Below are 55349 nucleotides of genomic sequence, written 5' to 3'. Positions count from 1 at the left end.
GATAAACGCGATAATATGCGCATATTTGTTGCATAAATCGAGCAGACAACATGGACAGAGTCACCGCGATGCGGGTATTCGCCGACGTCGCCGCCAGCGGCAGCTTCAGTGCCAGTGCCGAGCGGCTGGAGATGTCACGCGCGATGGTCACCCGCTACGTGGCCGAGATGGAGCAATGGCTGGGCGCGCGGCTGCTGCAACGCACTACCCGCCGAGTCACGCTGACCGATGCCGGCGAGCAGGCCTTGCGCCGCTGCCAGCAGATGCTGGCACTGGTGGCAGAGGTGGAAGACGAAGTGGAGCCGGCAGACGGTACCTTGCGCGGCCAGCTGCGCCTCACCAGCAGCATGTCGTTCGGCCATGCGCACCTGGCGGCTGGACTGGCCGCCTTTCTGGCACAGCATCCGCAATTAAAGATCGACCTGAACGTCGGCGATGCCACCTTGAACCTGGTGGAAGCGCGCATCGATCTGGCGATCCGCATCAGCAGCGAGCCGGACCCGGCACTGATCTCCCGCCCGCTGGCGATATGCGACTCGGTGCTGGTCGCCAGCCCGGCCTATCTGGCGGCCGCCGGCACGCCGCGAACCCCGGCCGAGCTGGCCGGTCACCGCTGCCTTGGCCACAGCAACGTTGGCCGCAGCAGCTGGCGCTTCCTGCGTGGTGAAACAGAGGAAACGGTGAATGTCACCACCCGCTTCACCGCCAACGACGCCACCGTGCTGCTGCACGCGGCGCTGGCCGACGGCGGCATCAGCCTGCAGCCAACCTATCTCGCCAACCCCTGGCTGCAGCGCGGCGAGCTGCTGGCGGTGCTGCCGGCGTGGCAGCCACCGCCGATGACCATCTACGCGCTGTACCCGTCGCGTCGCCACCTGTCGCCGGCGGTACGTGCGCTGCTGGATTTTCTGGTGGCACGCTTCGCCACGCTGCGCTGGTAGCCGCGCGCGGCCGGCGTCGCCGCGCTGGCCAGCTTGCCGCGCACTGCACCAAAGGGCACCGCGCGCGGTCATGCATGATCCAAGCACGCACCGCGCCTAGTTGCCGGCCGCATCGGCGGCGTAGGCGATGCCGTTCGGCCCCGCCTGCACCGCGTGGCTGGCGATCACCTGCTGCTGCGCGACATCGATCACCGAGAAGCTGGCGGCACCCATATTACTGACGAACACATGGCGGCCGTCAGCGCTGACCACCACGCCATGCGCGCCGGCGGCGGTGCGCAGCGTGGCCGTCACCTGCCCGCGTCCGGTATCGATCACCGACACCCGCTCGTCCGGCTGCGCCGCACTGCCCTGATTGGCGACGTACAGCAACTTGCCGTCCGGGGTGGCAAACAGCTGCACCGGCGTATTGCCGACCGCGATCTTGTCCAGCAGCTGCCGCCGCGTCACGTCGATCACGGCGACCTTGTTCTCGCCGCTGAGCGACACATAGCTGTGACGACCGTCGGGCAGGAAGGCCACCTGCACCGGCGCGCGGCCGACCGCGATCTGCGCCACCTCGCGCAGGCTGGCGACATCGATCACCGACACGCTGTTGCCCTTCATGTTGGCGACGTAGATCTGCTGCCCGTCCGGGCTGAGGCGCAGGCCGTGCGGATAGGCGCCGGTTGCGATGCGCGCCCGCAGGGTGCGGCTGGCAAGATCGAATACCTGCAGCACGTTGTTGGCGGCATCGCTGACAAAGGCCAGCTGGCCGCTGCGGTCGGTAATCACGTGCGCCGGATGGCCGGCCACCGCCAGGCTGAACGCCGGGGCGGCGGTGTCGGCCACATCGAACACCAGCAGGCGGCCGTCGTCGGCGCCGTTGCCATGGTGGCCGGCGTGCACGCTGACGCCCACCACCAGCAGCCGCTTGCCGTCCGGCGTCAGTTGCAGGTTGTGTGGCGCGATGTCGAGTTTGACGTGGCTGGCGGCGCCATCCGCCAGCCGTACCCGGCTGATCGACGCCGCCTGTTCGTTGGCGGTAAACACCGTGCCGCCTGGCGCGGCCAGCGCGCTGCCGCCGACCGTGAGCCACGCCGCCAGCAGGCCGTACTTCAAAATGCGATGCATGATGCACTCCCCTAGAATTGCCGCCGCGCGGCGAGCAGATTAGCCCCGCGCGGCACGGCCATCACCGGACAAAGGTGCCGGCGCCGGATACTGTCAGGCAGGCTATGCCGCGGACAGGCTATGCCGCGGACAGGCGCGGCGACTTGATCTGGGGCAGGCGATCACGCCAAGGCGGCGGGAAGCGCGCCAGGGCGGCAGCTTGTCCGCCCGCCACGGGATGGCGCGCGCTGGCCGCCTCCCCGCTCAACCCACTTGTGCCTGGCCCGCGTCGTCCCACGGTTCAAACGGGTCCGCCAGGCCGGCCCAGCTTTGCGCGCCGGCGGCCAGTTCGGCGTCGCTGAGCAGGCAGGCATCGAAGGCTGCCGTCAGCGCCGCCACGTCCATGTCGATGCCGATCAGCACCAGTTCCTGCTGGCGGTCGCCCCACGGCTCCTGCCAGCGGCTGGCGATCAGCGCGCGGCTTTCCGCGTCGTCCGGCCAGTCGTCGCGATCGACCGCGTCCCACCACAACCCGCCCAGGCCATGGCGCGACATGGCGCCGGCCTGCGACCAGCTGCCGACCAGCAGCGGCCGCGTCGCCAGCCAGAAGTGGCCCTTGGAGCGCACCACGCCCGGCCACGCTTGCTGCAGCCAGTGGTAGAGGCGCTGCGGATGAAACGGCTGGCGCGCACGGTAGACAAAGCTGCCGATGCCGTAGGCCTCGGTTTCCGGCACGTGCTCGCCGCGCAACTCCTGCAGCCAACCCGGCGCCTCGGCGGCGGCGTCAAAATCGAACAGCCCGGTATCCAGTACCGCCGCCAGCGGCACGCGGCCGAAGTGGCTGCTGACGATGCGCGCGCGTGGGTTAAGCGTGGCCAGGATGGCCTGCAGGTGGCGGATGTCGGCGGCGCTCATCAGGTCGGTCTTGTTGAGCACGATCACGTCGCAGAACTCCACCTGCTCCACCAGCAGGTCCACCACCGTGCGCTCGTCGTCCGCGCCGGCCTGCTCGCCGCGCTGCGCCAGGCTGTCGCGCGAGCCGTAGTCGCGCAGGAAGTTGAAGCCGTCCACCACCGTCACCATGGTGTCCAGCCGCGCGATGTCGGCCAGGCTGGCGCCGTTGTCGTCGCGGAAGGTAAAGGTCTCCGCCACCGGCAGCGGCTCGGCGATGCCAGTGGATTCGATCAGCAGGTAGTCGAAACGGCCGGCGGCGGCCAGCTGGCGGATCTCCACCAGCAGGTCCTCGCGCAGCGTGCAGCAGATGCAGCCGTTGCTCATCTCCACCAGTTTTTCCTCGGCGCGGCTGAGCGCGGCGCCGCCGTCGCGCACCAGCTGCGCGTCGATGTTGACCTCGGACATGTCGTTGACGATCACCGCCACGCGGCGGCCGTCGCGGTTGTGCAGGATGTGGTTGAGCAAGGTGGTCTTGCCGGCGCCGAGAAAGCCGGACAGCACGGTGACGGGCAGGCGATGGTCTGATGGCTGGGGCACAGCATTCCTTTCGTTATAACGTAACAATTAACAAAGTTACGTTATAACACATCTTCCAAACCTGCGGCTCGCGTCACGTTACTGACATTTGTCCGTCACACGCCTGCCACCCGCCGCCGCCACAATGCCGGGATGCACAACCCCGGAGGCGATATGCATACCCATACCCTGGTCAACAAGGCAGTCCACAACAGCCGCAGCACCGGCCGCCGCGCACTGGGCGACCGGCTGTTCGCGCGCTGGTTCAGCCAGCTGGTCTACGCGCAGATCTGGGAAGACCCGCTGGTCGATATCGACGCGCTGGCGCTGCAACCCGGCGCGCGGCTGCTGACCATCTCCTCCGGCGGCTGCAATGCGCTGGCCTACCTCGCCTGCGCGCCGCAGGAAGTGCACGCGGTGGACCTCAACGCCAGCCATCTGGCGATGCTGGCGCTGAAGCGCGCCGCGTTCCAGGCCCTGCCGGACTACCCGGCGCTGCTGGCCTTTCTCGGCGGTGCCGACGACGCGGCCAACCTGCAACGCTACCGCCAGTATCTGGCGCCGCAGCTGCCACCGGCCGCGCGCCAGTACTGGGAACAAACCGACTGGCGCGGCCGGCCGCGCTACAGCCTGTTCGCGCGCCACGCCTACCGCCACGGCCTGCTGGGGCGCTTCATCGGCGTCGCGCACGGCCTCGGGCGGCTGCTGGGCGGCAACCTGTCGCGGCTGGCCACCGCGGCCAACCTTGACGAGCAGCAGGCGCTGTTCGATCGCCATCTGGCGCCGCTGTTCGACCACCCGCTGCTGCGCTTCCTCGCCCGCCGCCCGGCGATGCTGTACAGCATGGGCATTCCGCCGGCGCAGTTCGCCGCGCTGCTGCACGACGCCGACGGCGACCTGCCGGCGCTGTTCCGCGAGCGCATGCGCCGCCTGGCCTGCGATTTTCCGCTGGCGGACAACCCGTACGCGCAGCAGGCATTTGCCCGCCGCTACGATACCGGCCGCCAGAGCGCGCTGCCGATGTACCTGCAGCAACAGCACTACGCCGCCATCCGCGAGCACAGCCAGCACCTCTACAGCCACCACTGCTCGCTGACCGATTTCCTTGTCAACCGCCCGTCGCAGTCGCTGGACGCCTACCTGTTCCTCGATGCGCAGGACTGGATGGACGACGCCCAGCTCAATGCGCTGTGGCGCGAAGTGACCCGCACCGCCGCCCGCGGCGCGCGGGTGGTGTTCCGCACCGGCGGCAGCGCCTCGCCGCTGGAAACACGGCTGGCGCCACAGGTGCGCGCCGCGTGGCACACCGACCCCGACCACAACCGCGAGCTGCACCGTCGCGACCGCGCCGCCATCTACGGCGGCGTCCACCTCTATATCAAGCAAACATGACCCTACTCGAACCCGCGCTGCTGCTGGACGGCCACGCCAGCTGGCTGAGCCAGGCCCGGCTCAACGGCGGCCAGCACTGGGTGCGCAATGCCGCCTGCGACGTGTGCTGCAGCGACGCCGGCAATCCGCCGATCCCCGTCACCCGTCTGCACACCTTCAGCGCGCAGGACAGCTACGTCGCCAGCGCACGCTCGGCGTGGCTGCGCTACGCGCAGGACGAAGCGCAGCGCAAGAGCCGCTCGCTGGGCACGCTGGCGCAGGTCGCCGGCCTGCCGCTGTCCGGCCTGATCACCGCCGCGCGGCTGGACGAGGCGGCGGTGATCAACAACTGGCTGATCTCCACCAACCTGCACCCGCAGTGGCAGGACAGCGACCTGTCGCTGCTGACCGAGTCGGTGATGGCGCGCCACTGCGACAGTCCGCTGCTGCTGCGCAATGTCAGCGACGCGGTCAACCCCGGCCTCGCGCAAAGGTTGGCCGCACAGGGCTGGACGCTGCTGCCGGCGCGGCAGATCTACACCTGCGATCCGCAAGACCCGGCGGTGTGGCAAAGCCCCAACGTCAAGCGCGACCAGAAGCTGCTGGCACAGCCCGATCTGCAGCTGGGCGGCCCGGACACGCTGAGCGCGGACGAGCTGCCGGCGTTGCGGCGCTGCTTCCGCGCGCTGTTCATCGACAAGCACTCGGTGCTGAACCCGGATTTCACCGACGAATTCTTCGCGCTGTGCCTCGACAAGCGCTTCCTGGAGCTGCACGCGCTGCGGCTGGACGGCCGCATCGTCGGCGTCATCGGCCTGTACCAGCGCTACGGCTGGCTGACCACGCCGCTGCTGGGCTACGACACCACGCTGCCGCCGGAGCTGGGGCTGTACCGGCGGCTGATGGCGCTGCTGCTGCGCGAGGCACAGGCGCGCGGCCTGCGCCTGCACTACAGCTCCGGCGCCGGCGCCTTCAAGCAGCATCGCGGCGGCGTGCCGGCGCTGGAATACAGCGCGGTGTTCAGCGCCCACCTGCCGGGGCGGCAGCGGCTGGCGCTGAGCACGCTGGCCGGCATCCTGCAGCGCATGGCCGGGCCGATCCTCAGCCGTCACGGCTGAGCATGGTGGTGGCGGTTTGTGACTTTGCTTAGCTGAAACAAGCATTGGCATAACTCATGCCAATGACGTTATGCTGCGCCATTGGCATGACCGTTATGTACAAAGGAACCCACCATGCAATTGCGCACCCTGCTGCCCTTGTCCCTGCTCGCCCTGTCCGCCACCGCGCTGGCCAAACCGCTCACCGTCTGCACCGACGCCAGCCCGGAAGGCTTCGACGTGGTGCGCTACAACTCGCTGACCACCACCAACGCCAGCGCCGACGTGCTGTTCAACCGGCTGGTGGAATACGACGTCCGCCAGGGCAAGCTGGTGCCGTCGCTGGCCACACGCTGGACGGTGGCGCCGGACGGCCTGTCCATCACCTTCACCCTGCGTGACAAGGTCGCCTTCCACCGCACCGCCTGGTTCAACCCCACCCGCGCGCTGGATGCCGACGACGTGGTGTTCAGCTTCCAGCGCATGCTGGACAGCAACCACCCGTGGCACAAGACCGCGCCCACTGGCTACCCGCACGCCAAATCGTTCCAGCTCGACAAGCTGATCAAGGCCGTGGTGCGCGTCGATGCCCGCACCGTGCGCTTCGAGCTGAACCAGCCGGACGCCACCCTGCTGCCGACCCTATCGATGGGCTTTGCCTCGATCTACTCCGCCGAATACGCAGCGCAACTGGCGCGTGCCGGCACCCCGGAGCTGCTCAACAGCCAGCCGGTCGGCACCGGCCCGTTCCAGCTGCAGGGCTTTGCCAAGGACAGCGCAGTGCGCTATGCGGCCAACCCCGCCTACTTCGGCGGCAAGCCGGCGGCAGAACGGCTGACCTACGCCATCACCACCGACAGCAATGTGCGCGTGCAAAAGCTGAAGGCCGGCGAATGCCAGATCGCCATCGGCCCGAAACCGCAGGACGTGCAGGAAGCCAGCGCCGACAGCCGCCTGCGCGTGCTGACCACCCCGGCGTTCATGACCGGCTTCGTGGCGCTCAACAGCCAGCACAAGCCGTTTGACGACAAGCGCGTGCGCCAGGCTGTCAACCTCGCCTTCGACAAGCCCAGCTACCTGAAAGCGGTGTTCGGCGGCAGCGCCATCGCCGCCAGCAACCCGTTCCCGCCCTCCACCTTCGGCTACAACAAGGCGATCAAGGACTACCCGCAGGACATCACCCGCGCCAAAAAACTGCTGGCCGACGCCGGCCACCCCAACGGCTTTGACACCAGCATCTGGATCCGCCCCACCGGCAGCACGCTGAACCCGAACCCGAAAGCCGGCGCCGAACTGCTGCAGGCCGATCTCGCCAAGATCGGCATCCGCGCCGAAATCAAGGTCATCGAATGGGGCGAGCTGATCAAGCGCGGCAAGGCCGGCGAGCACGACCTGCTGTTCATGGGCTGGGCCGGCGACAACGGCGACGCCGACAACTTCCTCACCCCGCAATTCAGCTGCGCCGCGGTGCAATCCGGCACCAACTTCGCCCGCTACTGCGACCCGACACTGGACAAGCTGATCACCGACGCCCGCCGCGACGCCAGCCCGAAACTGCGCGCCGCCAACTACGCCCGCGCGCAGCAGATCATCAAGGAACAGGCGCTGTGGCTGCCGCTGGCCCACCCGACCGCCGCGGTGATCACCAGCAACAAGGTCAGCGGTTATCAGGTCAGCCCGTTCGGGCGCGTGGATTTCAGCAAGGTGCTGCTGAAGTAAACAGTTTGGCTGGCGCCTGAAACGACTGCGGCCAACCTTGGTGACGAGGTTGGCCACAGGGTTTGTGGGGTGGCGGGGAATGGTGAATACAGGGTGACTATGCCTTGGCATAGTGGCTGTTAGCGGCCAAGAGCAGTCCTTACATTGAATAACCGTACAGCGGACATTTACCTTATGAGCTCCACCGAACTCCCCTCCCATTTGCTAGCACAAGCGGTTCCGTCCGGAAATGAGTTTGGCTGGCGGAGCAGCGACTTCCCGGTGGTTCTACGGAGCGCAGCTGCAGAAGGCTTTGCCTGCCTTGGTGGACAGTTTCAATGGGTGTTGCCTGATGGAAGGTGCGAACCCTACTGGCTGAATGCCGATGCGCGTCCCAGGCAACCCGGAGAGTCTTGGGCGGCCTACGTCCATCGCACCGAAGCAGAGGTCGCGGAAGGCTTTGATCTCCTGCTGCGTACTACCGACTTCGATGCCGAAGCAGAGAAATGGCAGCACCTGAAGGAGAAGAAGGCACAGGGTGTTCCAGTGAACGACTACTTGGTCTTCATTGCATATTTCACCCCAGCCGCCAATGATGCATAGAGGGCACCCGACCGCCGCGGTGATCACCAGCATGCAGGTCAGCGGTTACCAGGTCAGTCCGTTCGAGCGCGTGGATTTCAGCAAGGTGGTGCTGAAGTAAGCGTTTTGTCCGGCGCCTGAAACACATGCGGCCAACCTTGGCGACAAGGTTGGCCGCAGGGTTTGGGTGCAGGAAGATAATGGGTGTGGCTGGTTTTTTAGCCGAAATCATCAGAGATACCTCTGCATGACTGTGGCGGCCATAATAAAAACCAGACCTTGGCGAAAGTGAGAATGGCAAGAATTTTTTCTTCGATTATTTTACGTATAAAAAACGATGTCAACATATGGGTGAGTTTGACCATAAAGCTGGAGCGCAAACAAAGCCATCGGACCATAAAAGGTACGTGGCCCCATAGATTGAGAGGTGATTATGAAGTGGGTCATTAGTTGGTTTGATAAAAAAACTGAAGAACATGTTGGCTACTATGAGGCTGATTGTCAACTTGACATTAGTGAACTAAGAAATATTTTTTACCTGTCTGAAAATGATCCTATGTGTGATGTTTATCCAATCGATAATGATTTGTCAGTTTGTTATTTTGAGAAAAAGATATCCATGAAGCTTAATTTAAAAAATTACTCCTATTTTCTTGAGTGCTGCCAATAGATTTTGGATTTTGTTTTTTGTAAAATATTTTGAGCGATTGATGGTTATGCTTAACATGATCTTAGCCAGTGATTGAAATTGGCGTGACCAATGAAATGCTTGCAAGGTAATCATTGAGCTGATTATGATTTTTTTGCTGAGATTCTGGTCGATGATTTATGCGTTTTTATAGTGGCATTCGTAGCAAGTCGCCCGGACTTCATTGTTCTGGGTTTTCTTTACCCGTAGCCCGGATAAGCCTAAGCGCATCCGGGGACTCGCCCACCTAACAAGAATCAGTCTCGCGCCACATTGAGGTAATCTCTCCGCCCACGCTTTGCCTTGCGGCCAACGTTGGCGCATCCCCGGATGCGGCTTTGCCTTATCCGGGCTACGAATGCTTCCCCCGCCGTTTTCAAGCGCCTGAAATAGCCTAAAAAAACACGCGGCCAACCTTGCCAGGGTTGGCCGCGTGTCTGCGTTTGCCGGGGATGGCGCCCTATTCCCCCATCACCACGCTTTCCCGGCGCGGGTCGGCGCCGCCGAAGTAGCCGCTGCCCGTGCGGCCGATGGCCTGCAGGCCGCTGGTCATGTCGGTTTCGCGCACTTCATGGCCGTGTGTCTGCCGCCACTGCACGGTGCCAGCTGGAAAGCATATTTCTTTCAGCAGCGTCGGCGAAGAATGATGAAGCCGCGCACCGCTGACACGCAGGCAGGCACCAGCGGCCCGCCGGCCGGATCAGTCCTGAGCGCGGACGTTGGCGATGGTGGCCTGCATCAGCGCCACCACTTTGTACGCGGTGCCGCCGTCGGGGTAGGCACGCACTTCGCCGGTGCAGACGGTGAGCAGCTTGCCGGCATTCTGGACCGTACCGATGGCCACGAAACGCTCACCGAGTGCGGGCCGGAGCAGGTTGATCTTGAATTCGGCGGTGACCACTTCGTACCCCGCTGCCGCCTTGGTCAGCGCGGCATAACCGCACGCGCTATCCACGATGCTGGTGATGGCGCCCGCATGCACATAGCCGTGCTGTTGCGACAGCGCGCGGGAAAAAGGCAGGGCGATGTGGACTTCCCCATCGGCGACATGGGCGAGCGTAGCGCCCAGCGTCGCCATCAGGCCCTGGTCGCGGAAACTGGCAGCAATTTTTTCGTGGAGATCATTCATGTTGCGGGCACCTTGGCAAGGGTTGGAGGCTGCCATGCAATTTAGCAGCCTTGCACCTGCTTGTATTTGTCATTGGCGGAATACCGGCCGGTCGCCGGCCGTGTCGTGGCGCATTTTTCCCGGCATCGGCTCAGCGCATGAGCTGCTCGGCAAACAGCAGCGTGGCGATGACGATCATCGCGGCACCGGACAGGCGGCTGACGAGCAGCGCCGCCCGCGGGCGGGTTTGCAGTACCGCCCCGGCGCCAAAGCCGACCAGCAGATAGACCACGCCGCAACTGACGATGTGCACCAGCCCCAGCGCAACGATCTGCAGCGGCACCGACCACGACGCGCTGCGGTCCGTGAACTGGGGCAGCAAGGCCAGGAACAGCAGGAATACCTTGGGATTCAAACCGCTCACGCAAACGCCTTTCACGGTCCAGCGCGCCCATGAACCGGATTCCGCGATCTCGGCGGCGCTGGGCACGGCGGGATGGCGCAGCATGCCGATGCCAACCCACAGCAGATAGCCGGCGCCGACGACGGTGAGCGCGGTCAGGGTCAGCGGGTGGCCGGCCACCAGTGCGCCCACGCCGGCCGCCACCACCAGTGTCGCCAGCAGGTGACCGATGAGCAGGCCGGCGACCGCCGGCACCACCACCCGCCCTCGCATGCCGGCGGAGATCGCATACGCCCAGTCCACACCGGGGGTGATGACAAACAGGATCGACACCGCCCAGAAAGCCGCAAAAATGCCATAGCTCATGCTGCGGCTCCCGCACGCCGCCGCCGGGCTGTGGCCCGCAGCTCGATTGCTGCCGGGCTGGCAGACCACGCCAGGCCGGCGATAGCCGAATCCGTCTCCGCCGGCTGCCGCCGACCGCACTGTGTTTTCATTCCGTACTCCTCCAGAGGCATATCGCCTACCTTCCGCCACCTTGGCGAGGTAGATGTTTCCAAGTTCGTGTTGCTGTTGGAAATAATATTCCCTGGAAGTTAGAATGTGCTCTCGAGTTTTTGTGATGCATCTGCAGTTTTTGGAAAATTTTTCTAAATGGACAAGATTGATTGCAAGATTCTTGCCGAACTCCAGTCCGACGGGCGTCTTTCCGTCACCGAGTTGGCCGACCGCATCGGGCTGAGCGTCTCGCCCTGCCATCGCCGGGTGCGCGCACTGGAGCAATCCGGGGCGATCAAGGGCTACCGTGCCCACCTCGACCCCGCAAACCTGGGCCTGAATTTTTCCGCCCTCGTTTTTGTGACGCTGCGCGACGGGGATCACCACGCAGTGCAGACCTTCGAGGCGTCATTGCTCGCCATTCCGCAGGTTATCCAGGCCCAGCGGCTGTTCGGTGACCCCGACTATCTGCTCCACGTCATGACCCGCGACCTGCCCGCTTTCCAGCAACTGTACGATGAACGCCTTTCCAGCCTGCCCAGCGTGCAGCGCCTGACCTCCACCCTGGTCATGAAGAATGTCATTCAGGACCGCCCGCTGCCGCTGTGAGCCCTGCGCTGCAGGCCGGGCAATGCGCTCGCATTGTGGCCGTGCGGGCGGAAGCGGCGAAGGCCGCCGGCTTATCAGCGCATCCAGATATACCCCCGACAACTCACCACCATATGGCGGCGATACTCCCCGGATGCGGCTTTGCCTTATCCGGGCTACGAATCTTCCCTCGCCGGTTGCAAGCGCCTGAAATAGCCTAAAAAAACACGCGACCAACCTTGCCAGGGTTGGCCGCGTGTCTGTATTTGCAGCGGATTGCGCCCTATTCCCCCATCACCACGCCTTCGCGGCGCGGGTCGGCGCCGCCGAAGTAGCCGTCCGCCGTGCGGCCGATGGCCTGCAGGCCGCTGGTCATGTCGGTTTCGCGCACTTCATGGCCATGCGTCTGCAGCCACTGCACGGTGTCGGCCGGGAAGCGCTTTTCTTCCAGCAGCGTCGGCGCACCGGTAGCGCCGAAGTTGGGCAGGTTGATCGCCTGCTGCGCATTCAGTCCCCAGTTGAGCATGCCGTACAGCGTCTTGGCGGTGTAGTGGATGATCAGCGCGCCGCCGGGGCTGCCGCCGCTGATCAGCAGCTGGCCGTTGGCCTTGTCGAACACCAGCGTCGGGCTCATCGAGCTGCGCGGGCGCTTGCCCGGCTGCACGCGGTTGGCGGTGGGCAGGCCGCTGGCGTCGTTGGGGGCGAAGTTGAAATCGGTCAGCTCGTTGTTGAGCAGGAAGCCGCCGGCGCCCTTGCCGGACGGATTCACCATCTGCCGCGCGCCGAACTGCGCCTCGATGGTGGTGGTCATGCTCAGCGCATGGCCGTCGGCATCGACGATGCTGATGTGGCTGGTGCCGTATTCCGGCTGCACCGCGGCGATGCCCAGCGCCAGCGGCATGGCGCCGGGCTGGCCCGGCTGCGCGGTCTTCATACTGGTTTCCCCAATCAGCTTCGCGCGCGCCGCCAGATAGCCGGGCGCCAGCATGGTGTGCCAGCTGCCGCCGGGCGGCGACACGAAGTCCGGGTCGCCGACGTACTTGGCGCGGTCGGCAAACGCCAGCCGTGACGCCTCGCTGTACAGGTGCAGCCACTGCGGCGACGGCAACGACTTGCCATCCGCGCCCGCCTGCAACGGCAGGCCGGCGGCCGGTGTGTGGTTCAGGATGCCGAGGATCTGGCCGATGGCGATGGCGCCACTGCTGGGTGGCGGAAAACCGCACAGGCGGTAGTCGCGGCTGGCGGCACGGTAATCACTGCACAGCGCGTCACGCTTCTTCGGCCGGTAGGCGGCGAGATCGGCCAGCGTCAGCTTGCCGGGGTTGGCCGCATGGCCCTGCACCTTGGCGACGATGGCCTCGGCCACCGCGCCCTGCAGCAGCGCCTTGCTGCCTCGCGCGGCGATCTGGCGCAGCACGTCGGCGTAGGGTTGGTTGCGCAGCAGGTGGCCGACCGGATACGGCTCGCCGCCGGCCTGATAGAAGTAGGCGGCAGCCACCGGGTCCTGCTTCAGGAAAGCGTCAGACTTGAGCAGGGTATGGAGCCGCGGGCTGATGGCGAAGCCCTGCTCGGCCAGGCGGATCGCCGGCTGGAACAGCGCCGCCCAAGGCAGCTTGCCCTGTTCGCGGTGCGCCTGCTCCAGCATCGCCACCACGCCGGGCACGCCGACCGAGCGGCCGCCGACCACGGCATCGTTGAACGCCATCGGTTTGCCGTCGGCGCCGAGGAACAGCGTCTCGTCGGCCGCGGACGGCGCGGTCTCGCGGCCGTCGTAGGCGCTGACCTGCTTGCCGTCGTAGTACAGCAGGAAGGCGCCGCCGCCGATGCCGCTGCTTTGCGGCTCCACCAGCCCCAGCATCATCTGCACCGCGATGGCGGCATCCAGCGCGCTGCCGCCGGCGGCCAGCACCTGACGGCCGGCGTCGGTGGCCAGCGGATTGGCGGCGGCCACCGCGTACTGTCTGGTGGCCCAGCCCGGCTTGTCCTGATAGCCGGAGGCGGCTTCCGGCTGCGGCGGCAACGGGGTGTAGGTGGACGATGGCGGCGTGGCGGCACAGGCGGCCAGTAGCAGCGACAGGGCAACGGTGGACAGGCGGGCGCTCATGGTGGGGTCCTTGTCAGGCGGCGAGAACTATAGCCATAGCACATGCCATGCCAAATGGAAAACCGGTATGCACGGCATGGCACCCAATCGGTACGCCGTGGCCGCGGCGGCACTGTTAAAATGCGCGCTTTTGCCGCCGGCCCCGCCCATGCTCCCCATCCTCTATCGTGACCAGCACCTGATCGCCATCGACAAGCCGTCCGGCCTCTTGGTGCACCGCAGCGAGATCGACCGCCGCGAAACCCGCTTCGCGGTGCAATTGCTGCGCGACCAGATCGGGCAGCAGGTGTTTCCGGTGCACCGGCTGGATCGCGGCACCAGCGGCGTGCTGCTGTTCGCGCTGGACAGCGACACCGCGCGGCTGCTCAACCAGGACTTTGCCGCCAAACAGCCGGCCAAGACCTACCTCGCGGTGGTGCGCGGCCATCCGGCCGACAGCGGCGACATCGACCACGCCATCACCCGCCAGCCGGACGAGCGCGAATACGTGCACGGCAACGCGCAGCTGAATGCGCAGCCGGCCTTCACCCGCTACCGCACGCTGGCGCGCTGCACCCTGCCCTACGCCGTGGACCGCTACCCGCAAAGCCGCTACGCGCTGGTGGAGCTACACCCCGAAACCGGCCGCCGCCACCAGCTGCGCCGCCATCTGAAACACATCAACCATCCGATTATTGGTGACGCCACCCACGGCAAGGGCGTGCACAACCGCTTCTTCCAGACACAATTCAACGTTGGCCGCATGCTGCTGCACGCGGTGGAACTGAGTATCCGCCACCCGCACAGCGGCGAGGCGCTGACGCTGACCGCGCCGCTGAGCGGCGATTTTGCGCGCCTGCTGCACGAGCTGGGCTGGGCCGGGGCGCTGCCGGCGGCGTGGCTGGGGGAGTCCGGCCGCGACTGAGCCAGACTCGCCTTGCGGCCAACGTTGGCCCCAAGGCCGCGGGACGGGCGGCGAATTGCGCTACAATGTGCGGCTATTTTGTCCGAACGACCGCCATGCTTAGCTATCGCCACGCCTTTCACGCCGGCAACCACGCCGACGTGCTGAAACACCTGATCCAGGTGCAGATCATCGACTACCTCGGCCAGAAGGATAAGCCGTTCTGGTACATCGACACCCACGCCGGTGCCGGTGCCTACAGCCTGACCGAGGGCTACGCCACCAAGACCGCCGAATACGTCGATGGCGTGGCGCGGCTGTGGCAGCGCGACGATCTGCCGCCGGCGGTGGCGCGCTATCTGGAGGTGGTGCGTAGCATCAATCCGGACGGTGAGCTGCGCCACTATCCCGGCTCGCCGTGGTTCGCCGCCGAGACCATGAACCGCAGCGAGAAGCTGCGCCTGTTCGAGCTGCACCCCAGCGATTTCCAGCTGCTGGGCGAGTGCTTCGCCGACGCCGGCCGCCGCATCAAGGTCGAGAAAAACAATGGCTTCGAGGCGCTGAAGTCGATCCTGCCGCCGCCACCGCGTCGCGCGCTGGTGCTGATCGACCCGCCGTACGAGGACAAGGGCGACTACCAGCGGGTGGTGAACGCGATGCAGGAATCGCTGAAGCGCTTCGCCACCGGCACTTACGCCATCTGGTACCCGCTGCTGCAGCGGCCGGAGATCAAGGACATGGTGGCGCAGCTGAAGGCGCTGCCGTGCCAAAGTTGGCTGGACGTGACGCTGACGGTGCGCACGCCGTCGAAGGAAGGCTTCGGCATGCACGGCAGCGGCATGTTCATCGTCAACCCGCCGTGGACGCTGCCAGCGACGCTGAACGACACCCTGCCGTGGCTGACCGCGGCGCTGGCGGTGGACAAGGGCGCCTGGCACAGCGTGGAATACCGCGAGAACAACTAAGCGCCACGAACAAAACCCCTGACCCTGCGTTGCGCCTCCTTGCCGTACCAAGTGTACTGTCTGCGTCGGCGCGCCTTGGCTCAGGCACTCTGCGAGGTTTTGTTAGCGACGCCAAGGCAAATAACCCGACATGAAAATGGCCCTGCACACGCAGGGCCATTTGCTTGCGGCCAACCTTTGACGGCCAGAGTTGGCCGCACGGCTAGGCGGCGCGGCCTCAGTCCGGCGCCAGCAGCAGGCGGCGTTCGCTGTGGAACTGGCGCGCCTCGCCGCTCACCGGATCGGTAAAGGCGATGCTGCGCGCCAGCAATTGCAGCGGCTGGCTGAAGTCGTCCACCGCCTTGTCCGGCAGCAGTGCCGGATACCACGGGTCGTTGACGATAGGGATACCCAGCGCGGTCAGGTGCGCGCGCAGCTGGTGCTTGCGCCCGGTCAGCGGCGACAGCCGGTAGTGCGCCAGCGTGCCGGCGCGGGCGATCAGCTCGACGCGCGTCTCGCTGTTGGCCTCACCGGCCACCTCGTGCATGCGGAAACAATCGTCGCGCTCCAGCAGGCGGCTGCGGTGCGTAAGCGGCAGCGCGAGATCGTCGCGCCACGGCGCGATGGCCTCGTAGGTCTTGCGCACCTCACGCGTCTGGAACAGGCCCTGGTAGGCGGCGCGGTGCGCCGGATCGATGCAGAACAGCATCACGCCGGCGGTTTCGCGGTCGAGACGGTGGATCGGCGTGAGCTGCGGCAGGTCCAGCTCGCGGCGCAGGCGGCCGAGCAGCGTTTCGCGCAGGTGGCGGCCACCGGGAATGCAGGCGAGGAAGTGCGGCTTGTCGGCCACCAGCAGTCGCGCGTCGCGGTACAGCACCCTGGCCGCAAACGGCACCGCCACCTCGTCCGGCACCTCGCGGTAGTACCAGATGCGGCGGTTGGCCGGATACGGGCTGTCGAGGCGGTGCGGCCGACCCAGGTGATCGAACACCTCGCCGTTCTGTAGCCGCGCGCGCCACACCGCGGCGGGAATGTGCGCGAAGTGCGCAACCAGGAAGCTGAGCAGGTCCGGCCAGGCGCCGGCCGGCAGTTGCAGGAAGCTCGGCGCCACGCCGGCGCGCTCGGGAATGGGAGAAACACGTTGATTCATCGCGCGATTGTAAGGCCACACGCGCCAGTTGGCAGCAGGCGCGTTAAAATGCCGGCTTCACCGCATCGCGAAAGCGCAGAAACATGGCTGTAAAGAAGAAACCGGCCGCCGCCAAGCCGAACAAGGAAGAAAACGCGCAGCTGGCCAAGCGCCTGGCGCGCGCCGATGTCACCGTCAACGCGGTGTGGGCGCTGCTGGACAGCCTGCTGGCCGACGACGGCCTCGCCGCGCAGCCGCTGGCCGAGAAATACGCGCAGATGAGCGGCGTCTATTTCCGCAAGATCCGCAACGGCCGCGTGCTGAGCCTCACCGACTACGCCATCGCCGTCGACCTGTGCACCGCCGCGCGCCGTGCGCTGCGCAGCATGGACGACAGCCTGCAGTTCGCCGACCATCCGCGCGGCGAAGCGCTGCGCAGCGTCGCCGAGCAGGCGCACCAGGTGCTGATGGAACACTATCACCTGTCCACCAAGCCGGGCCGGCCGCTGCCGCCCTGAGAACCTATTCACGATCTGCTGCAACTGATCTCACAGGGCGATACAGCGTTGAAAACGGCTTCGGCATGCTGGTTTATATCCAGTAAACGCACTTCCCCAGCCGTTTTCGCCTTGTCTCGCGTGAGCGTGCGAGATCGTGAGCACGCCCTGAACGCTGTGCTGCGGCCAACGTTGGCCGCACGCCTCCCCTACCGCTTACCGCCAAGGCCAGACCATGAAATTCAAACCGATGACCGAACAAGACTACCAGCGCCTGGGCGAAACCCTGAGCCGGCTGGCACCACAGGGCGCGATGTCACTGGAAAAGCTGGACGGCTTTTTCGCGGCGCTGCACGCCGGGCCGGAGGCGATCAAGCCGGTCGACTGCCTGCCGACCATCCTCGGCGCCGCCTTCGATGACGAGGCCGCCTTCGCCTCGCCCAAGGTGCTGGAGAAGTTCGTGGCGCAGGTGATGGGCCACTGGCTGGAAATCGCGCGCACGCTGGCCAACGGCGAAGACTTCTACCCGTGGCTGGACGCCGATGAGCACGGCGTGGTGCACGGCAACGACTGGGCCGAGGGCTTCAGCGAAGGCATGCAGATCCTGTACGACGACTGGACGCTGCTGTTTGACGATGCCGAGGCCGCCGGCGCACTGGCACCGATCATGGCGCTGGCGTTCGAGCACCATCCCGATCCGGAAATGCGCCCCTTCCTCGACGGCGCCAGCGCCGAACAGAAGGCGGAATGGCTGGGCGAGATTTCGGCCTCGGTGGCGCAGATCTACCGCTTCTTCGCCGCCCTGCGCCAGGAGATGGAAGACGCCGAAAGCGACGCCAACGACGACTGAGCACGTCCGCTGCACCATCCAGGCCGCCCGGCATTCGTCGCGGCGGCCGTTTTCATTGTGTCCCCCGCGGCCACACATCGACCACCGCTGCAGCGCATCATCGCCCCGCGCCGACCGGCTGCGCCCCGTCACCAGCCACCACCGTGACGGCCGCCGCACCGCCTTGCGGCCAACCTTGCTCCGGCACCGCCCTTTTCGCCCTGCAGCCGCCCCGTTAGCGGCACGTTCGCCACCGCGCCGCGCCAGCCACCCACAAAAACAACAGCCCGCCAGCCCCCGCCGCGCACTATTTTCACGCCGCACCGGCAGCGGAAAAATAGCAAAAACTCTAATGCAAACTACTGATAAATATCGTTTTTTGCAGTGCAGCATCGCTCGGGTTGATTTTTGCTATCAGAATTTGCGATTGGTCAGCCGCCGCCCGCTTTCGTACATTCTGAAGCCATGACAAGCCCACACTGTTTTCAGGGCCATAACAAGTACGCCATAACAAATTACGACTGACCCGACGCGTCGAACAAACAGCCTCACCCGCTCGACCTCACTCTGCAAAGCAAAAGGAAACCAACGATGTCAGCAATCGAATCCGTGCTCAAAGAAACCCGCAGCTTCCCTCCTTCCGACGCTTTCCGTGCCAAGGCCACCCTGTCCGGCATGGAAGCCTACAACGCCCAAGCCGCACTTGCCGAAGCGGACTACGCCGGCTTCTGGGGCAATCTGGCACGCGAGCTGCTGACCTGGAGCAAGCCGTTCACCACCGTGCTGGACGACAGCAATGCGCCGTTCTTCAAGTGGTTTGCCGATGGCGAGCTGAACGTTTCCTACAACTGCATCGACCGTCACCTGGCCACCAAGGGCAACAAGACCGCGATCATCTTCGAAGCCGATGACGGCAGCGTCGAAAACATCACCTACCAGCAGCTGCACGAGCGCGTGTCGCGCTTCGCCAACGGCCTGAAATCGCTGGGCGTCGCCAAGGGCGACCGCGTGGTGGTGTACATGCCGATGGTGGCGGACGCGGTGGTGGCGATGCAGGCCTGCGCCCGTATCGGCGCCATCCACTCGGTGGTGTTCGGCGGATTCTCCGCCGGTGCCGTGCGCGACCGCATCCAGGATGCCGGCGCCAAGATCGTGATCACCGCCAACGAAAGCGTGCGCGGCGGCAAGCAGATCCCGCTGAAGGCCACCGTCGACGAGGCGCTGACGCTGGGCGGCTGCGAATCGATTGAAAAAGTGGTGGTCCTGCAGCGCACCAACGGCCAGGTGGCCTGGGGCGAGCGCGACATCTGGTGGCACGAGCTGACCGCCAGCCAGTCCGCCGACTGCCCGCCGGTGACCATGAACGCGGAAGACCCGCTGTTCATCCTCTACACCTCCGGCTCCACCGGCAAACCGAAGGGCATCCAGCACAGCAGCGCCGGTTACCTGCTGGGCGCACTGAACAGCTACCGCTGGACCTTCGACGCCAAGGACGACGACGTGTTCTGGTGCACCGCCGACGTGGGCTGGATCACCGGCCACAGCTATGTCGCCTACGGCCCGCTGGCCTTCGGCGCCACCCAGATCATCTTTGAAGGTGTGCCGACCTACCCGGATGCCGCCCGCTTCTGGCGCATGATCGAAGCCCACAAGGTCAGCATCTTCTACACCGCGCCGACCGCGATCCGCTCGCTGATCAAGCTCGGTGCCGATCTGCCGAAACAGTACGACCTGTCCAGCCTGCGCCTGCTCGGCACCGTCGGCGAGCCGATCAACCCGGAAGCGTGGATGTGGTACCACGAAGTGGTTGGCGGCGGCCGTTGCCCTATCGTCGACACCTGGTGGCAGACCGAAACCGGCAGCCACATGATCGCGCCGATGCCGGGCGCGGTGGCCACCAAGCCGGGTTCGTGCACCCTGCCGCTGCCGGGCATCATCGCCGACATCGTCGATGAAGCCGGCGGCCCGGTGGATGCCGGCAAGGGCGGTTTCCTGGTGATCAAGAAACCGTTCCCGTCGCTGGTACGCACCATCTGGAACGACGCCGACCGCTTCAAGAAGACCTACTTCCCGGAAGAGTTCAACGGCCAGTACTACCTCGCCGGCGACTCCGCCAACCGCGATCAGGACGGCTACTTCTGGATCATGGGCCGCGTCGATGACGTGCTGAACGTGTCCGGTCACCGTCTGGGCACCATGGAAATCGAATCGGCGCTGGTGGCCAACCCGCTGGTGGCGGAAGCCGCGGTGGTCGGCAAGCCGCACGAGGTGAAGGGCGAAGCGGTCGTGGCCTTCGTGGTACTGAAGGGCGAGCGCCCGGTCGGCGAAGAGGCGAAGAAAGTCGCCGCCGAGCTGAAGGCCTGGGTAGCGCACGAGATCGGCAAGATCGCGCAGCCTGACGACATCCGCTTCGGCGAAAACCTGCCGAAGACCCGTTCCGGCAAGATCATGCGCCGTCTGCTACGCTCCATCGCCAAGGGCGAGGAAATCACCCAGGACGTGTCGACGCTGGAAAACCCGCAGATCCTGCAACAGCTGCAAGAACCGCAGTAAGCCGCGCACCCTGCGCAACTGAAGTCGCCCCGGCCCTGCCGGGGCGTTTTTACGCCAGACGGGAACCGTCTCATGAGCCGTACCGCCAACGCGACACTGGTCAGCGCCACCGTTGAATTCCTGCGCAAGCATTCGCCGTTCGACCGCATGGAAGACGCGGCGCTGGCCTTCCTCGGCCAGCACGCAAAGCTCGCCTACTACCCGAAAGACAGCCTGATCCTGACCCCCGACATGGGGCCGCCGCCGCACTTCTACGTGGTGCAGCGCGGCAAGGTGCTGTCGCGCGAGGACGGCGAGAGCGCCTCCGGCAACGTCATCATCAGCAGCGGCGAGTGTTTCCCGATCGGCGCCGCCAGCGGCCAGCGCGCCACCATCTGCACCTACAGCGCCGTGGATGACGTGTTCTGCTACCAGCTGGACAACCAGGACTTCCAGCAGCTGCTGCTGATCAGCCCGGTGTTCAACCGCTTCTGCGCCAGCCACATCTCCACCCTGCTCAGCCAGTCGCGCAAGCAGATGCAGGCGCAGTTCTCGCAACGGGCGCTGGAACAGCAGTCGATGGCGACCAAGCTGCACGAACTGTGCAAGCGGCCACCGGTCACCGCCCGCGCCGACGATCCGCTGGAAACGGTGCTGACGCTGATGGGCGAAACCGGTGTCGGCTCCATCGTCATCGTCAGCGAAAGCGGTGTCGCACAAGGCATCTTCACCCAGTCCGACGTGCTGAAACGGGTGGTATTGCCGAAGCTGGCGCTGGATTGCCCGATCTCGCAGGTGATGTCGCGCAAGCCGCACACCCTGCCGCAGGATGCCACCGCCTACGACGCGGCACTGGCGATGGCGATGCACGGCATCCGCCACGTGCTGGCGGTCGACGACGACAATCTGGTGCTGGGCGTGATTTCGGAGCGTGACCTGTTTGCCATGCAGCGCGTCGGCCTGCGCCAGCTGCGCTACGCGGTGGAAACCGCCGCCGACATCACTACCCTGCAACAGGTTGGCCGCGACCTGCGCCAGTTCACCATGAACATGCTGGGCCAGGGTGTCGGCGCCGAGCAGCTGACACAATTCATCTCCGCGCTCAACGATGGCATCACCCGCCGCGTGATCGAGCTGAACCTGCAGCAGCACGACCTGTACGGCGTCGACTGGGCATGGCTGTCGTTCGGCTCCGAGGGGCGCGAGGAGCAGACCTTCAGCACCGATCAGGATAACGGCATCATCTACCTGTGCCCGGAGGCGATGGACAAGGACCAGCTCAGCATGCGGCTGCTGGATTTTGCCCGCGACGTGAACGCCGACCTCGACCGCTGCGGCTTCCCGCTGTGCAAGGGCAACATCATGGCCGGCAACCCGGAGTGGTGCCTGACGCTGGAAGAGTGGCAGGAGAAGTTCGCACGCTGGATCCGCGCCCCGGACCCGGTGGCGCTGCTCAACGCGTCGATCTTCTTCGATTTCCGCCCACTGTACGGCAAGCGCTATCTCGCCAACCAGCTGCACAAGCGCCTGCTCGCGCTGAGCCAGGACAACAGCGTGTTCCAGCGCATGCTGGCCGGCAACGCGCTGGCGGTGGCGCCACCACTGGGTCTGCTGCGCGACTTCAGCACCGAGGAATACCACGGCCAGGGCGGCTACATCGACCTGAAAAAATCGGCGGCGCGGCTGTTTGTCGACGCCGCGCGGGTGCTGGCGCTGGCCAAGGGCATCGCCGCCAGCAGCACCATCAAGCGCCTGGAGCGCGCGGCGAAACAGACCGGCTCGGCGCCGGAAGAAACCGCCGCCATCATCGACGCCTTCAACTTCATCCAGATGCTGCGCCTGCGCCACCAGCACCTGGAAGACGAGCACGGCCGCCCCGGCGACAACCTGATCCAGCCGGACAAGCTGAACCCGCTCGACCGTCGCATCCTGAAGGAATCGTTCCGCCAGGCACGCAAACTGCAGCAGAAACTGAAGGTGATGTACCAACTATGAACTGGCTGAGCGGCTGGCTGGACCGTTTCCGCCCTGACAGCAAGCCGCAGCTCAGCGACGAGCAGCAACAGCGGCTGCGGCGCTGGCAGGCGCTGCCGGCGCACGACTGGCAGCAGGACAGCCGCAGCACGCGCTATCTGGTGGTCGATGTCGAGGCCAGCGGCCTGCAGATACGCCGCGACCACCTGATCTCCATCGGCGCGGTGGCACTGGACCGCGGCGTGATCAACCCCATGGACGCCTTCGAAGCTGTGCTGCGCCAGGACACGGTATCCTCCACCGAGAACATCCTGATCCACGGCATCAGCGGCTCGGAACAGCGCGAAGGGCTGGAGCCGGCGGAGGCGCTGCTGCGCTTTCTGGAATACAGCCGCCACACGCCGCTGGTGGCCTACCACGCCTATTTCGACCAGGCGATGATCGCGCAGGCGATGCGCCGCTTTCTGGGCATCCGCTATCAGCCGAAGTGGCTGGATCTGGCGTGGCTGATGCCGGCGCTGTTTCCGGACCGCTACTGCAACACCGTGGCGCTGGACGAGTGGCTGGAGACCTTCGGCATCGAGAACTTCCAGCGCCACAACGCGATCTCGGACTGTCTGGCGACGGCGCAATTGCTGCAGGTGGCACTGCAACGGGCGGCGGAACGCGGCATCGACACGCCGCAGGCGCTGGCCGCCAGCGAGAGCCTGCGCCGCCGCAACAGCTGGTAGGGAATAATCCTGCGACAGGCTGTTTTTTGTGCGCAGCCACCGGGCAAAACCGGCCGCCGCGATGAAACAGGCATCAACAGCCCCTAGTTGTCGCTCTTGGTCTGCCAGCGGCTTTCCAGCTGCCGCAACTGGCCGCTTTTGCGCAGCTGCGCCATGCCTTCGTCAAAACGGCTGACCAGACGCTCGACATCGGGGTGCGCCCTGGAGAACGACACGTACACCGGCCCCGGCGCCAGCTTGCCCACCGGCCGCACCCAGCCGCGCAGATCGGGGTTCTGTCGCAGCATGTGGTTGACGGTGCCCTCCCACGCCACCACGTAGGGGATGCGCCCCGCCTTCAACTTGCGGAAGGCGTTGACCTCGCGCGTGGAGTACTCCTTGCGGATCGCGGCATTGGCGTCGAACTCCTTGCCGTAGCCGTAGCTGAGCACCACGCCGACTTCCTGCCCTTCCAGCGATTTCATGTCGAGATCGCGCTCCGGGCGGTTGCTGCGGCTGTAGATGCTGATCTGGCCTTCCAGCAGCGGCAGCTGCGCGTAGCGGTAGTAAGGCTCGTAGAAGTCGTTGCGCGAGGTGGTGAAGCAGCCGGCATAGCGGGCCGTGCGCGCCACTTCCATGCAGCGGCTGTAGGACAGCGGCTGGAAGCGCACCACCACGCCTTTTTGCTGGTAGATGGCGCGCATGATGTCGATGGTCAGGCCGGCCGCCTGGCCGTCACGGACGCCGGAATAGGGATACCAGTCGTCCTCGGCGGCGAACAGCAGTTCGACCGGTGTCGAACTCTTGGCCACGGCCAGGGCGGGCGCCCCGGCCAGCAACATCCATACCGCCATCCGCAATCGATTCATGACAATAGCCTGAATTGTTTGAGTTTTTTATACCGATCGTATTATACAACACTTGCTCATCACCGGCCCGCCAAGCGGCGTGCTCAGCCTTCCACCAGCTCGCTTTCCTGCTGCAGACGCCACATTTCGGCGTAACGGCCGCCGGCGGTCAGCAGCTGGCGGTGATGGCCGCGCTCGATGATGCGGCCGCCTTCCATCACGATGATGGTGTCGGCATCGGCGATGGTGGACAGCCGGTGCGCGATGATCAGCGTGGTGCGGTTGGCCGCGATGTCGAACAGCTCGGTCTGGATCGCCTTTTCGGTACGCGAATCCAGCGCGCTGGTGGCCTCGTCGAAGATCAGCACCGGCGGGTTTTTCAGAAGGGTGCGCGCAATCGCCACCCGCTGCTTCTCGCCACCGGACAGCTTCAGGCCGCGCTCGCCGACGGTGGTGTCGTAGCCGTCCGGCAGGCTCATCACGAAGTCGTGGATGTGCGCCGATTTCGCCGCCTCGATCACCTCCTCGCGACTGGCGCCGGGGCGACCGTAGGCGATGTTGTAGTAGATGCTGTCGTTGAACAGCACCGTGTCCTGCGGCACGATGCCTATGTGCGCGCGCAGGCTGTCCTGCGTCAGTTCGCGGATGTCGGTGCCGTTGAAGCGGATCGCGCCGCTGCCGACATCGTAGAAGCGGAACAACAGCCGCGACAGCGTCGACTTGCCGGCGCCGCTGGCGCCGACCACCGCCACGGTATGGCCGGCGGGGATGTCGAAGCTGACATCGTGCAGGATCTGGCGCTTGGCGTCGTAGCCGAAGCCGATACTGTCGAAGCGGATCGCCACCTGCTTGGCGGCCAACGTTTGCGCGGCGGGATGGTCATCAACCTCGGCGCCGACGTTCAGCAGCGTGAACATGCGCTCCATGTCGGCCAGCGAGTGCTTGATCTCGCGGTAGACAAAGCCGAGGAAGTGCAGCGGCGCCCACAGCTGGGTAATGAAGGTGGCCACCAGCACCACGTCGCCGACCGTCATCTCGCCGCTGACCACGCCGCGCGCCGCCAGCCACATGATCAGCGTCACGCCGGTGGCGATGATCACGCCCTGGCCGGCGTTGAGCATCGACAGCGATACCTGGTTCTTGATCGCGGAGCGCTCCCACGATGCCAGATTGCCGTCGTAGCGTTCGGTCTCGTAGCGTTCGTTGCCGAAATACTTCACCGTCTCGTAGTTGATCAGCGCGTCCACCGCCTTGCTGTTGGCCTTGGAGTCGAGGTCGTTCATGGTGCGGCGGAACACGGTGCGCCACTCGGTGATGGTCAGCGTGAAGGCGATGTAGATGGCGATGGTGGACAGCGTCACCACCGCGAACCACACGTTGTAGCGGTACAGCAGGATGCCCAGCACCAGCGCGATCTCCACCAGCGTCGGCAGGATGTTGAACACGGTGAAGTTGAGCAAGAAGCCGATACCCTTGGTGCCGCGCTCGATGTCGCGGCTCATGCCGCCGGTCTGGCGCTCCAGGTGGAAGCGCAGCGACAGCCGGAACAGGTGCGCGAATACCGAGCGCGCCACCGAGCGCACCGCGCCCTGGATCACCCGCGCAAAGATCGCGTCGCGCAATTCGCCCAGCACGCTGGACACCAGCCGCGCGAAACCGTAGCCGACCAGGGCCAGCACCGGCACCGCCAGCAGCGTGGCCGGGATCGACAGCTGGTCGACGATGTCCTTGAGGAACAGCGGCGTGATCACGCCGGCGATCTTGGCCGATACCAGGCAGGACAGCGCGAACAGCACCCGCCACTTGAAGCTCCACAGGTAGGGCAGCAGGGTTTTCAGCGTTTTCAGGTCATCCCGGTCGGTCGGGGGCGGGGTATTGCTATGGGCGGCTGGTCGCATTCGGCTGCTCTTGGTCGATACAGGGTAGGTACAGGGGTGACGGTGTCTCAGTGCAGGGTGCGCGGTGCGATCAGGTGGAATTCCGGGATCGGCGCCTCGAAGCGGGTACCGTCGTCGGCCTGCATCTGGTAGCTGCCGTGCATGCTGCCGTAGGGGGTACGCAACGTGGAGCCGCTGGTATAGCTGTAGCTCTCGCCCGGCTGCAGGTGCGGATGCTCGCCGACCACGCCCATGCCGCGCACTTCCTGCTGCTCGTTGTTGGCGTCGGTGATGATCCAGTGCCGCGACAGCAGCTTGGCCGGCTGGCGCCCGGTATTGCGCAGCGTGATGCGATAGGCAAACACGTACTGGCCGGCTTCGGCGTTGGAGTATTGCTGCTGGTAGAAGGCTTCGGCCTCGACCGTGATCTGGTAGTCGTCGTTCATGGGTGGCGGTTCCGGCATGGTGCAGGGCAACACGCCCGGCAGCAAAGCCTGATTGTAGCGCCGATCCGCCGCACGCGTCGCCGTCCGGCGGAGCAATGTCGTACAATGGCGGGCATTTCCAGCCCCGCCCCGTACAAAGCCATGAGCCAATTCCGAATTGCCCCGTCCCTGTTGTCCGCCGATTTCGCCCGTCTGGGCGAGGAAGTCCGCGACGTGATCGCCGCCGGCGCCGACATCATCCACTTCGACGTGATGGACAACCACTACGTGCCGAACCTGACCATCGGCCCGCTGGTCTGCGAGGCGATCCGTCCGCACACCACCGCCCCGATCGACGTGCACCTGATGGTGACCCCGGTCGACGCCCTTGCCGCCAGCTTCGCCAAGGCCGGCGCCGACATCATCACCTTCCATCCGGAAGCGTCGCACCACATCGACCGCACCCTCGGCCTGATCAAGGACGCCGGCTGCAAGGCCGGCCTGGTGCTGAACCCGGCCACCTCGCTGTCGCACCTCGACCACGTGATGGACAAGCTGGACATGATCCTGCTGATGTCGGTCAACCCCGGCTTCGGCGGCCAGCGCTTCATCCCGCAGACGCTGGACAAGGTGCGCGCGGTGCGCCAGCGCATCGACGAGTACACCGCCAAGCATGGCGGCGAGATCTGGCTGGAGGTGGATGGCGGCGTGAAGGTCGACAACATCGCCGAGATCGCCGCCGCCGGTGCCGACACCTTTGTCGCCGGCAGCGCCATCTACGGCACCCCGGACTACAAGGCCACCATCGACGCGATGCGTGCCGAACTGGCCAAGGTTGGCCGCAAGTGAACGGCTACGTCGTCACCGGCGCCTCGCGCGGGCTGGGCGCGGCGCTCACCGCGCAGCTGTTGCGTGACGGTGGCCGCGTGGTCACCGTCGCGCGCGACTGCGGCGCGCTGCAGGAACACCCGCAGCTGATCACGCTGGACGCCGACCTCACCGACAGCAGCCTGCTGCCGCTAGTCATGGAACGCGCGCTGGCGGCGCTGGGTGACTGCGACAGCCTGACGCTGATCAACAACGCCGGCACGGTGCAGCCGATCGCGCAGGTCGGCGCCTATCCGCCCGGCGCGGCGGAACAGGCGATCGCGCTGAACCTGACCGCGCCGCTGCTGCTGTGCGACGCCTTTGTCGCACACAGCGCCGGCCACGACGGCGTCCGCCGCGTGCTGAACATCTCCTCCGGCGCCGCGGCCAGCCCCTACCCCGGCTGGAGCGTGTACTGCGCCAGCAAGGCCGGCGTCGACCACTTCACCCGCACCCTGGCCGCCGAGCAGCAAGGCGCCGCCCGGCCATTGCTGGCGGTATCGCTGTATCCCGGCGTGATCGATACCAGCATGCAGGGCGAGATCCGCGCCGCCGATCCGGCGCAGTTCCCGCACAAACCACGCTTTGACGCACTGAAGGCCGACGGCCAGCTGACTTCGCCCGCCGCCGCCGCGGCGGCGATTGTCGCCTACCTGCACAGTGTGGCGTTCGGCAGCGTACCGGTGCTGGACATCCGCCAGCTGTAGACGCCGCCAACACCACCCTGATCCTGCGTTGCGCCCCCTTGCCGTACGACTTGTACTGTCTGCGGCGGCGCGACCTGGCTCAGGTGCGCTGCGAGGTTTTCTTAGAACCTGTTCAAGGTCTCGCGAGCTAGAGCGAGACAAGGCAAAAACGACTGAGGAAGCGGAATTTACAAGCAGTAAATGAGCATTCCGAAGGCGTTTTTAACGCCGTATCGCCGAAGCGCAGCAGACATTGAACAGGTTCTTTGCGGCGCTACGCCGTCATGGCACACCAGGTTGGCCGCAATGCAAAACAGCCCGTCACCATGGTGACGGGCTGTTTTGCTGTTGCCGTGTTACTGGGCGCGGGCGACCGGTTTCGGTTTGCGCTTCGCGACCGGTTTGGGCGCTTTGGCGGCCTTCGCCGGTTTTTTGACGACCGGTGCCGCGGCAGCGGCTTCCTCGGCCGCTTCCGCCGCCAGCGCGGCCTCGTCCAGCGGCGCTTCGTCGTCACCCTCGACCGCTTCTTCCCCGTCATCGCTCGGGCGCTTGCCGCCCAGCCATGACGGCGGCTGCAACTCGGTGAAGCTGACCACATTGTTCGCCGTCGGCTGCATGCTGAACACCGGCTGGTCGTGGTTGCTCAGGCGCACCGTGGACGCCACCGTCACCGCCAGTTCCTTCTCTTTCGGCACCGAGAACTCGCGCAGCTCGCTGACGCCCAGCAGCTTGCCGCTGCGGCTGACCAGCAGGTCGGTCTGCGAGCTGGTCTGCAGCTCTTCCTGCGACGCGTCCAGCAACGGGCCGACGGCGCTGGCGAATTCCTCCACTTCCTTCTGGTGCTCACCGGCATGACGGCGTGCCAGCTGCAACAGCTCCTGCACCGCCTGCTTGCTCATCTTCGCCTCGGCCAGCGGGTCCAGCGTCAGGCGGATGCGATAGCTGGCGCCGGCCTGGCGCGCCGCCTCGTCCAGTGGCTGGAAGGTGTAGGCCTTGCTGTCGACGGCGGCGTAGATGTTCTTCGCCACCTGCGGCAACTCCGCCAGCACCGCATCTATCGGCAGCTTCTTCACCTTGTCCTGCGGCGCCTGGAACATCACGTACTTGCCCTTGTGCTCGCCGCGCAGCACCGGGATCGCCAGATCCAGCACCGAGGCGTCCACCCACAGCGTCAGCGTGTTCAGCTCGGCCAGCATCGGCAGGCGCAGCCAGGTTTCGGCGTTCGGCCGGCTGAAGCGGAAGGTCGGCGTCATCTCGACACGGCTCTTGCTCATGTCCACCGCGCCGCGCAGCTCCAGACTGAACGACTTGGCCACTTCGCCGATCACGTCGCCCTCCACCAGGCTTTCCACCTTGCCCGGCAGGCGGATCGCCTTGACCCGCACCTCGCCGTCGAAGTTGTAGCGCGCCAGCCGCGCGTTCTGTTCGATGGTGTGGATCGCCGCCGCATCGGCGGTCTTGTTGGCCAGCGGCGAGGCGCAGCCGCCCAGCAGCAGGCCGGATAGTGTCACGGCAACAGCCAGTGCACGAGGTTTCATGATGTCCTTTCGATAGAAACAGCCAACCACGCCGGCGCAAGCGCCATGTGCGCGGCAAAACCGGGCATGCTACTGATTTGTCATTTCCGCTGCAAGCAACACATGGCGGTGGCGCACCGGGCTTCCGGTATAATCGGCGCCATCTTCAACCCGTGCCGCCCGCCGTCACGCTACCGCCCCGCCCCACGCTGACCATGAATCTGACACACATCAAGGCCGTCGCCTTTGACCTCGACGGCACCCTGGTTGACTCCATCGCCGACCTTGCCGCCAGCGCCAACGCCATGCGCGCCGAACTCGGCCTCGCCCCGCTGGCCGCCGAACGCATCCAGTCCCACGTCGGCGACGGCGTCGCCAGTCTGGTGCACCGCGCGCTGACCGACAGCCGCGACGGCCAGGCCGACGCGGCGCTGTGGGAACAGGGCTTCACCTTCTTCATCCAGCACTACTACCGCCACCTGACCGTGCACACCAAGATGTACCCCGGCGTGGCCGAGGGCCTCAACCTGCTGCACGGCTTCGGCCTGCCGCTGGTGGTGGTCACCAACAAGTCGGAACGGCTGGCGTTGCCGCTGCTGGCGCAACTGGGCATCGACAGCGCCTTCAGCCTGATCCTCGGCGGCGACAGCCTCCCCGAGAAAAAACCGTCGCCGCTGCCGCTGCGGCATGTCGCCGAGGTGCTGGGCATCACCCCGCAGCAGATCGTGATGGTCGGCGACTCGGAAAACGACGTGCAGTGCGCCCGCGCCGCCGGCGCACTGCCGGTGGCGGTCAGCTACGGTTACCGCGATGCGGCCAACCTGCACGCCGACCTGGTGATCGACAGCCTGGTCGAGCTGTTCGCACTGCTGAAAAAATCCGCCGAACTGCCGCAAAACCTGCGCGTATAAGGGCACCACGCCTGCTGCCTCTGTACGGCGCAGGCGTTTTTGCGCAAGAATAGCCGTTCCGTTTACGCATCCACACTTGATAAAGCCTGCATCATGAGATTCCAGCCCGATCGTGCCAGTTGGCGATGGCGACGCTAGACGCCGCCCCGCCCCGCTCCTTTTGACCTGACACCCTGGAACGATCATGACACCACAACAATTCGCCGAACTGGCCAGCGCCGGCTACAACCGCATTCCCGTCACCCTCGAACTGTTCGCCGACCTCGACACCCCGCTGTCGGTATACCTGAAGCTGGCCAACCAGCCCTACTCCTATTTGCTGGAATCGGTGGTCGGCGGCGAGCGCTCCGGCCGCTACTCCTTCATCGGCCTGCCGGCCACCACCCGGCTGCGGGTGCAGGGCTTGAGCGTGCAGGTGGAATACGGTGACAAGGTGATCGAGCGCCACGAAGGCGACCCGCTCGCCTTCATCGAGGCCTTCAGCCAGCGCTTTAACACCCCGCCCATCGCCGGACTGCCGCGCTTCACCGGCGGCCTGGTCGGCTACTTCGGCTACGACACCGTGCGCTATGTCGAGAAAAGGTTGGCCGCCACGCAAAAGCCGGACCCGGTCGGCACCCCCGACATCCTGCTGATGCTGTCGGAAGAGCTGGCAGTGGTCGACAACCTGTCCGGAAAGCTGTACCTGGTGGTGTACGCCGATCCGGCGGTGCCGAACGCGCTGCAGAAGGCCAACGCCCGCCTCGCGCAATTGCGCGCCAAGCTGCGCGAGCCGGTGGCGATTCCATTGTCGCTCCCGTCGGTCGCCACCGAGGCGGTATCGGAATACGGCGAGGAAGCGTTCAAGCAGGCGGTCAGCGACGCCAAGAACTACATCCTCGACGGCGACATCATGCAGGTGGTGCTGGCGCAGCGGCTGAGCATGCCGTTCGCCGAATCGCCGCTGGCGCTGTACCGCGCGCTGCGCAGCCTGAATCCGTCGCCGTACATGTTCTTCTACCACTTCGACGATTTCCACGTCGTCGGCGCCTCGCCGGAAATCCTGGTGCGCCGCGAGAACGACACCGTCACCGTGCGCCCGATCGCCGGCACCCGCCCGCGCGGCAAGACGCGTGAAGAGGATCTGGCGCTGGCGGAAGACCTGCTGGCCGATCCGAAGGAAATCGCCGAACACGTGATGCTGATGGACCTCGGCCGCAACGACGTCGGCCGCGTCGCCGACACCGGCAGCGTGACGATCACCGAAAACATGATCATCGAGCGCTACTCGCACGTGATGCACATCGTGTCCAGCGTCGAGGGCAAGGTGCAGCCGCAGGTGTCCAACATCGACATCCTGAAGGCCACCTTCCCCGCCGGCACCCTGTCCGGCGCGCCGAAAGTGCGCGCGATGGAGATCATCGACGAGTTCGAGCCGACCAAGCGCGGCGTGTACGGCGGTGCCGTCGGCTACCTCGGCTTTACCGGCGACATGGACCTGGCGATCGCGATCCGCACCGCGGTGATCAAGAACGAGGTGCTGTACGTGCAGTCCGGCGCCGGCGTGGTCGCCGATTCGGTGCCGGAATCGGAATGGCTGGAAACGCAGAACAAGGCGCGCGCGGTGATCCGTGCCGCCGAGCTGGTGCAAAGCGGCCTCGACGCCTGAGCCTCACCCGCTGAAAAACATTGCGGCCAACCTTGCTTCAAGGTTGGCCGCAATGCGTTTCAGTGCAGGTGTTGCGGCATGTCCGGCCAGCGGGCGTAGCGCTGCTCGATGCCGCGCCAGTTGCCGTCGCGCTTGAGCATGTGCAGCGCCTGTTGCAGTTGTTTCACCACGCCGCCGTCCAGCTTGCGGTTGCAGGCCAGGTACAAGTCGACACGGTTGAAGGCCAGCACCGGTTCGATGCGCGTGTCCAGCTGCCGTTGCAGCAGCAGGCCGTTGGCGGTGAAGCGGTCGCTGGCCCACAGGTCGATGCGGCGCTGCAGCAGCTTGTCGATGTTGTCGCGGTCCTGCGGCGCGGCATCGACCTTCATATCGTGCTGGCGCAGGTAGCTGTCGCGCACGTCGCCGTAATAGGTACCGATGCGCAGGTGACGCACCTCGTCGAGGCTGCGAAACGAAATGAAGCGGCCGCGCAGCGCGTACAGCGTCCACTCGCTGTGCGTCAGCGGCCCGATCCACTGGAACGACGCCTCGCGCTCCGGCGTGCGCGTCACCGAGAACAGGCAGGATTGCGGCGTTGCCAGCACCGTGTTGTAGGCGCGCTGCCACGGATAGGCGCGCAGCCGGTACGGCAGATTGGCCTGGCGCAGCATCGCGATCACCTTGTCGGCGACAAAGCCGCTGACGCGCTGGTCGCGCTCGATCTGGTACGGCGGGAAGTGTTCGGTGGCAAGCAGCAGGCTGTCGGCGCTGGCAAGGTTGGCCGCGGCCAGCAGCAGCATCGGGATCAGGCGCATGGCAACCGTCCGGGAAAATGGGATCGGCGGCAAAGATAGCAGAAAGCCTGTCACAAAAAATTCTTTTTCTCACAAACACGATGACATATTTTGCCACTGTGGCACGGCCGCCACCGCTGGCGCCGCAGTGGCAGTACGGGACGCCGGATGCGGCCTTGTGCGCGGCCGCGAATGCGACAGGGCGCGGCATTGCCGCGAGTCCTGACCACGCTCAGCTCATCAGCCACTCGCGCAGGTACTCGCGCGCCTGGCGCAGCTGCGGCCCGGCCAGCAGCGTGATGCGCTGCGATTCGGCGCGGCCGACCTCGCTTTCGGTCGGCACGTACAGGCTGGCCAGCATCGCCTTGGCGTGCAGGCCGCCCAGGCCGGCGACGCTGTTGAGCTTGAACAGGTTCTCCAGCCCCACGCCGCGCTGCTGGAAGCTGGTGGGGGCGGCGGTCTTGCACTCGATCAGGTACAGGTGGTTGTTGCACAGGATCGCCACGTCGTATTCGTTCTCGACATTGTGATGGCTGATCTTGACGCCGACGGCGGCGTCGCTGATCGGCAGGATCTGCGCCAGCTCGGCCACCTGCGACAGCAGCCACACCTCCAGCCAGCCACCGGCAAGAAAGAAGCGCGCCCGCGGATCAAGGCAGCGCATGTGGCCGCTGTCGCGGAACTCCACCATGCCGCTGGCCAGCAGCCAGTCGTACAGCACGTGTTCGCCGCTGGACAGCGGGTGCTGGCTGAATTGCTGCTCGTCCAGGTCGTTGCACAGCCGGTTGAGCAGCGACAGTGACTTCGGCCGCAGCGCCGCGTGTTCGGCCAGATCGCGCGCCAGCTGCTCGTGGCGCGGGCTGCGCCGCTCCAGCCGGTAGTGGATGGCGAGGATGCGGCTGCCGTAGAGCGCGAAATAGGCCTCCAGCGACAGCCCTTCGGCGATCTCGGTGCCGCTGTGCAGGCGGCTGCTCTCGCCGCCGAGCAGCCAGATCAAGCGGTCGTTGTCGTGCTCCACCGCCATCAGCGGCAGCCGGTGTTCGCGCGCCAGATCGTAGGCCAGCGCCGCCTGCACCGGCGACGCGGCGCTGATATTGAAACAGACACCGCCCTGCACCAGCTCCTGCAGCCGCTGCCGCAGCGCCAGCGGCTGGCTGTCCGCCGGCAGCGTTTCCACCGCCGCGGTCAGGTGCAGCTTTTGGCAGACGCCGAGGATGTCGAAGGCGAGATCAAGGTGGGCGCGGTGGCACAGCAGCGTCACCCGGTCGATGTCAAAACGCGGGTCCAGCGCCGGGGTAATGATGTCGCTGACGACATGGTCAACAAAGGCCAACAGGTGCATGACGCGCTCCAGCGGGACAGGGCATGACTGAATTCTATGCCCAAGCCCGCCGCAAATGCCACGTCCATTGCCGCGCCGCGCGCGTCAGTACAAGCGCTTGACCGCCAGGGTTGGCCGCCGGCTCAGGCGCACGCCGCGGCGCGCGGCTGCGCCTGCTGGCGGATATCGGCCACCAGCGCCGCCAGCTGCACCAGCCCGTCTTGCCACTGCCGATGGCCGGACGCGACATTGATATGACCGGCGTCGCGCAGCCAGTGCAGCGGGCTTTGCCACAGCGCCGCCATCCGCGCGCTGCGCAGCGGCAGGCTGAACGGATCGCTGTCGCTGGCCACCACCCGCGCCGGGAACGGCAGCGCCTGCTCCGGCAGCGGCGCGAACGGCTGCAGCGCGGCCGGGGCGCTGGCGCGCTCGACATCGGCCGGCGCCACCAGCAGCGCACCGGCAAGCTTGTTGCCGTAGCGCGCCGCATAATGCGCGACCGTGGCGCAACCGAGGCTGTGCGCGATCACGATTACCGGCAGTGTGGCGGCCGCCACCGCCGCGTCCAGCGCCGCCAGCCAGTCGTCCAGCTGCGGCGTCTGCCAGTCGTGGTTGGCCACCCGCGTTGCGGCCAACGTTTGCTGCCAGTGGCTCTGCCAGTGCTCGGGGCCGGAATTATTCCAGCCCGGCTGGATGATGTACTCGAAGCCGGAAAAATCGTGCGCCATGCTGCTGCCCCCAAGGTATGGAAAGATTCTGCCGTCACCATAACCGTGCCATCATATTTCCAAAAATAATTATTTTTTGTTTTGTTATTCTTTTTGAAAATATAAAAGCCGGCAGCATGGGCTGCCGATCTGCTAAAATCGCCGCCTGCCTTGGTGCTTCGCCGGCGCATGCCGGCAAGTTAAACGGGAAACAGGTGACCCCTGTGCTGCCCCCGCAACGGTGCGTTTCTTGAAGAACCTGTTCAATGTCTGCTGCGACTGCTCCCAATGGGGCGATACGGCGTTAAAAACGACTTCGGCATGCTTGTTTATATTAGTAACAAATGCCACTTCCTCAGTCGTTTTTGCCTTGCCTCGCGTGAGCTCGCTAAACCTTGAACGAGTTCTAAGGTCTGCCGGCCCTGCCGTCATGACCGCCCTGCCCATCGCCACTGTGAGTCATCACGGGAAGGCGGGCAGACGGCGAAACCAGCCCGGATACCGGCCACGGCGAACGCGCGCACTGCCAGTCAGTGCGTCCCGACACATGCTGCGGAGGGCGGCATCCGGTCAGATTGCTGATCCGTGCGCCTGACGCCTGCCCCTTCCGCGATTTCGATATCGCGCCCATGTCCCACAGCCTGACGCTGGACCGCCCGCTGCGCGGCGCCCTGCGCTTACCCACCCTGCCCCTGTTGACACTGCTGACGCTGCTCAGTGGCGGCAGCCTGCTGCTGGCCTGCAGCAGCGGCTCCATCGCGCTTGGCGCCGGCGAGCTGTGGCTGGCCGCCAGCGGTCACGGCAGCCAGCTTGCCGACACCCTGCTCAGCCTGCGGCTGGAACGGGCGCTGACCGCCTGGGTCACCGGCGCCTCGCTGGCGCTAGCCGGCGTGCTGATGCAGTCGCTACTGCGCAATCCGCTGGCCGATCCTTACGTGATGGGCGTCTCCGGCGGTGCATCGGTCGGCGCGCTACTGGCGTTGTGGCTGGGGCTGGCACTGTGGCAGGTGGACAGCGCCGCCGTCGCCGGCGCGCTGACGCTGTCGGCGCTACTGTTCCTGCTGGCGCGCCGCGATTTTGCGCGCAGCAGCGGCACGGTGCTGCTGCTGCTCACCGGCGTGCTGCTGTCCGCCGCCTGCGGCGCGCTGATCTCGCTGCTACTCACCATCGCGCCGGACGCGCAATTGCGCGGCATGGTGTTCTGGCTGGTCGGCGACATCGCCGGCACGCCGCTGCGGCCGTGGCCGTGGCTGGCCTTGCTGCCGGCCGTGCTGCTGGCGTGGTGGCAGGCGCCGGCGATCAACCTGCTGGCGCTGCACGGCGACCACGCGCTGACGCTGGGCGTGCCGGTGGCCATGCTGCGCCGCCTGCTGCTGGTACTGGCCGCAGTGCTGACCGCCAGCGCCGTCAGCCAGGGCGGCAGCATCGGTTTCATCGGCCTGATGGTGCCGCACGCCTGCCGCCTGCTGTGCGGCCCGGACCTGCGCCGGCTGATCCCCGCCGCCGTGCTCAGCGGCGCCGCGCTGCTGGTGCTGGCCGACACCCTGGCGCGCACCGTCGTCGCGCCGATGCAGCTGCCGGTCGGCGTGCTGACCGCGCTCCTGGGGGTGCCGGTGCTGTTCTGGCAGCTGCAACGCACCCGCCGGAGGCTAGCCTGATGCTGCACTGTGACCAGCTCACCCTTCGCCAGGGGCGCCGCACGCTGCTGCAGCCGCTCACCTGGCAGGTCCGCGCCGGCGAATGCTGGTGGATCGCCGGCCGCAACGGCTGCGGCAAAAGCACGCTGCTGGCCACGCTGGCGGCGCTGCGCCGCGCCGACGGCGGCCACATCCGCCTCTGCGGCCAACCTTTGCCGCAGCTGACGCCGCGCCAACGCGCACAACGCCTCGCCCTGCTGCCGCAGGCCAGCCACGATGCCTTTGATTATGCGGTGCAGGATGCCGTCGCCGCCGCGCGCTTTGCCTGGCCGGATGCCGGCGACAACCCGCAACGCGTCGCCGCCGCGCTGGACGCCTTCGACCTTGGCCGTCTGGCGGCACGACCGCTGCAGGCCTTGTCCGGCGGCGAGCGCCAGCGCGTGGCACTGGCCAGCGTGATGGCGCAGGACGCACCGCTGATCCTGCTCGACGAGCCGTCCAATTCGCTCGACCTCGCCCATCAGGCCGCGCTGCAGCAGCAGATCGGCCGCTGGTGCGCGCAGGGCAAGGCGGTGCTGCTGGTCAGCCACGACCTGCAGCTGGCCCCGGCCTGCGCCAGCCACGCGCTGCTGCTCGACGAGCACGGCCAGCACCGTCAGTACCCGCTGGCCGAACTTAACGCCGAACACCTCGCCGCCGTGCTCGGCTATCCGCTAACCCGACTCCACCACGCAGGCCGCCCCTGCTTTTTACCCGGACACCCATCATGAGCCACACCGAAGACCAGGGCCGCACCGAGCGCCACAACGCGCGCATGGCGCGCAAAAAAGAAATCATGGACGCCAAGATCGCCGCCGCCGACCAGCACCGCGGCGTGTTCATCGTCAACTGCGGCAACGGCAAGGGCAAAAGCTCCAGCGGCTTCGGCATGGTGATGCGCGGCCTCGGCCACGAGATGCAGGTCGGCGTAGTGCAGTTCATCAAGGGCGCGATGTCCACCGGCGAAGAGCGCTTTCTGCGCCGCTTCCCTGACGAGGTGCAGTTCCACGCGATGGGCGAGGGCTACACCTGGAACACGCAGGACCGCGAGCGCGACGTCGCCCGTGCCGGCGAAGCCTGGGAAAAAGCGCGGCAGATGCTGCAGGACCCGGCCATCGGTCTCGTGCTGCTCGACGAGCTGAACATCGCGCTGAAATACAAGTATCTGGATGTGGAAGACGTGCTCGACAACATCATCGCCCGCCCGCCGGGCCAGCATGTGATCGTCACCGGCCGCGGCGCACCGCAGGCGATCATCGACGCCGCCGACACCGTCACCGAGATGACGCTGGTCAAGCACGCGTTTGCCGCCGGCATCGCCGCCCAACCCGGCATCGAGTGGTAACACCCCGATACACCATCACGCCGGCCCGGTTCCGGCGCAAGGTTGGCCGCAAGCACATTGCGGCCAACCTTGCCGGCCATCGCCATCGCGCCGGCAACGGCACACCCATGCGTGACCTGCCCCGCCCCTCGAAATGAAAGCGAGCCCATGAGCTGCAAAGCCCTCCTCCTCTCCGCCATCGCCTCCGGCCAGGGCAAGACCACCGTCACCGCCGCCCTCGCGCGCAAGCTCGCGCGCGCCGGCCAGCGGGTACGGGTGTTCAAGACCGGCCCCGATTTCATCGACCCGATGCTGCTGGCCGCCGCCAGCGGTGGCGATGTGGACGTGCTGGACCTGTGGATGTGCACCGAGGCGCAGTGCCACGCACTGCTGGCCGAGGCGGCGCGGGAGTGTGACTACCTCCTGATCGAAGGCGTGATGGGCTTGTACGACGGCCAGCCATCCAGCGCCGATCTGGCCCGCCACTTCGGCGTACCGGTGCTGGCGGTGCTGGACTGCTCGGCGATGGTCGGCACCGCGCTGGCCATCGCCCGCGGCCTGCGCGATCACGGCCAGCTGCCGTGGGCGGGGATGCTGGCCAACCGCGTCGCCAGCCCCGGCCACGCCGACATGATCCGCGCCTGCGGCACGGCAGAGCTGCCGGTGGTCGGCCACCTGCCACGACAGGCCGAGTCGCTGCCGGAACGCCACCTCGGCCTGCACCTGCCGTCCGAGCTGCCGGATCTGGCCGCGCGGCTGGATGCACTGGCCGACGCGTTGCAACTGGACGACGCGGTACTGGCGTCGCTGCCGGTGTTTGCGCCGGCACCGCAAGCGCAGCCGGCCTTGCCGCCACTGCTGGCCGGCCGCCGCATCGCCATCGCCCGCGACGCCGCGTTTGCCTTCATCTACGCCGCCAACCTGCGCACGCTGGCGGCCATGGGCGCCGAGCTCACCTTCTTCTCGCCGCTGGCCGACGAGGCCATCCCGGCCGGTGCCGACGCCGTCTGGCTGCCCGGCGGCTACCCGGAGCTGCACGCCGACACCCTTGCGGCCAACCTTGGCTGGCAAGCCAGTCTCAAGCACGCCGTCGCCGCCGGCACGCCGGTCTGGGCGGAATGCGGCGGCATGATGGCGCTGACGGAAAGCCTCACCGACACCGACGGTCACCGCCACGCGATGGCCGGTGTGCTGCCCGGCAGCGTGCACATGGGCAAGAAACTGGCGGCGCTGGGCAGCCAGGCCTGGCCGCACGCCGCCGGCGAATTGCGCGGCCACACCTTCCACTACTCCAGCTTCGACACGCCGCTGGCAGCACTGGCCCACTGCCAGCGCAAGGACGGCCGTGACGGCGGCGAAGCGGTCTACCGCCACGGCAGCGTGCAGGCCTCGTACTTCCACGCCTACTTCGCCAGCAACCCGGCCGCCGCCGCCGCGCTGTTCCTGCCGCCATGCGGCGCAGCGCCATGCTGAGTGTCGCCGCGCCGATGGCGGCGGCGCTGCTGCTCGACCGCCTGCTGGGCGAGCCGCGCCGCTATCACCCGCTGGTCGGCTTCGGTAATGCGGCCAAGCTGCTGGAAAAAACACTCAACGTTGGCCGCAAGCGCCTGCTGCGCGGCCTGCTTGCCTGGCTGCTGCTGGTGCTGCCGCTGCCACTGGCCCTGTTCTGGCTGCTGGCACAACTGCCGGCGCCGGCGGCCGCCGCCCTCAGCGTGGCGGTGTTGTACTTCACCCTCGGCCGGCAGAGCCTGCTGGAACACACCCGCCCGATCGGCGCGGCGCTGCTGGCCGGCGATCTGCCGCAGGCGCGCGCACTGGCCAGCCGCATCGTCAGCCGCGACCTGCAGCACGCCGACGAGGCCGCCGTCACCCGCGCCGCCGCCGAATCACTGCTGGAAAACGGCCACGACGCGGTGTTCGGCGCGCTGTTCTGGTTTGCCGTCGGCGGCGCGCCGGCCGCGCTGGCGTTCCGCCTCGCCAACACCCTGGACGCGATGTGGGGCTACCGCAACCCGCGTTTCGAACGCTTCGGCAAGGTCACCGCCCGCGCCGACGACGTGCTCGGCTTCGTACCGGCACGGCTGACCGCGCTGGCCTACGCGCTGGCCGGTAACACCCGCCTCGCGCTGCGCTGCTGGCGCACGCAGGCGCCGCAGTGGGACAGCCCCAATGCCGGCCCGGTGATGGCTGCCGGCGCCGGCGCGCTGGGCGTGCGGCTGGGCGGCGCCGCCAGCTACCACGGCCAGCTGGAAGAACGGCCAACTCTGGGCGATGGCGCGACGCCCGCCGCCGCCGACATCGCCCGCGCCGCGCGGCTGCTGGACCGGGCGCTGCTGCTGTGGCTGCTGCTGGCGATTCCGCTATGAATGCGCTCAAACCCGTCCACGGCGGCAATCTGCACGCCGCCATCGCCACTTACGGCGGCGAGCCGGCCGGCTGGATCGACCTGTCCGCCGCGCTCAATCCGCAGCCCTACCCGGTGCCGGCCATCCCGCCCGCGCTGTGGCACACGCTGCCGCAGCCGGACGCGGCCTTCATTGCCGCCGCCTGCGCCTACTACGGTGCGGCCAAGCTTTTGCCCGTCGCCGGCAGTCAGGCGGCGATCCAGGCGCTGCCGCGGCTGCGGCCGCCCGGCCGCGTCGCTGTCGCCCACCCCAGCTACGGCGAACACGGCTGGCGCTGGGCACGGCACGGCCATGCCGTCAGCCGCCATGCCCACACCGACATCGACGCACAGGCCGGCCACGTCGACGTGCTGATCCTGTGCAATCCGGACAACCCTTCCGGCCGCGCCTACCCGGCGGCCAGCGTGCTGCGGTGGGCGGAGCAACAGGCGGCGCGCGGCGGCTGGCTGCTGGTGGACGAGGCGTTTGCCGATGTCTGCCCGGCGCTGTCGGTCACCGCCCACGCCGGCTATCTGCCCGGCCTGATCGTGCTGCGCTCGCCGGGCAAGTTCTTTGGCCTCGCCGGCCTGCGGCTGGGCTTTGTCGCCGCCGAGGCCGCCATCTTGCAGCAGCTGGACGAGGAGCTGGGGCCGTGGACCATTCCCGGCGCGGTGCAGCACATCGCCACCGCCGCGCTGCGCGATGGCGCCTGGCAGCAGCAGGCGCGGGCTGATCTTGCCGCGCGCCGCGCAAGGTTGGCCGCACTGCTGGCAGCCAACGCGCTGCCGCACGCCGGCTGCGACCTGTTCGCCGGCGGCGAGTACGCGCCCGCCGCCGCGCTGCAGCAGCATCTGGCGACGCAACACATCTGGTGCCGGCTATTCAGCGAGCCGGCGCCGCGCTTCCGCCTCGGCCTGCCGGCCGACGAGACCCACTGGCAACGGCTGGCCGCCGCGCTGGCCAGCTTCCGTGACAAGGACTGCACCACATGAAACGACTTTTCCCGCTACTAGCCTGCCTGCCGGCACTGGCCGCACCGGTCAGCGTCCTCGACGACCAGGGCAGCCGCGTCACGCTGCCCGCCCCGGCGCAGCGCGTAATCAGCCTGGCGCCGCACGTCACCGAGCTGGCCTTTGCCGCCGGTGGCGGCACGCGCCTGATCGCCGTCGATGAAAACAGCGACTACCCGGCGGCCGCCAAAGCGCTGCCCAAGGCCGGCAGCTTCCGCGCCATCGACCTGGAACGCATCGTCGCCGCCAAGCCGGACCTGCTCTTGGTGTGGCTGCACGGCCCGTCGGCGCGGCAGCTGGAGCCGCTGCGCCAGCTCGGCATCCCGCTGTTCTACAGCCAGCCGAAGCGCTTTGCCGACATCCCGTCCAACCTGCGCCGCATCGGCCAGCTGCTGGGCAGCAGCGCGCAGGCAGAACAGGCGGCGCGCCGCTTCGAGCAGGATCTGGCCGCGCTGCGCCAGCAGCAACAGGGCAAGCCTAAGCTCAGCGTGTTCTACCAGGTGTGGGACAAGCCGCTGTACACCCTCAACGGCCAGCACATCGTCAGCGACGCCATCGCGCTGTGCGGCGGCATCAACATCTTCGCCCGACTGCCGGTCACCGCGCCGGTGGTCACCGACGAGGCGGTGATCGCCGCCAACCCGCAGGTGATCCTGTCCGCCGCCATGCGCCACAACGACGACCTGCTCAAGCGCTGGCAGCGTATGCCCGGCATCGCTGCCGTGCAAAACCGGCAGCTGCACCAGGTCAACGGCGACCTGCTCAACCGCCCGACACCGCGCATGATCGATGGCACGCGCCAGCTGTGCACCAAGCTCGACCTCGCCCGCCGCTAACCCGCTACCTCCTCCCGAGACCGCCATGAGCCACTACCAACGCATTGCCTGCCTGTGCACCGAAGCCGTCGAAACGCTGTACCTGCTCGGTGCGCAGGACCTGATCGCCGGCATCTCCGGCTTTACCGTCTACCCGCCCGAGGCGCGCCAGGACAAGCCGAAGATCAGCGGCTTTTCCAGCGGCAAGCTGGAGAAGATCCTCGCCGTCGAGCCTGATCTGGTGGTGGCCTTCTCCAGCCTGCAAAGCGACATCCTGAAAGACGTCGCCGCCGCCGGTGTCGATATCCAGCATTTCAACCACCACGACCTCGCCGGCGTGCTGCGCATGGTGCGGGTGCTGGGCAGCCTCACCGGCAAGAACGAAGCTGCCGCAACGTTGGCCGCAGAATTGCAAGCCAGCATGGACACCGCCCGCGCCGAAGCGGCGGCCAACGACGCCGCCGGCCTGCCTCGGCCGCTGGTTTACTTCGAAGAATGGAACGACCCGATCATCACCGGCATCGGCTGGGTCGGCGAGCTGATCGCCCTTGCCGGCGGCCGCGATGCCTTTGCCGAACTGGCCGTGCACAAGCGCGCGAAAGAACGCATTCTGGCCGACCACCGCGAGGTGGCCGCGCGCGCGCCGGACCTGATCGTCGGCAGCTGGTGCGGCAAGCGCTTCCGCCCGGAAACGGTGCTGGCGCGCGAAGGCTGGCAAGACGTACCGGCTGTACGCAACTTCGAGCGCGGCCACATCATCGAGATCAAGTCCGCCGACATCCTCGCCCCCGGCCCGACCCTGCTTACCCGCGGCCTGCCGCAACTGCAGGCGTTGATCCGGCAGTGGCACGCCGACCGCGCCGCCGGAGCACTGGCATGAGCGCCCCGCACTGGCCGTGGCCGACGCTGATGGTGCAGGGCTGCACCTCGGACGCCGGCAAGAGCACCGTGGTCGCCGCGCTGTGCCGGCTGCTGGCCGACCGTGGCCTGCGCGTGGCGCCGTTCAAGCCGCAGAACATGGCGCTCAACAGCGCCGTCACCGTCGACGGCGGTGAAATCGGCCGCGCCCAGGCACTGCAGGCCGTCGCCGCGCGCGTGCCACCGCACAGCGACATGAACCCGGTGCTGCTCAAGCCCAGCTCCGACACCGGCGCGCAGGTCATCATCCACGGCCAGGTACGCGCCGACATGAACGCGCGCGACTACCACCAGTACAAGACCACCGCGATGCAGGCGGTGCTGGAGTCCTACGCCCGCCTGCAGCAACAGTACGACGCGGTGATGGTGGAAGGCGCCGGCAGCCCGGCGGAGATCAACCTGCGCGAGCGCGACATCGCCAACATGGGCTTTGCCGAGGCGGTGGACTGCCCGGTGATCCTCGTCGCCGACATCGACCGTGGCGGCGTGTTCGCCCACCTCACCGGTACGCTGGACTGCCTCAGCCAATCCGAGCGCGACCGCGTGATTGGCTTCGTCATCAACCGCTTCCGCGGCGACATCAGCCTGCTGCAAGGCGGCCTCGACTGGCTGGAAGCCAAAACCGGCAAACCGGTGCTGGCGGTGCTGCCCTACCTGCACGGCCTGATCCTGGACGCCGAGGACGCGGTGCAGACGCAGCAGCAAAAGGGCGACTTCAACATCGTGGTGCCGGTGCTGCCGCGCATCAGCAACCACACCGACTTCGACGCGCTGCGCGCCCACCCCGGCGTCAACCTGCACTTCGTCGGCCCCGACGCGCCGAAGCCGCCGGCTGACCTCGTGATCCTGCCCGGCAGCAAGAACACCCGCGCCGACATGGCCTTTTTGCAGGCGCAAGGTTGGCCGCAATACCTGCAGCGCCACCTGCGCTACGGCGGCAAGCTGCTCGGCATCTGCGGCGGCTACCAGATGCTGGGCCAGCACATCCACGACCCGCTGGGGGTGGAAGGCAAGCCTGGCAGCAGCGCCGGCCTCGGTTACCTCGCCGTCGACACCACGCTTGCCGCCGCCAAGACGCTGATGCGCCGCGAAGGCCGCTTCGTCAACGCCGACGCTACGGTCAGCGGCTACGAAATCCACATGGGTGTCAGCAGTGGTGCGGACTGCGAACGGCCGGTATTCATGCTAGACGACGGCAGCGTCGACGGCGCCATCAGCCCCGACGGCCAGGTCATGGGCAGCTATCTGCATGGGCTGTTCGACCATCCTGATGCATGTCAAACGCTATTACATTGGGCTGGCATGGACAATGCCACGGGGGTAGACTTGGCTGCGCTGCGCGAGGCGAGCATTGAACGGCTGGCGGCGGCGAGTGAGGGGTTGGTGCGGAAGTTGGCAAAAACGAATACCCATCCGGGTGTGTCTTTGCCAAGAGGTGCCGCACTAAACAACTGAAAGAAAAGAGAAATATCCATGACACTCCATGGATATGCCCATCCACAAATCAGATATACACACCGATGGTGTGTATATCACACGTTAGATTGCTTCAATCGAGTCATTGCCATGGCGAAACAAAAAAGAATTGACCACTTTAATCTGTGGCCGATAGCACAAGAATTTCCAGGCGAGTCAGATTTTCGAGAGCGGGTAAGCAAATTCTCTATTGCAGACTTGTTCTTCCCATATCAAATTCCGCAAACAACTAACCAACATTTGCACATTGTTATCTCGTATCTGCTGGATGCTGTTGATAGCTTGCCCTATAGGCCAGACCACGCATTCGACTGGGCGTGGAGGGCATTTGAATATCTGACAAGCAATTCATCCGGCGGCATTGGAAATATCACAGATACGATTAGAAATTTTGTTTCCCCTGAAATTGATTTGTATTTTTCATTTAACAATCAAGCCGAAAATGCATTCTTTGATTTAGTTGAAAATATCCCGTTTCAGACTTGCGAATACTGGCTCAAAAGAATTGTTGCGGCCGCTCCATACAACTTCTCGCCAGGAAACCACAAGGTGCTGTCTTCATACGCAAAGAGACTGCTCTTTGCAAATGGGCAACCACCTGTAACGACCCCGGCGATCCATGCTGTCTTGTGCCATCTGGGATCAAACTTCAATCTAAGCGACACGACTCAACGCAGAAATGGTGCGTCTCTGTTGCGCCGAATAATTCGCGCTGAGTCTGTATCGCTAGGAACCTCCTCTGTGCAGTTAACTCGGAGTGAAGTTTTTTTCTTCCTACTTAGCGGATTGGGCTACGCATTTAGGAATGACAGAGCCCATGCGAAATCCATTGCGCCATTCAGAAGCAGTTCTGCCAAGATCAAAACTTACGCTCACTGTTGGTTTATGTTCTTGCTGATTTATGAGGCCACGTTTGTGTTTCTACATTCTGCAAGGTCTCCGCAAGTCTTTACAGGGTGCCCCGCGCAAAACTTCATGAACAACAATCATGCGTATGCAAAGCTATTTGCAGACCATTTGAATGCCTAGCAATCTAACCCTGCAGTCGAGAGGGACAGCCAACAAGCTGCGCTTGTTGGTTCCCTTCGTGCTTCGCACTCCGGCTGCCCCTCACTTCCACGTTAACCAAGTAGGGCGGGGTCGCCTTTGGCGATACCCGCGCTGCTCCATCAAAACATGGCCTCATTCCGCGGGTATGGCCTTGCGGCCAACCCGCCCCACTTTCCCCTCGATGTCCACCCCATCCCCGCGGCCAACCTTGGCCGCAAACAAAACGCCCGGCGCAAAGACCGGGCGTTGTTGATGGCGGATATCGCTAGCCATACAGCACCGTAGGTTGGGCTGAGCCTGCGAAGCCCAACGTTTACCGCGACTGCCTCATCAAGGTTGGCCGCAAGCCGACACGGACTTACGGCCAACCTTTGTTTTATCTGGAGTATCCGCTGCGCGGATGATGGTTTGCCTTGCCGGTTTCGCCCGGCAGACGAGGAAGGGGGATACCGCATCCCCCTTTCCGATCCCCGCTCTCCCCGAAGGCGCAAGAATTCCCGTGAAAACCGCCGCCATCCCGGCGTCGCCCATACGCTGCGCTCAAAAGAGGGCGGCTTGTTTCCGGGCTGGCGACAGTTTCCACGGCTTGCGCCAACGGGAATGGTCACGACGATTACATGCTGACTGCTGGCTAGCGTCTTGCTGCAACCAGCCTTGGCCGCACGTTACCGTAGGTCGGGTTAGCACAGCGTAACCCTACATGCCTGCGGCCAACCTTGTGCTTTTTTGCTTTCGGGCTGTTCGTGGTCGATGCCGCTTGGCCTTTGTCCGTGCCTTCCGTGGCAAGAACCCCGAACGCTTCGTCGCGGCAAGGTTGGCCGCAAGCCTTGCTTCTCCTCCCCCACCCCGCTACCGTAACGCCACCACTTCCCACGATTACCCCCCAAGGAACCCCGATGAGCGATACCGCCGATTTCTGGAATACCCGTTTTGCCGTCAGCGAATTCATCTACGGCGAGGCGCCGAATGATTTTCTGCGCGAGCAGGCACCGCGGCTGGCGCCGGGCAGCCGTGTGCTGAGCCTGGGCGAGGGCGAAGGCCGTAATGCGCTGTTTCTGGCGCAGCAGGGCCATGCGCTGACGGCGGTGGATGCCTCGCACGAGGGGCTGGCCAAGGTGCTGGCGCGCGCGGCGGCGGCCGGGGTGGACATCACCGCGGTGCTGGCCGATCTGGCGCGTTTCGAGCCGGGCGTGGCGCAGTTTGATGCGGTGGTGTCGGTGTTCTGCCACCTGCCGTCGGCCTTGCGCCGCACGGTGATGACGCGCGCGATGGCCGCGCTGAAGCCGGGCGGACTGCTGATCATGGAAGGCTACACCCACCGCCAGCTGGCGTTCGGCACCGGCGGGCCGAAGGATGCGGACATGCTGCTGGAGGCCGACATCGTGCGCGGCGAGCTGGCGGGGCTGGAGCTGCTGCACTTTGTCGAGCTGGAGCGCGAGGTGATCGAGGGCAGCTACCACACCGGCACCGCCAGCGTGCTGCAGGTGGTGGCACGCAAGCCGTAAACCGTTGCGGCCAACCCTGGCCGCAACCCCGTTGCCCTTCCCCTGCCGGCCTCGCCGCCGCGTCCGCGCCATGCCCCGGTAATATCATGCCGCCGCGTGGCAAGCGGTACGCCACGATGCACCCCATGTACTAATGTTAAGAATCAGCCGGCCATTTTATGGGGTGCCCCCGCGTGTGGCCGGCAGGCAAGCGATGGCACGGGGAGAGGTCTATGCCGGACGAGCTGAATTTCCAGTACATGATCGACACCTTGCAAGGTGCCTTCATCATGGCGGACAGCGCCGACATGACGGTGATGGCCGCCAACCAGCTGGCGTCGATCCAGCTCGGACTGCCGCTGTCGGAGCTGCTGGGCCAGCCGCTGGCGCGTTTTGTCAGCAAGCCGTCGCTGGATGACATCCTGCGCAACATCCAGCGCCAGGATCTGGTCTACAACCTCGAAGGCGAGCTGTGTTCGGCGCGCGGCCGCTGCTTCCCGGTACTGCTGTCGGCGCGGGTGGTGGCCTGGTCGTACCCGACGCTGATCTTCACTTTTTCCGATCACAGCCAGCACATGCTGATGAACGAGCTGCTGAAGAAGAAGGACGAGCTGTTCGAGCGCGTGCGCCAGCTGATGCCGGCCAGCGACGAGGGCATGGCGGAGGATCCGGACGACTACATCAGCGGCGTGCTGTCCGCCGGCCAGCTGCTGGAGCGCGCCGGCATCGAGGTCGGCCACGCGCGCCGCTACCACGATCCGCTGGCGGCACTGCAGATCCACGCCGAGGTGGTGCCGATCCGCAACCGGGAGCCGCTGGGCGCCTACAATCGCGCCCATTTCCGCCGCATGGTGAGCTATCTGTGCGTGCAGAGCAGCCGCGACGGCGATCTGGTCGGCCGCCACGAAAACGGCACGCTGGTGATGCTGCTGCGGCAGACCACGCTGCTGGATGCGGTCAAGGTCGCCAAACGGCTGCAGCAACGGCTGGGCAGCTTTACCTTCTGGCCGGATGGTGCCAATTGCGAGACCAGCACCTGCATCGGCCTGAGCACCTGGCACGAAACCGACCAGAATGCCCGCCAGCTGCAGATCCGGCTGGAAGCGGCGCTGGCCAAGGCCCGCCTGACCGGGCGCAATACCATCGTCAGCCTGAGCTGAGCGCCGCGCTGCGGCCAACCCTGGCCGCCGCTGTTCTCGTATTCACGATCTCTCACACTCGCACGACACACGGTAAAAACTGCGGAAGCCGTGGCGTTTACCGCCGACACAGCGCAGTCTTAACGCCATACCACCCCATCGGGAGCAGCCGCTGCCGACGGTGAACAGGCGCTCAGCCCGCCCGTGTCACGATCACGTAGTACTTCTCCACCGCTTCCACCACCTCGAACACGCCGCGGAATCCGGCCGGGATCACTGCGGCCTCGCCGGGGCCGAAGGCTTCGGCGTGGCCGTTTTCGGCGATCAGCTGCACCCGGCCGTGGCGGATGCAGAAGAACTCTTCCTTGTTGTCGGCAAAGGCGATGCGCCAGGCGCCCGGCTCGCAGGCCCAGATGCCGGCGGCGCACACGCCGTCGCCGCTTTCGTAAGCGGGCCAGGTGCGGCGCTGCGGGTTGCCGCTCACCAGCCGTTGCGGATTGGGGTAGTCGATCTGGGCGCTGAGGTGCTGCCCGTCCACTCTGACGATCATGTACTTGCTCCGTGATGGGGTAATGCCAAAGCCGGCGCGGCGCCACACGGGGCGCACCGGCTCTGGCGCAAAGGCGCTATTCAAGCAGATACGCGGCGCGGACTCCAGTCGCCCGCCGTGCACGCGCGGCGGCCGGTTTGCGGGCGCCGTTACTGGCGGCCAAGGTTAGCCGCAGCACTCACACCTGTACCGATGGCACGCTCTTCATGCAGCGCAGTGTGAAGTGCGAACGGCTGTGGCGGATGCCGGAAATCTTGTACAGCTTCTCGCGCAGGAAGCGTTCGTAACCTGCGGTACCGTCGACGGCGACCTTGATCAGGTAGTCGTATTCGCCGGACACCAGGTGCGCCTCCAGCACTTCCGGCAGCGCCGCCAGCTCCTCGCCGAAGCGCGCCAGCGTGCCCTCCTCGTGCGCGTTGAGGGTGACCTCGATCATCACCGTGTCCGGCAGCCCCATCTTCTGCTGGTTGATCAGCGCGACGTAGCCCTGGATGTAGCCGTCGTTTTCCAGCTGCCGGGTGTGGTTCCAGCACGCCGACGGCGACATGCCGACGCGCTCGGCCAGCTCGGCATTGCTGAGGCGGGCATTCTGCTGCAGCTCGTGCAGAATCTTCCGGTCTTGCGCGCTGACAACACGATTGTTTTCCAACATTTTCATCCTTGAGAAACATTCTTCCGAAAAATGAAAATAGCAAAAATATCCTGCACAAGATAGCGCTTTGTGATGGCGCATTCGAAAGCCTGTTCCGCGGCGCGCGGGTTACAGTTTGAGCATGGTTCACCCCAGTGCAGCCTGGCCGCCACAAGCCGCCAGCCACGCCGGCAACACCACCCTGCCGGTACTGCAGACAGGCCACCTACCCGGCGGCAAGCGCCACCACACGGACACCATCCGTCAGACGGCGACAACTGGCAACGGCGACCAAGGGCAATGCCCAGGGACAGTACACGCCGCCGGCGCGGAATCCGGCGGCAGGCTGCGGCCAACCTTTTGCATAGAAGGTTGGCCGCACGTCTTTTGGCGACGGTTTCTGGCGAGGCGCAGCTGGACAAGGCGCGCGGTAGAAGGTGTCCCGCATCGAGCGGGAAGCGGGATGCCGGCCATTGCGCGACAGGCTTGGCCGCCGGCATTCCCCGCGACCGCCGCCCTGTCACAAAGCGTCACATAGTCGATACAAAACCGCCGACCACGGTTTTCTGCCGTTGCTTACACTGCAATCACGTAATGCAACAGGAGAACCACCATGCGCAAATCACTCTTCATGACCGGTCTGGCCCTCGTGCTGGCAACTGGTGCCGCCACCGCTCATGCCGGTGATCTTGACCATGTTATCGGTGGCGCCGTCGGTGGCGCAGCCGGTGCCGCCATCGGCCATTCGGTCGGCGGCCGCGACGGCGCCGTCGTCGGCGGCGCCATCGGTGCCGCTACCGGCGTGATCCTGACCCGGCCGGAACGCGAACGGTACCGGGAGCGGGAACGGGTGGTCGTGCGCCCGGTCGCCCAGCCGGTCTACGTTTACGAGCGTGCCTACCGCCCGGCGCGCTATCACAAGTTCAAGCAGCACCGTAAATACCACGGCCATCACCACGGTTATCACCGCGGCCACCACGACAGGGACGATTGATCGCCGCGACACGCGGTCCGCGTGTCAGCGCACCCCTGCCCGAACGCCCCCATCGTCCCGGCAGGGTTTTTCTTGCCCGCCGCGCCCGGAAGCGGGTCACGCGCTGGCGAGCCAACGCCCGACCAGCGGCATTGGCCAGAACCGCGCCGTTGACATGGGGTCAACGAGCGTGGTGTGGCCATCGCAACGCAGCCGCGCGTGAAGCGCGTCTCAGCCCAGCCCGTAATTGCGCACCAGCATGATGGCGGTCAGCAGCATGATGCAGCCGATCGCCACGTCCAGCAGCCGCCAGCTGGCCGGCTTCTCGAACCACGGCGCCAGCCGGCCGGCGCCAAAGCCGACCAGCACGAACCACAGCACCGACGAGGTGATGCAGCCGAGCAGGAACACGCCGGCATTGTCGGTGCCGTACACCGACGACACGCTGCCGATCAGCACCACGGTATCAAGCCAGACATAGGGATTGAGCAGCGTCACCAGCAGGATGGTGCGGATCACCTTCTTGCGGTCGCGCTCGATGCCACCACTGGCGTCGAGCCGCCCCGGTTGCCACGCGGCACGAAACGCCTTGAACGACAGCCACAGCAGAAATGCCGCCCCGGCCCAGGTCACCACGCCGACAAAGCCCGGCAGCGCCGCCACCAGCCGCCCCATGCCCAGCACCCCGGCGGCGATCAGCAGCACGTCGCACACGATGCAGATCAGCACGATAGGCAGCACATGCTGGCGGCCGATGCCCTGCCGGATCACGAACGCATTCTGCGGGCCGATACCGACAATCTGGCTGGCCGATAGCGCCAGCGCCGACAAATACACATTCAAGCTCATCTTGGTCGTCTCCCGTTTCAGTCACGACCAGCATACGCAGCCCACAAAAAGCAGTAAAACTAATGTTTTTATGGTTACATTAATAAAACTGATAAAAAGAGGCGAGCCTGATGCTGGACAGCAAACAACTGCACACCCTGGCCGTGGTGGTCGATTGCGGCGGTTTCGACAAGGCGGCGCAGCAGCTGTGCGTGACGCAATCGGCGGTGTCGCAGCGCATCCGCCAGCTGGAGGACAGCCTCGGCCAGCCGGTGCTGCTGCGGGTGACGCCGCCACAGCCGACAGCCGCCGGGCGACGGCTGCTGCAGCACTACCGCCAGCTGGCGCTGATGGAGAGCGAGCTGCTACAGACGCTGCGCCCGGACGACAACGCGCAGGCGTTCACCACGCTGGCGGTGGGCGTCAATGCCGACAGCCTCGCCACCTGGTTCCTGCCGGCCATCGACGCGGTGCTGCGCACGCAGCGGCTGCTGCTGGACGTGGTAGTCGACGATCAGGACCACACCCAGACACTGATGCAGCAGGGCCATGTCATCGGCTGCGTCAGCACCCGCGCGCAGGCGTTCCAGGGCGGCGAATGCCGCTACCTCGGCACCATGCGCTACCGCTGCCTGGCCACGCCGCAGTACCGCGCCCGCTATTTCAGCGACGGCCTCAACGCCGCCACGCTGGCGCGGGCGCCGGCGGTGCTGTTCAGCGGCAAGGACGACCTGCACGGCGAGTATCTGGCGCAGCATTTCGGTTTCACGCAGCCGTTCCCCAGCTTTACCCTGCCGGCGCCGCACGCCTTCGTCGACATCACCCTCGCCGGCCACGCCTACAGCCTGCTGCCGGAAATGATGGTGGGCGAGGCGCTGGCCAGCGGTGCGCTGGTTGACCTGCTGCCGGCGCAGCCGGTCGATCTGGCACTGTACTGGCATCACTGGCGGGTGGAATCGGTGCTGGCGCGGCAGCTGGCAGACACGCTGGCGGCCTGCGGCCAACGTTGGCTACGCCAGGACGCAGTCTGACAAGACCGCATCCTGTTGAAGCCGCGCGCGGAGCAGAACGCGCATTGACAAGTACTGGCGGCAAGAGGACGATCACCTCCCCCGCCAACAAAGGAACGCCCAATGACCAACGCCATCGACTGGGACACCCTGGCCCGCGAGGCCCGTACCGCCGCACGCCACGCCTATGTGCCGTACAGCCGCTTTGCCGTGGGCGCGGCGATCCTGACCGCCGACGGCAAGATCGTGCGCGGCTGCAATGTGGAGAACGCCTCCTTCGGCATGACCAACTGCGCCGAGCGCACCGCCATCTTCAGCGCCCGCGCCGATGGCATGGAAGAAGTGCTGGCGGTGTGCATCTACACCCCCACCGACGTGCCGACCCCGCCCTGCGGCGCCTGCCGCCAGGTGCTGAACGAGTTCGGCCCCGACATGGCGGTACGCGCTATCTGCAACGGCACGGACATCATCGACACCACGCTGTCGCAGCTGCTGCCGGGCGCCTTCGGCCCGAAAAACCTGCGCGACGCCGGCTGACAAAACAACAGCGCCAGCATCGCTGCTGGCGCTGTGTCATGTGACGGTGGTGCTCAGTCGTTAACCGGCCGGCTGACGATTGCCAGCGGCAGCCACTGCGGCCACCAGCCCTCTCCGGCCGTCGCGTGCAGCACCGACACCCCCAGTGACGGCACCGCCAGCAGCTCACCAGCGTCGTCTTCCAGCAACGGCCAGTCCAGCCGCAACTGCGGCGGCACGCCGGCCTCCTGAAACACCGTCTTCACCGGCTTGCGGCCAACCTTGAGCGGCAATTTCTCGCCACCAGTGCGCGGCAACACATCCAGCAGCCGGCCATGCCAGTCGTCCGGCAGGCCGCCCGGCGCGCGCCGCCAAGACAATTCGCCGTGCGGCAGGCGCAGGGTCTCGCCGACGGCACAGCACAGCGGCCACGGCTGCGGCGCCACCCGCGGCAAGGCCAGCAGCCGCTGCCGGTAGCGCAGCAGCACCAGCGACTGGTACTCCAGCAAGGGCTGCGTGGCGGCCGCGGCGCTGCGCACCTGCGCCAGCCAGCTGTGCAGCGACTCCGGACTCGGCAACGACAGCCCAAGCTGCGCCAGCCACGCCAGCACCACGTGGCGCTGGCGGGCATCCGACAGCGCCAGCAGCGCCGGCAGATCCAGCTCGCGGCCGCGCTGCACCTGCGCCAGATCCATTGCTGCCAGCGCATCGACCATCTCGGCGGCATCGGCCATGCGCTGCGCCAGCCGCGCCAGCTGCTTGTCCAGCGCCGGCGTGCGCTGCCGCAGCCGCCCCATTACCTCGTGGCGCAGGAAATTGCGCAGGAAGTGGTCGGTATCGGCATTGCTGTCGTCCTCCACCCACTGCAGCTGCCGCGCTGCGGCATAGGCCGCCAGCGTGGTGCGGCCAACCTTGAGCAAGGGGCGCCACAATTGCTGGCCCTGGTGCTCGCGCAGCAGCGGCATCGCCGCCAGCGCCCGCGGGCCGCCGCCACGCAGCACCTGCAGCAGCACCGTTTCGCTCTGGTCATCGGCGTGATGCGCCAGCGCGATGACCTCGGCGCCACCACCGGCAAAGGCCTGATAGCGCACCTTGCGCGCCTCGGCCTCCAGGCTGTCGCCACCACCGGCCTGCACCGCCACCCGCTCCACGCGCAGCGGCACCTGGCGCGCACGACACCAATCCTCGCACGCACGCACCCAGTCATCGGCCTGCGCACTGAGGCCGTGATGCACGTGCAGTGCCGAAAATGCCGGCCCGCCGCGCTCGTCACGCCAGCGACACAGCAAGTCCAGCAGTACCACCGAATCCATGCCGCCCGACAACGCCAGCTCCAAACGACACTGGCCGGACAAAGCGTCCGGCCAGTGTTGGATCAGCGTGTCGAGCAGGTCAGGCGGCGTCTTCCTTGAAGCGGCCATAGCTCATCAGTCTGTCAAAGCGGGTTTTCAGCAATTCATCCAGGCCACGGGAGCCGGCTTCCTTCAACTGCTCCTGCAGCACGCGCTTCAGTGCCGTCATCATCGCGGCATGATCGCGGTGGGCGCCGCCCAGCGGCTCGTTCACCACGCGGTCGATCAGGCCCAGCGACTTCAGGCGCGGTGCGGTAATGCCCAGCGCTTCGGCGGCATCGCCGGCACGCTCTGCGGTCTTCCACAGGATGGAAGCGCAGCCTTCCGGCGAGATTACCGAATAGGTGGAGTACTGCAGCATGTTGACGTAGTCGCCAACCGCAATCGCCAGTGCACCACCGGAACCGCCCTCACCGATCACGGTGACGATGACCGGCACCTTCAGGCGCGCCATCTCGTACAGGTTGCGACCGATGGCCTCGGACTGGCCGCGCTCTTCGGCACCGATGCCGGGATAGGCACCCGGGGTGTCGACAAAGGTCATCACCGGCAGACCGAATTTCTCGGCGGTCCGCATCAGGCGCAACGCCTTGCGATAGCCTTCCGGACGCGGCATGCCGAAGTTGCGGGCGATCTTTTCCTTGGTGTCGCGGCCCTTCTGGTGACCGATCACCATTACCGGCTGGCCGTTGAAACGGGCCAGACCGCCAACAATGGCCGGATCATCAGCAAACGAGCGGTCGCCGCGCATTTCCTGGAAATCGGTAAACAGACCGTCGACGTAATCCAGCGTATAAGGACGCTGCGGATGCCGTGCAACAATGGCGATCTGGGATGGTGTCAACTTGCTATAGAGCGTCTTGGTGAGCTCTTGGCTTTTCTTCTGCAGGCGAGAGATCTCTTCCGAGATATCCAGCACGGAGTCATCCTGAACAAAACGGAGTTCTTCTATCTTGTTCTCGAGCTCGGCAATCGGCTGCTCAAAATCGAGAAAGGTCGGCTTCATTGATACATTTCCGATTCGGGGTAATCCGGCAATGATAGCATGAGGCCGAAGCGATGAGCACCACCCTGTCCGACAAAATGCACTTGTCCTTAGATATGTAAAAACGGCTATTCATTCAAATTTTGCAGGCACCCTCTTGCAGCCCCGGCCAAGCTGTGTTTTAATTCGCCTCCTCGCTGAACGACGCAGCAAATACAGCTACAGCGTCACAGCAGACAAGTTTCGGGCGTTTAGCTCAGTTGGTAGAGCGTCTGCCTTACAAGCAGAATGTCGGCGGTTCGACTCCGTCAACGCCCACCAAGGTTGGAGCGGTAGTTCAGTTGGTTAGAATACCGGCCTGTCACGCCGGGGGTCGCGGGTTCGAGTCCCGTCCGCTCCGCCAACACACAATTTAGATTTACCGAAACAAGTTTCGGGCGTTTAGCTCAGTTGGTAGAGCGTCTGCCTTACAAGCAGAATGTCGGCGGTTCGACTCCGTCAACGCCCACC

At 65.9% G+C, this 55349-nt stretch carries 51 protein-coding genes, 3 tRNA genes, 1 pseudogene and 1 riboswitch; of the genes and pseudogenes, 36 read left to right on the top strand and 19 right to left on the bottom strand.

Annotated elements, in window-relative coordinates:
• The first annotated feature begins 50 nt into the window (after positions 1-50).
• Positions 51-941, top strand: a complete 891-nt coding sequence (locus NOM55_RS01395) for a LysR family transcriptional regulator (protein ID WP_255907164.1) — start codon at positions 51-53, stop codon at positions 939-941.
• A gap of 96 nt (positions 942-1037) precedes the next feature.
• On the opposite strand, the gene NOM55_RS01390 is transcribed toward NOM55_RS01395, so the two are convergent.
• Positions 1038-2054: a YncE family protein gene (locus NOM55_RS01390; protein WP_255907163.1), complete on the bottom strand. Its 1017-nt coding sequence runs from the start codon at positions 2052-2054 to the stop codon at positions 1038-1040.
• Positions 2055-2297: 243 nt separating this feature from the next.
• Positions 2298-3524 (bottom strand): zinc metallochaperone GTPase ZigA, encoded by a 1227-nt coding sequence (gene zigA, locus NOM55_RS01385; protein WP_255907161.1) that lies wholly within the window; start codon positions 3522-3524, stop codon positions 2298-2300.
• Between the two features lie 153 nt (positions 3525-3677).
• Here zigA and NOM55_RS01380 point away from each other — a divergent pair, with 153 nt between their 5' ends.
• The 5 genes and pseudogenes from NOM55_RS01380 to NOM55_RS17390 form a co-directional block, all read left to right on the top strand.
• Positions 3678-4895, top strand: a complete 1218-nt coding sequence (locus tag NOM55_RS01380) for a DUF3419 family protein (RefSeq protein WP_255907160.1) — start codon at positions 3678-3680, stop codon at positions 4893-4895.
• On the top strand, positions 4892-5992 hold the full coding sequence (locus NOM55_RS01375) for a GNAT family N-acetyltransferase (protein ID WP_255907159.1): 1101 nt from the start codon (positions 4892-4894) through the stop codon (positions 5990-5992). Before NOM55_RS01380 ends, NOM55_RS01375 begins: the two co-directional genes overlap by 4 nt.
• A gap of 114 nt (positions 5993-6106) precedes the next feature.
• A complete protein-coding gene (locus NOM55_RS01370) occupies positions 6107-7690 on the top strand; it encodes an ABC transporter substrate-binding protein (protein ID WP_255907157.1) in 1584 nt (527 codons plus the stop codon).
• A gap of 174 nt (positions 7691-7864) precedes the next feature.
• Entirely contained in the window at positions 7865-8272 is a 408-nt protein-coding gene (locus NOM55_RS01365; protein WP_255907156.1) for a hypothetical protein, read from the top strand.
• A 314-nt stretch (positions 8273-8586) separates the two neighbouring features.
• Positions 8587-8670 (top strand): annotated as a pseudogene (locus tag NOM55_RS17390) (hypothetical protein); the annotation flags it as partial.
• 729 nt (positions 8671-9399) lie between these two features.
• Here NOM55_RS17390 and NOM55_RS01360 read toward each other — a convergent pair.
• The 3 genes from NOM55_RS01360 to NOM55_RS01350 form a co-directional block, all read right to left on the bottom strand.
• Positions 9400-9537 (bottom strand): hypothetical protein, encoded by a 138-nt coding sequence (locus NOM55_RS01360; RefSeq protein ID WP_255907155.1) that lies wholly within the window; start codon positions 9535-9537, stop codon positions 9400-9402.
• Positions 9538-9639: 102 nt separating this feature from the next.
• Entirely contained in the window at positions 9640-10068 is a 429-nt protein-coding gene (locus tag NOM55_RS01355) for a PaaI family thioesterase (RefSeq protein WP_255907153.1), read from the bottom strand.
• A 130-nt stretch (positions 10069-10198) separates the two neighbouring features.
• On the bottom strand, positions 10199-10816 hold the full coding sequence (locus NOM55_RS01350) for a LysE family translocator (RefSeq protein ID WP_255907151.1): 618 nt from the start codon (positions 10814-10816) through the stop codon (positions 10199-10201).
• A gap of 288 nt (positions 10817-11104) precedes the next feature.
• On the opposite strand from NOM55_RS01350, the gene NOM55_RS01345 reads away from it, so the two are divergent.
• The gene (locus tag NOM55_RS01345; RefSeq protein ID WP_047966346.1) at positions 11105-11557 is read left to right on the top strand and encodes an Lrp/AsnC family transcriptional regulator; all 453 of its coding nucleotides are present in this window, start codon (positions 11105-11107) and stop codon (positions 11555-11557) included.
• 262 nt (positions 11558-11819) lie between these two features.
• On the opposite strand, the gene NOM55_RS01340 is transcribed toward NOM55_RS01345, so the two are convergent.
• A complete protein-coding gene (locus tag NOM55_RS01340; protein ID WP_255907148.1) occupies positions 11820-13640 on the bottom strand; it encodes a gamma-glutamyltransferase family protein in 1821 nt (606 codons plus the stop codon).
• Positions 13641-13788: 148 nt separating this feature from the next.
• Here NOM55_RS01340 and NOM55_RS01335 point away from each other — a divergent pair, with 148 nt between their 5' ends.
• A complete protein-coding gene (locus NOM55_RS01335) occupies positions 13789-14544 on the top strand; it encodes a pseudouridine synthase (protein WP_255907147.1) in 756 nt (251 codons plus the stop codon).
• Between the two features lie 95 nt (positions 14545-14639).
• Positions 14640-15488 (top strand): 23S rRNA (adenine(2030)-N(6))-methyltransferase RlmJ, encoded by an 849-nt coding sequence (locus NOM55_RS01330; protein ID WP_255907146.1) that lies wholly within the window; start codon positions 14640-14642, stop codon positions 15486-15488.
• Positions 15489-15705: 217 nt separating this feature from the next.
• Here the strand turns inward: NOM55_RS01330 and NOM55_RS01325 are convergent, their stop codons facing one another.
• Positions 15706-16617, bottom strand: a complete 912-nt coding sequence (locus tag NOM55_RS01325) for a pseudouridine synthase (protein ID WP_255907145.1) — start codon at positions 16615-16617, stop codon at positions 15706-15708.
• Between the two features lie 83 nt (positions 16618-16700).
• Between NOM55_RS01325 and NOM55_RS01320 the strand changes: the two genes are divergently transcribed.
• From NOM55_RS01320 to NOM55_RS01300, 5 genes are all read left to right on the top strand, one after another.
• Positions 16701-17114 carry a hypothetical protein gene (locus NOM55_RS01320; RefSeq protein WP_255907143.1) on the top strand — a complete coding sequence of 138 codons (414 nt, stop codon included), beginning with the start codon at positions 16701-16703 and terminating at the stop codon, positions 17112-17114.
• A 214-nt stretch (positions 17115-17328) separates the two neighbouring features.
• Positions 17329-17943 (top strand): UPF0149 family protein, encoded by a 615-nt coding sequence (locus NOM55_RS01315; protein WP_255907142.1) that lies wholly within the window; start codon positions 17329-17331, stop codon positions 17941-17943.
• 570 nt (positions 17944-18513) lie between these two features.
• The gene (gene acs / locus NOM55_RS01310) at positions 18514-20475 is read left to right on the top strand and encodes an acetate--CoA ligase (RefSeq protein WP_255907141.1); all 1962 of its coding nucleotides are present in this window, start codon (positions 18514-18516) and stop codon (positions 20473-20475) included.
• Between the two features lie 72 nt (positions 20476-20547).
• Complete coding sequence (locus NOM55_RS01305; protein WP_255907140.1) at positions 20548-22449, top strand: DUF294 nucleotidyltransferase-like domain-containing protein; 1902 nt, start codon at positions 20548-20550, stop codon at positions 22447-22449.
• Positions 22446-23159 (top strand): PolC-type DNA polymerase III, encoded by a 714-nt coding sequence (locus NOM55_RS01300; protein ID WP_255907139.1) that lies wholly within the window; start codon positions 22446-22448, stop codon positions 23157-23159. The genes NOM55_RS01305 and NOM55_RS01300 overlap by 4 nt, the downstream gene beginning before the upstream one ends.
• A gap of 83 nt (positions 23160-23242) precedes the next feature.
• Here NOM55_RS01300 and NOM55_RS01295 read toward each other — a convergent pair whose 3' ends face one another.
• From NOM55_RS01295 to apaG, 3 genes are all read right to left on the bottom strand, one after another.
• Positions 23243-24007 (bottom strand): ABC transporter substrate-binding protein, encoded by a 765-nt coding sequence (locus NOM55_RS01295; protein ID WP_120809663.1) that lies wholly within the window; start codon positions 24005-24007, stop codon positions 23243-23245.
• 83 nt (positions 24008-24090) lie between these two features.
• Positions 24091-25884 carry an ABC transporter ATP-binding protein/permease gene (locus NOM55_RS01290; protein WP_120809662.1) on the bottom strand — a complete coding sequence of 598 codons (1794 nt, stop codon included), beginning with the start codon at positions 25882-25884 and terminating at the stop codon, positions 24091-24093.
• A 47-nt stretch (positions 25885-25931) separates the two neighbouring features.
• The gene (gene apaG, locus NOM55_RS01285) at positions 25932-26309 is read right to left on the bottom strand and encodes a Co2+/Mg2+ efflux protein ApaG (RefSeq protein ID WP_255907138.1); all 378 of its coding nucleotides are present in this window, start codon (positions 26307-26309) and stop codon (positions 25932-25934) included.
• Between the two features lie 141 nt (positions 26310-26450).
• Between apaG and rpe the strand changes: the two genes are divergently transcribed.
• Positions 26451-27137: a ribulose-phosphate 3-epimerase gene (gene rpe / locus NOM55_RS01280; RefSeq protein ID WP_120809660.1), complete on the top strand. Its 687-nt coding sequence runs from the start codon at positions 26451-26453 to the stop codon at positions 27135-27137.
• Positions 27134-27862 carry an SDR family NAD(P)-dependent oxidoreductase gene (locus tag NOM55_RS01275; protein WP_255907137.1) on the top strand — a complete coding sequence of 243 codons (729 nt, stop codon included), beginning with the start codon at positions 27134-27136 and terminating at the stop codon, positions 27860-27862. The genes rpe and NOM55_RS01275 overlap by 4 nt, the downstream gene beginning before the upstream one ends.
• A 335-nt stretch (positions 27863-28197) precedes the next feature.
• Here the strand turns inward: NOM55_RS01275 and NOM55_RS01270 are convergent, their stop codons facing one another.
• Positions 28198-29379: a hypothetical protein gene (locus tag NOM55_RS01270; RefSeq protein ID WP_255907136.1), complete on the bottom strand. Its 1182-nt coding sequence runs from the start codon at positions 29377-29379 to the stop codon at positions 28198-28200.
• 194 nt (positions 29380-29573) lie between these two features.
• On the opposite strand from NOM55_RS01270, the gene NOM55_RS01265 reads away from it, so the two are divergent.
• Both NOM55_RS01265 and trpE read left to right on the top strand, forming a co-directional pair.
• Positions 29574-30269, top strand: a complete 696-nt coding sequence (locus tag NOM55_RS01265) for a phosphoglycolate phosphatase (protein WP_370687851.1) — start codon at positions 29574-29576, stop codon at positions 30267-30269.
• 181 nt (positions 30270-30450) lie between these two features.
• Entirely contained in the window at positions 30451-31917 is a 1467-nt protein-coding gene (gene trpE / locus NOM55_RS01260) for an anthranilate synthase component I (protein ID WP_255907568.1), read from the top strand.
• Between the two features lie 59 nt (positions 31918-31976).
• On the opposite strand, the gene NOM55_RS01255 is transcribed toward trpE, so the two are convergent.
• The 3 genes from NOM55_RS01255 to NOM55_RS01245 all read right to left on the bottom strand — a co-directional run bounded on the left by NOM55_RS01255 (position 31977) and on the right by NOM55_RS01245 (position 34739).
• A complete protein-coding gene (locus NOM55_RS01255; RefSeq protein ID WP_255907135.1) occupies positions 31977-32711 on the bottom strand; it encodes an ABC transporter substrate-binding protein in 735 nt (244 codons plus the stop codon).
• Between the two features lie 211 nt (positions 32712-32922).
• Positions 32923-34032 carry a Card1-like endonuclease domain-containing protein gene (locus NOM55_RS01250; RefSeq protein WP_120809655.1) on the bottom strand — a complete coding sequence of 370 codons (1110 nt, stop codon included), beginning with the start codon at positions 34030-34032 and terminating at the stop codon, positions 32923-32925.
• A gap of 122 nt (positions 34033-34154) precedes the next feature.
• Positions 34155-34739 (bottom strand): alpha/beta hydrolase, encoded by a 585-nt coding sequence (locus NOM55_RS01245; RefSeq protein WP_255907134.1) that lies wholly within the window; start codon positions 34737-34739, stop codon positions 34155-34157.
• Between the two features lie 134 nt (positions 34740-34873).
• A riboswitch (cobalamin riboswitch) is annotated at positions 34874-35243 on the top strand.
• 104 nt (positions 35244-35347) lie between these two features.
• On the opposite strand from NOM55_RS01245, the gene NOM55_RS01240 reads away from it, so the two are divergent.
• The 12 genes from NOM55_RS01240 to NOM55_RS01185 all read left to right on the top strand — a co-directional run bounded on the left by NOM55_RS01240 (position 35348) and on the right by NOM55_RS01185 (position 48015).
• Positions 35348-36376 (top strand): iron ABC transporter permease, encoded by a 1029-nt coding sequence (locus tag NOM55_RS01240; RefSeq protein WP_255907133.1) that lies wholly within the window; start codon positions 35348-35350, stop codon positions 36374-36376.
• Complete coding sequence (locus NOM55_RS01235; protein ID WP_255907131.1) at positions 36376-37125, top strand: ABC transporter ATP-binding protein; 750 nt, start codon at positions 36376-36378, stop codon at positions 37123-37125. The genes NOM55_RS01240 and NOM55_RS01235 overlap by 1 nt, the downstream gene beginning before the upstream one ends.
• On the top strand, positions 37122-37739 hold the full coding sequence (gene cobO / locus NOM55_RS01230; RefSeq protein WP_255907130.1) for a cob(I)yrinic acid a,c-diamide adenosyltransferase: 618 nt from the start codon (positions 37122-37124) through the stop codon (positions 37737-37739). Before NOM55_RS01235 ends, cobO begins: the two co-directional genes overlap by 4 nt.
• Positions 37740-37886: 147 nt before the next feature.
• Positions 37887-39191 (top strand): cobyrinate a,c-diamide synthase, encoded by a 1305-nt coding sequence (locus NOM55_RS01225; RefSeq protein WP_255907127.1) that lies wholly within the window; start codon positions 37887-37889, stop codon positions 39189-39191.
• On the top strand, positions 39185-40084 hold the full coding sequence (gene cbiB / locus NOM55_RS01220; protein ID WP_255907125.1) for an adenosylcobinamide-phosphate synthase CbiB: 900 nt from the start codon (positions 39185-39187) through the stop codon (positions 40082-40084). The genes NOM55_RS01225 and cbiB overlap by 7 nt, the downstream gene beginning before the upstream one ends.
• Positions 40081-41094, top strand: coding sequence for a threonine-phosphate decarboxylase CobD (gene cobD / locus NOM55_RS01215; RefSeq protein WP_255907124.1), 1014 nt, complete (start codon positions 40081-40083; stop codon positions 41092-41094). The genes cbiB and cobD overlap by 4 nt, the downstream gene beginning before the upstream one ends.
• Positions 41091-41948, top strand: coding sequence for a cobalamin-binding protein (locus NOM55_RS01210; RefSeq protein WP_255907123.1), 858 nt, complete (start codon positions 41091-41093; stop codon positions 41946-41948). The genes cobD and NOM55_RS01210 overlap by 4 nt, the downstream gene beginning before the upstream one ends.
• 25 nt (positions 41949-41973) lie before the next feature.
• Complete coding sequence (locus tag NOM55_RS01205) at positions 41974-42807, top strand: ABC transporter substrate-binding protein (RefSeq protein WP_255907122.1); 834 nt, start codon at positions 41974-41976, stop codon at positions 42805-42807.
• Positions 42804-44300, top strand: coding sequence for a cobyric acid synthase (locus NOM55_RS01200; RefSeq protein ID WP_255907120.1), 1497 nt, complete (start codon positions 42804-42806; stop codon positions 44298-44300). Before NOM55_RS01205 ends, NOM55_RS01200 begins: the two co-directional genes overlap by 4 nt.
• Positions 44301-44411: 111 nt before the next feature.
• Positions 44412-45350 carry a hypothetical protein gene (locus NOM55_RS01195; protein WP_255907118.1) on the top strand — a complete coding sequence of 313 codons (939 nt, stop codon included), beginning with the start codon at positions 44412-44414 and terminating at the stop codon, positions 45348-45350.
• 917 nt (positions 45351-46267) lie between these two features.
• Complete coding sequence (locus NOM55_RS01190) at positions 46268-46876, top strand: class I SAM-dependent methyltransferase (RefSeq protein ID WP_255907117.1); 609 nt, start codon at positions 46268-46270, stop codon at positions 46874-46876.
• 212 nt (positions 46877-47088) lie between these two features.
• Positions 47089-48015, top strand: coding sequence for a GGDEF domain-containing protein (locus NOM55_RS01185; RefSeq protein WP_255907116.1), 927 nt, complete (start codon positions 47089-47091; stop codon positions 48013-48015).
• 172 nt (positions 48016-48187) lie between these two features.
• Here NOM55_RS01185 and NOM55_RS01180 read toward each other — a convergent pair whose 3' ends face one another.
• Both NOM55_RS01180 and NOM55_RS01175 read right to left on the bottom strand, forming a co-directional pair.
• On the bottom strand, positions 48188-48544 hold the full coding sequence (locus NOM55_RS01180; RefSeq protein ID WP_255907115.1) for a cupin domain-containing protein: 357 nt from the start codon (positions 48542-48544) through the stop codon (positions 48188-48190).
• 178 nt (positions 48545-48722) lie between these two features.
• Positions 48723-49196 carry an Lrp/AsnC family transcriptional regulator gene (locus tag NOM55_RS01175; protein WP_255907114.1) on the bottom strand — a complete coding sequence of 158 codons (474 nt, stop codon included), beginning with the start codon at positions 49194-49196 and terminating at the stop codon, positions 48723-48725.
• 592 nt (positions 49197-49788) lie between these two features.
• Here NOM55_RS01175 and NOM55_RS01170 point away from each other — a divergent pair.
• A complete protein-coding gene (locus tag NOM55_RS01170) occupies positions 49789-50169 on the top strand; it encodes a glycine zipper domain-containing protein (protein WP_255907113.1) in 381 nt (126 codons plus the stop codon).
• Between the two features lie 210 nt (positions 50170-50379).
• On the opposite strand, the gene NOM55_RS01165 is transcribed toward NOM55_RS01170, so the two are convergent.
• Complete coding sequence (locus tag NOM55_RS01165) at positions 50380-50997, bottom strand: LysE/ArgO family amino acid transporter (protein ID WP_120809643.1); 618 nt, start codon at positions 50995-50997, stop codon at positions 50380-50382.
• Between the two features lie 110 nt (positions 50998-51107).
• Here NOM55_RS01165 and NOM55_RS01160 point away from each other — a divergent pair, with 110 nt between their 5' ends.
• Both NOM55_RS01160 and NOM55_RS01155 read left to right on the top strand, forming a co-directional pair.
• A complete protein-coding gene (locus tag NOM55_RS01160) occupies positions 51108-52007 on the top strand; it encodes a LysR family transcriptional regulator ArgP (RefSeq protein ID WP_255907112.1) in 900 nt (299 codons plus the stop codon).
• A gap of 102 nt (positions 52008-52109) precedes the next feature.
• Entirely contained in the window at positions 52110-52523 is a 414-nt protein-coding gene (locus NOM55_RS01155) for a cytidine deaminase (RefSeq protein ID WP_255907108.1), read from the top strand.
• A 53-nt stretch (positions 52524-52576) separates the two neighbouring features.
• On the opposite strand, the gene tilS is transcribed toward NOM55_RS01155, so the two are convergent.
• On the bottom strand, positions 52577-53923 hold the full coding sequence (gene tilS, locus NOM55_RS01150; protein WP_255907107.1) for a tRNA lysidine(34) synthetase TilS: 1347 nt from the start codon (positions 53921-53923) through the stop codon (positions 52577-52579).
• Positions 53895-54860, bottom strand: coding sequence for an acetyl-CoA carboxylase carboxyltransferase subunit alpha (locus tag NOM55_RS01145; protein WP_047966384.1), 966 nt, complete (start codon positions 54858-54860; stop codon positions 53895-53897). The genes tilS and NOM55_RS01145 overlap by 29 nt, the downstream gene beginning before the upstream one ends.
• A gap of 224 nt (positions 54861-55084) precedes the next feature.
• Between NOM55_RS01145 and NOM55_RS01140 the strand changes: the two genes are divergently transcribed.
• The 3 genes from NOM55_RS01140 (at position 55085) to NOM55_RS01130 (ending at position 55347) form a co-directional block, all read left to right on the top strand.
• A tRNA-Val gene (locus tag NOM55_RS01140) sits at positions 55085-55160 on the top strand.
• 5 nt (positions 55161-55165) lie between these two features.
• A tRNA-Asp gene (locus NOM55_RS01135) sits at positions 55166-55242 on the top strand.
• A gap of 32 nt (positions 55243-55274) precedes the next feature.
• Positions 55275-55347, top strand: a tRNA-Val gene (locus tag NOM55_RS01130).
• Positions 55348-55349 lie beyond the last annotated feature (2 nt).

The sequence above is a fragment of the Vogesella sp. AC12 genome (assembly GCF_024437575.1).
GTDB lineage: Bacteria > Pseudomonadota > Gammaproteobacteria > Burkholderiales > Chromobacteriaceae > Vogesella > Vogesella indigofera.
The sequence above is the reverse complement of the archived record's forward strand: the minus strand, read 5'-3'. Positions and strand labels throughout refer to the sequence as shown.

What these genes read in the sequence shown, in the direction of transcription:
- NOM55_RS01395 (WP_255907164.1), top strand. Translation starts at nt 51, where the DNA reads ATGGACAGAGTCACCGCGATGCGGGTATTCGCCGACGTCGCCGCCAGC.
- NOM55_RS01390 (WP_255907163.1), bottom strand. Translation starts at nt 2,054, where the DNA reads ATGCATCGCATTTTGAAGTACGGCCTGCTGGCGGCGTGGCTCACGGTC.
- NOM55_RS01380 (WP_255907160.1), top strand. Translation starts at nt 3,678, where the DNA reads ATGCATACCCATACCCTGGTCAACAAGGCAGTCCACAACAGCCGCAGC.
- NOM55_RS01375 (WP_255907159.1), top strand. Translation starts at nt 4,892, where the DNA reads ATGACCCTACTCGAACCCGCGCTGCTGCTGGACGGCCACGCCAGCTGG.
- NOM55_RS01370 (WP_255907157.1), top strand. Translation starts at nt 6,107, where the DNA reads ATGCAATTGCGCACCCTGCTGCCCTTGTCCCTGCTCGCCCTGTCCGCC.
- NOM55_RS01365 (WP_255907156.1), top strand. Translation starts at nt 7,865, where the DNA reads ATGAGCTCCACCGAACTCCCCTCCCATTTGCTAGCACAAGCGGTTCCG.
- NOM55_RS01355 (WP_255907153.1), bottom strand. Translation starts at nt 10,068, where the DNA reads ATGAATGATCTCCACGAAAAAATTGCTGCCAGTTTCCGCGACCAGGGC.
- NOM55_RS01350 (WP_255907151.1), bottom strand. Translation starts at nt 10,816, where the DNA reads ATGAGCTATGGCATTTTTGCGGCTTTCTGGGCGGTGTCGATCCTGTTT.
- NOM55_RS01345 (WP_047966346.1), top strand. Translation starts at nt 11,105, where the DNA reads ATGGACAAGATTGATTGCAAGATTCTTGCCGAACTCCAGTCCGACGGG.
- NOM55_RS01340 (WP_255907148.1), bottom strand. Translation starts at nt 13,640, where the DNA reads ATGAGCGCCCGCCTGTCCACCGTTGCCCTGTCGCTGCTACTGGCCGCC.
- NOM55_RS01335 (WP_255907147.1), top strand. Translation starts at nt 13,789, where the DNA reads ATGCTCCCCATCCTCTATCGTGACCAGCACCTGATCGCCATCGACAAG.
- NOM55_RS01330 (WP_255907146.1), top strand. Translation starts at nt 14,640, where the DNA reads ATGCTTAGCTATCGCCACGCCTTTCACGCCGGCAACCACGCCGACGTG.
- NOM55_RS01325 (WP_255907145.1), bottom strand. Translation starts at nt 16,617, where the DNA reads ATGAATCAACGTGTTTCTCCCATTCCCGAGCGCGCCGGCGTGGCGCCG.
- NOM55_RS01320 (WP_255907143.1), top strand. Translation starts at nt 16,701, where the DNA reads ATGGCTGTAAAGAAGAAACCGGCCGCCGCCAAGCCGAACAAGGAAGAA.
- NOM55_RS01315 (WP_255907142.1), top strand. Translation starts at nt 17,329, where the DNA reads ATGAAATTCAAACCGATGACCGAACAAGACTACCAGCGCCTGGGCGAA.
- acs (WP_255907141.1), top strand. Translation starts at nt 18,514, where the DNA reads ATGTCAGCAATCGAATCCGTGCTCAAAGAAACCCGCAGCTTCCCTCCT.
- NOM55_RS01305 (WP_255907140.1), top strand. Translation starts at nt 20,548, where the DNA reads ATGAGCCGTACCGCCAACGCGACACTGGTCAGCGCCACCGTTGAATTC.
- NOM55_RS01300 (WP_255907139.1), top strand. Translation starts at nt 22,446, where the DNA reads ATGAACTGGCTGAGCGGCTGGCTGGACCGTTTCCGCCCTGACAGCAAG.
- NOM55_RS01295 (WP_120809663.1), bottom strand. Translation starts at nt 24,007, where the DNA reads ATGAATCGATTGCGGATGGCGGTATGGATGTTGCTGGCCGGGGCGCCC.
- NOM55_RS01290 (WP_120809662.1), bottom strand. Translation starts at nt 25,884, where the DNA reads ATGCGACCAGCCGCCCATAGCAATACCCCGCCCCCGACCGACCGGGAT.
- apaG (WP_255907138.1), bottom strand. Translation starts at nt 26,309, where the DNA reads ATGAACGACGACTACCAGATCACGGTCGAGGCCGAAGCCTTCTACCAG.
- rpe (WP_120809660.1), top strand. Translation starts at nt 26,451, where the DNA reads ATGAGCCAATTCCGAATTGCCCCGTCCCTGTTGTCCGCCGATTTCGCC.
- NOM55_RS01270 (WP_255907136.1), bottom strand. Translation starts at nt 29,379, where the DNA reads ATGAAACCTCGTGCACTGGCTGTTGCCGTGACACTATCCGGCCTGCTG.
- NOM55_RS01265 (WP_370687851.1), top strand. Translation starts at nt 29,574, where the DNA reads ATGAATCTGACACACATCAAGGCCGTCGCCTTTGACCTCGACGGCACC.
- NOM55_RS01255 (WP_255907135.1), bottom strand. Translation starts at nt 32,711, where the DNA reads ATGCGCCTGATCCCGATGCTGCTGCTGGCCGCGGCCAACCTTGCCAGC.
- NOM55_RS01250 (WP_120809655.1), bottom strand. Translation starts at nt 34,032, where the DNA reads ATGCACCTGTTGGCCTTTGTTGACCATGTCGTCAGCGACATCATTACC.
- NOM55_RS01245 (WP_255907134.1), bottom strand. Translation starts at nt 34,739, where the DNA reads ATGGCGCACGATTTTTCCGGCTTCGAGTACATCATCCAGCCGGGCTGG.
- NOM55_RS01240 (WP_255907133.1), top strand. Translation starts at nt 35,348, where the DNA reads ATGTCCCACAGCCTGACGCTGGACCGCCCGCTGCGCGGCGCCCTGCGC.
- NOM55_RS01235 (WP_255907131.1), top strand. Translation starts at nt 36,376, where the DNA reads ATGCTGCACTGTGACCAGCTCACCCTTCGCCAGGGGCGCCGCACGCTG.
- cobO (WP_255907130.1), top strand. Translation starts at nt 37,122, where the DNA reads ATGAGCCACACCGAAGACCAGGGCCGCACCGAGCGCCACAACGCGCGC.
- NOM55_RS01225 (WP_255907127.1), top strand. Translation starts at nt 37,887, where the DNA reads ATGAGCTGCAAAGCCCTCCTCCTCTCCGCCATCGCCTCCGGCCAGGGC.
- cbiB (WP_255907125.1), top strand. Translation starts at nt 39,185, where the DNA reads ATGCTGAGTGTCGCCGCGCCGATGGCGGCGGCGCTGCTGCTCGACCGC.
- cobD (WP_255907124.1), top strand. Translation starts at nt 40,081, where the DNA reads ATGAATGCGCTCAAACCCGTCCACGGCGGCAATCTGCACGCCGCCATC.
- NOM55_RS01210 (WP_255907123.1), top strand. Translation starts at nt 41,091, where the DNA reads ATGAAACGACTTTTCCCGCTACTAGCCTGCCTGCCGGCACTGGCCGCA.
- NOM55_RS01205 (WP_255907122.1), top strand. Translation starts at nt 41,974, where the DNA reads ATGAGCCACTACCAACGCATTGCCTGCCTGTGCACCGAAGCCGTCGAA.
- NOM55_RS01200 (WP_255907120.1), top strand. Translation starts at nt 42,804, where the DNA reads ATGAGCGCCCCGCACTGGCCGTGGCCGACGCTGATGGTGCAGGGCTGC.
- NOM55_RS01195 (WP_255907118.1), top strand. Translation starts at nt 44,412, where the DNA reads ATGGCGAAACAAAAAAGAATTGACCACTTTAATCTGTGGCCGATAGCA.
- NOM55_RS01190 (WP_255907117.1), top strand. Translation starts at nt 46,268, where the DNA reads ATGAGCGATACCGCCGATTTCTGGAATACCCGTTTTGCCGTCAGCGAA.
- NOM55_RS01185 (WP_255907116.1), top strand. Translation starts at nt 47,089, where the DNA reads ATGCCGGACGAGCTGAATTTCCAGTACATGATCGACACCTTGCAAGGT.
- NOM55_RS01180 (WP_255907115.1), bottom strand. Translation starts at nt 48,544, where the DNA reads ATGATCGTCAGAGTGGACGGGCAGCACCTCAGCGCCCAGATCGACTAC.
- NOM55_RS01175 (WP_255907114.1), bottom strand. Translation starts at nt 49,196, where the DNA reads ATGTTGGAAAACAATCGTGTTGTCAGCGCGCAAGACCGGAAGATTCTG.
- NOM55_RS01170 (WP_255907113.1), top strand. Translation starts at nt 49,789, where the DNA reads ATGCGCAAATCACTCTTCATGACCGGTCTGGCCCTCGTGCTGGCAACT.
- NOM55_RS01165 (WP_120809643.1), bottom strand. Translation starts at nt 50,997, where the DNA reads ATGAGCTTGAATGTGTATTTGTCGGCGCTGGCGCTATCGGCCAGCCAG.
- NOM55_RS01160 (WP_255907112.1), top strand. Translation starts at nt 51,108, where the DNA reads ATGCTGGACAGCAAACAACTGCACACCCTGGCCGTGGTGGTCGATTGC.
- NOM55_RS01155 (WP_255907108.1), top strand. Translation starts at nt 52,110, where the DNA reads ATGACCAACGCCATCGACTGGGACACCCTGGCCCGCGAGGCCCGTACC.
- tilS (WP_255907107.1), bottom strand. Translation starts at nt 53,923, where the DNA reads ATGGCCGCTTCAAGGAAGACGCCGCCTGACCTGCTCGACACGCTGATC.
- NOM55_RS01145 (WP_047966384.1), bottom strand. Translation starts at nt 54,860, where the DNA reads ATGAAGCCGACCTTTCTCGATTTTGAGCAGCCGATTGCCGAGCTCGAG.